57 protein-coding genes (2 of these 57 only partly in view) are annotated in these 55,175 nt (G+C 65.1%); 31 read left to right on the top strand and 26 right to left on the bottom strand.

Going from position 1 to position 55,175, the window contains the following annotated elements; genetic code table 11:
* From AC50X7_RS13935 to AC50X7_RS13945, 3 genes are all read left to right on the top strand, one after another.
* Positions 1-118, top strand: the final stretch of a protein-coding gene (locus AC50X7_RS13935) for an adenosine deaminase (protein WP_494979558.1). The gene continues 944 nt to the left of window position 1, outside the view; only the last 118 of its 1,062 coding nucleotides appear in the window; the start codon falls outside the window, past its left edge; it ends in the stop codon at positions 116-118.
* 262 nt (positions 119-380) lie between these two features.
* Positions 381-1,307 (top strand): pullulanase X25 domain-containing protein, encoded by a 927-nt coding sequence (locus AC50X7_RS13940; protein WP_494979559.1) that lies wholly within the window; start codon positions 381-383, stop codon positions 1,305-1,307.
* Between the two features lie 148 nt (positions 1,308-1,455).
* Positions 1,456-1,782: an acylphosphatase gene (locus tag AC50X7_RS13945; protein ID WP_494979560.1), complete on the top strand. Its 327-nt coding sequence runs from the start codon at positions 1,456-1,458 to the stop codon at positions 1,780-1,782.
* Positions 1,783-1,873: 91 nt separating this feature from the next.
* Here the strand turns inward: AC50X7_RS13945 and AC50X7_RS13950 are convergent, their stop codons facing one another.
* The 3 genes from AC50X7_RS13950 to AC50X7_RS13960 all read right to left on the bottom strand — a co-directional run bounded on the left by AC50X7_RS13950 (position 1,874) and on the right by AC50X7_RS13960 (position 8,560).
* Positions 1,874-5,497: a TM0106 family RecB-like putative nuclease gene (locus AC50X7_RS13950; RefSeq protein ID WP_494979561.1), complete on the bottom strand. Its 3,624-nt coding sequence runs from the start codon at positions 5,495-5,497 to the stop codon at positions 1,874-1,876.
* A gap of 107 nt (positions 5,498-5,604) precedes the next feature.
* Positions 5,605-6,804: a TerC family protein gene (locus AC50X7_RS13955; RefSeq protein ID WP_494979562.1), complete on the bottom strand. Its 1,200-nt coding sequence runs from the start codon at positions 6,802-6,804 to the stop codon at positions 5,605-5,607.
* Positions 6,805-6,856: 52 nt separating this feature from the next.
* A complete protein-coding gene (locus AC50X7_RS13960; protein ID WP_494979563.1) occupies positions 6,857-8,560 on the bottom strand; it encodes a RecQ family ATP-dependent DNA helicase in 1,704 nt (567 codons plus the stop codon).
* A 255-nt stretch (positions 8,561-8,815) separates the two neighbouring features.
* Between AC50X7_RS13960 and AC50X7_RS13965 the strand changes: the two genes are divergently transcribed.
* On the top strand, positions 8,816-11,143 hold the full coding sequence (locus AC50X7_RS13965; RefSeq protein WP_494979564.1) for an FdhF/YdeP family oxidoreductase: 2,328 nt from the start codon (positions 8,816-8,818) through the stop codon (positions 11,141-11,143).
* On the opposite strand, the gene AC50X7_RS13970 is transcribed toward AC50X7_RS13965, so the two are convergent.
* Positions 11,144-11,473: a DUF6457 domain-containing protein gene (locus AC50X7_RS13970; RefSeq protein ID WP_494979565.1), complete on the bottom strand. Its 330-nt coding sequence runs from the start codon at positions 11,471-11,473 to the stop codon at positions 11,144-11,146.
* A 313-nt stretch (positions 11,474-11,786) separates the two neighbouring features.
* On the opposite strand from AC50X7_RS13970, the gene fdhA reads away from it, so the two are divergent.
* The 4 genes from fdhA (at position 11,787) to AC50X7_RS13990 (ending at position 15,172) form a co-directional block, all read left to right on the top strand.
* Positions 11,787-13,004 (top strand): formaldehyde dehydrogenase, glutathione-independent, encoded by a 1,218-nt coding sequence (gene fdhA, locus AC50X7_RS13975; protein ID WP_307096331.1) that lies wholly within the window; start codon positions 11,787-11,789, stop codon positions 13,002-13,004.
* Positions 13,005-13,117: 113 nt separating this feature from the next.
* Entirely contained in the window at positions 13,118-13,468 is a 351-nt protein-coding gene (locus AC50X7_RS13980) for a GNAT family N-acetyltransferase (protein WP_494979566.1), read from the top strand.
* Between the two features lie 73 nt (positions 13,469-13,541).
* Complete coding sequence (locus AC50X7_RS13985) at positions 13,542-14,903, top strand: MFS transporter (protein WP_494979567.1); 1,362 nt, start codon at positions 13,542-13,544, stop codon at positions 14,901-14,903.
* 53 nt (positions 14,904-14,956) lie between these two features.
* The gene (locus tag AC50X7_RS13990; RefSeq protein WP_494979568.1) at positions 14,957-15,172 is read left to right on the top strand and encodes a hypothetical protein; all 216 of its coding nucleotides are present in this window, start codon (positions 14,957-14,959) and stop codon (positions 15,170-15,172) included.
* Between the two features lie 80 nt (positions 15,173-15,252).
* Here the strand turns inward: AC50X7_RS13990 and AC50X7_RS13995 are convergent, their stop codons facing one another.
* Entirely contained in the window at positions 15,253-16,005 is a 753-nt protein-coding gene (locus AC50X7_RS13995) for an ArsR/SmtB family transcription factor (RefSeq protein WP_494979569.1), read from the bottom strand.
* 142 nt (positions 16,006-16,147) lie between these two features.
* On the opposite strand from AC50X7_RS13995, the gene AC50X7_RS14000 reads away from it, so the two are divergent.
* From AC50X7_RS14000 to AC50X7_RS14010, 3 genes are all read left to right on the top strand, one after another.
* Complete coding sequence (locus AC50X7_RS14000; protein ID WP_494979570.1) at positions 16,148-17,131, top strand: phosphotransferase; 984 nt, start codon at positions 16,148-16,150, stop codon at positions 17,129-17,131.
* 86 nt (positions 17,132-17,217) lie between these two features.
* Positions 17,218-18,150 carry a 2-hydroxyacid dehydrogenase gene (locus AC50X7_RS14005; RefSeq protein ID WP_494979571.1) on the top strand — a complete coding sequence of 311 codons (933 nt, stop codon included), beginning with the start codon at positions 17,218-17,220 and terminating at the stop codon, positions 18,148-18,150.
* 70 nt (positions 18,151-18,220) lie between these two features.
* The gene (locus tag AC50X7_RS14010; protein ID WP_494979572.1) at positions 18,221-18,688 is read left to right on the top strand and encodes an SRPBCC family protein; all 468 of its coding nucleotides are present in this window, start codon (positions 18,221-18,223) and stop codon (positions 18,686-18,688) included.
* A 105-nt stretch (positions 18,689-18,793) separates the two neighbouring features.
* Here the strand turns inward: AC50X7_RS14010 and AC50X7_RS14015 are convergent, their stop codons facing one another.
* Both AC50X7_RS14015 and AC50X7_RS14020 read right to left on the bottom strand, forming a co-directional pair.
* Positions 18,794-20,053 carry an MFS transporter gene (locus tag AC50X7_RS14015; RefSeq protein WP_494979573.1) on the bottom strand — a complete coding sequence of 420 codons (1,260 nt, stop codon included), beginning with the start codon at positions 20,051-20,053 and terminating at the stop codon, positions 18,794-18,796.
* Positions 20,050-20,427 carry a MarR family transcriptional regulator gene (locus AC50X7_RS14020; protein WP_494979631.1) on the bottom strand — a complete coding sequence of 126 codons (378 nt, stop codon included), beginning with the start codon at positions 20,425-20,427 and terminating at the stop codon, positions 20,050-20,052. Before AC50X7_RS14020 ends, AC50X7_RS14015 begins: the two co-directional genes overlap by 4 nt.
* Positions 20,428-20,757: 330 nt before the next feature.
* Between AC50X7_RS14020 and AC50X7_RS14025 the strand changes: the two genes are divergently transcribed.
* Positions 20,758-20,949, top strand: a complete 192-nt coding sequence (locus AC50X7_RS14025) for a GNAT family N-acetyltransferase (protein ID WP_494979632.1) — start codon at positions 20,758-20,760, stop codon at positions 20,947-20,949.
* Here AC50X7_RS14025 and AC50X7_RS14030 read toward each other — a convergent pair whose 3' ends face one another.
* Positions 20,950-21,183 (bottom strand): helix-turn-helix domain-containing protein, encoded by a 234-nt coding sequence (locus tag AC50X7_RS14030; protein ID WP_494979574.1) that lies wholly within the window; start codon positions 21,181-21,183, stop codon positions 20,950-20,952.
* Positions 21,183-21,815, bottom strand: a complete 633-nt coding sequence (locus tag AC50X7_RS14035; protein WP_494979575.1) for a hypothetical protein — start codon at positions 21,813-21,815, stop codon at positions 21,183-21,185. Before AC50X7_RS14035 ends, AC50X7_RS14030 begins: the two co-directional genes overlap by 1 nt.
* Before the next feature lie 108 nt (positions 21,816-21,923).
* Between AC50X7_RS14035 and AC50X7_RS14040 the strand changes: the two genes are divergently transcribed.
* The gene (locus tag AC50X7_RS14040; protein ID WP_494979576.1) at positions 21,924-22,295 is read left to right on the top strand and encodes a hypothetical protein; all 372 of its coding nucleotides are present in this window, start codon (positions 21,924-21,926) and stop codon (positions 22,293-22,295) included.
* Here AC50X7_RS14040 and AC50X7_RS14045 read toward each other — a convergent pair.
* The 3 genes from AC50X7_RS14045 to AC50X7_RS14055 form a co-directional block, all read right to left on the bottom strand.
* A complete protein-coding gene (locus tag AC50X7_RS14045) occupies positions 22,292-22,471 on the bottom strand; it encodes a hypothetical protein (RefSeq protein WP_494979577.1) in 180 nt (59 codons plus the stop codon). The genes AC50X7_RS14040 and AC50X7_RS14045 overlap by 4 nt on opposite strands.
* Positions 22,472-22,480: 9 nt before the next feature.
* Positions 22,481-22,876, bottom strand: a complete 396-nt coding sequence (locus AC50X7_RS14050; RefSeq protein ID WP_494979578.1) for a DUF1801 domain-containing protein — start codon at positions 22,874-22,876, stop codon at positions 22,481-22,483.
* Positions 22,877-23,052: 176 nt separating this feature from the next.
* Positions 23,053-24,237: a metallophosphoesterase family protein gene (locus AC50X7_RS14055; protein ID WP_494979579.1), complete on the bottom strand. Its 1,185-nt coding sequence runs from the start codon at positions 24,235-24,237 to the stop codon at positions 23,053-23,055.
* Positions 24,238-24,485: 248 nt separating this feature from the next.
* Between AC50X7_RS14055 and AC50X7_RS14060 the strand changes: the two genes are divergently transcribed.
* On the top strand, positions 24,486-25,022 hold the full coding sequence (locus AC50X7_RS14060) for a proteasome activator (protein WP_494979580.1): 537 nt from the start codon (positions 24,486-24,488) through the stop codon (positions 25,020-25,022).
* Between the two features lie 93 nt (positions 25,023-25,115).
* Positions 25,116-25,295, top strand: a complete 180-nt coding sequence (locus AC50X7_RS14065) for a hypothetical protein (RefSeq protein WP_494979581.1) — start codon at positions 25,116-25,118, stop codon at positions 25,293-25,295.
* Between the two features lie 74 nt (positions 25,296-25,369).
* Here AC50X7_RS14065 and AC50X7_RS14070 read toward each other — a convergent pair whose 3' ends face one another.
* A complete protein-coding gene (locus AC50X7_RS14070) occupies positions 25,370-25,984 on the bottom strand; it encodes a TMEM175 family protein (RefSeq protein WP_494979582.1) in 615 nt (204 codons plus the stop codon).
* Positions 25,985-26,303: 319 nt separating this feature from the next.
* On the opposite strand from AC50X7_RS14070, the gene AC50X7_RS14075 reads away from it, so the two are divergent.
* The 3 genes from AC50X7_RS14075 to AC50X7_RS14085 all read left to right on the top strand — a co-directional run bounded on the left by AC50X7_RS14075 (position 26,304) and on the right by AC50X7_RS14085 (position 28,943).
* On the top strand, positions 26,304-26,684 hold the full coding sequence (locus tag AC50X7_RS14075; RefSeq protein ID WP_307096301.1) for a VOC family protein: 381 nt from the start codon (positions 26,304-26,306) through the stop codon (positions 26,682-26,684).
* Between the two features lie 373 nt (positions 26,685-27,057).
* A complete protein-coding gene (locus tag AC50X7_RS14080; RefSeq protein ID WP_494979583.1) occupies positions 27,058-28,164 on the top strand; it encodes a GmrSD restriction endonuclease domain-containing protein in 1,107 nt (368 codons plus the stop codon).
* A 137-nt stretch (positions 28,165-28,301) separates the two neighbouring features.
* On the top strand, positions 28,302-28,943 hold the full coding sequence (locus AC50X7_RS14085) for an excalibur calcium-binding domain-containing protein (protein WP_494979584.1): 642 nt from the start codon (positions 28,302-28,304) through the stop codon (positions 28,941-28,943).
* Between the two features lie 110 nt (positions 28,944-29,053).
* Here AC50X7_RS14085 and AC50X7_RS14090 read toward each other — a convergent pair whose 3' ends face one another.
* Positions 29,054-29,488, bottom strand: coding sequence for an ester cyclase (locus AC50X7_RS14090; RefSeq protein ID WP_494979585.1), 435 nt, complete (start codon positions 29,486-29,488; stop codon positions 29,054-29,056).
* A gap of 130 nt (positions 29,489-29,618) precedes the next feature.
* The gene (locus tag AC50X7_RS14095; RefSeq protein WP_494979586.1) at positions 29,619-30,017 is read right to left on the bottom strand and encodes a DUF1304 domain-containing protein; all 399 of its coding nucleotides are present in this window, start codon (positions 30,015-30,017) and stop codon (positions 29,619-29,621) included.
* A gap of 120 nt (positions 30,018-30,137) precedes the next feature.
* On the opposite strand from AC50X7_RS14095, the gene AC50X7_RS14100 reads away from it, so the two are divergent.
* Both AC50X7_RS14100 and AC50X7_RS14105 read left to right on the top strand, forming a co-directional pair.
* Positions 30,138-31,187 carry a helix-turn-helix transcriptional regulator gene (locus tag AC50X7_RS14100; protein ID WP_494979587.1) on the top strand — a complete coding sequence of 350 codons (1,050 nt, stop codon included), beginning with the start codon at positions 30,138-30,140 and terminating at the stop codon, positions 31,185-31,187.
* A gap of 16 nt (positions 31,188-31,203) precedes the next feature.
* Positions 31,204-32,394 (top strand): glycosyltransferase, encoded by a 1,191-nt coding sequence (locus AC50X7_RS14105; RefSeq protein ID WP_494979588.1) that lies wholly within the window; start codon positions 31,204-31,206, stop codon positions 32,392-32,394.
* Positions 32,395-32,431: 37 nt separating this feature from the next.
* Here the strand turns inward: AC50X7_RS14105 and AC50X7_RS14110 are convergent, their stop codons facing one another.
* The 7 genes from AC50X7_RS14110 to pxpA all read right to left on the bottom strand — a co-directional run bounded on the left by AC50X7_RS14110 (position 32,432) and on the right by pxpA (position 39,099).
* Positions 32,432-33,730: a hemolysin family protein gene (locus AC50X7_RS14110; protein ID WP_494979589.1), complete on the bottom strand. Its 1,299-nt coding sequence runs from the start codon at positions 33,728-33,730 to the stop codon at positions 32,432-32,434.
* A 143-nt stretch (positions 33,731-33,873) separates the two neighbouring features.
* Positions 33,874-34,722, bottom strand: coding sequence for an alpha/beta fold hydrolase (locus AC50X7_RS14115; RefSeq protein ID WP_494979590.1), 849 nt, complete (start codon positions 34,720-34,722; stop codon positions 33,874-33,876).
* A gap of 110 nt (positions 34,723-34,832) precedes the next feature.
* A complete protein-coding gene (locus AC50X7_RS14120) occupies positions 34,833-35,831 on the bottom strand; it encodes a 5-oxoprolinase subunit C family protein (protein WP_494979591.1) in 999 nt (332 codons plus the stop codon).
* Positions 35,821-36,726, bottom strand: coding sequence for a 5-oxoprolinase subunit B family protein (locus AC50X7_RS14125; protein ID WP_494979592.1), 906 nt, complete (start codon positions 36,724-36,726; stop codon positions 35,821-35,823). Before AC50X7_RS14125 ends, AC50X7_RS14120 begins: the two co-directional genes overlap by 11 nt.
* On the bottom strand, positions 36,723-38,072 hold the full coding sequence (locus AC50X7_RS14130; RefSeq protein WP_494979593.1) for an acetyl-CoA carboxylase biotin carboxylase subunit: 1,350 nt from the start codon (positions 38,070-38,072) through the stop codon (positions 36,723-36,725). Before AC50X7_RS14130 ends, AC50X7_RS14125 begins: the two co-directional genes overlap by 4 nt.
* 9 nt (positions 38,073-38,081) lie before the next feature.
* Positions 38,082-38,321, bottom strand: coding sequence for an acetyl-CoA carboxylase (locus AC50X7_RS14135; RefSeq protein WP_307096277.1), 240 nt, complete (start codon positions 38,319-38,321; stop codon positions 38,082-38,084).
* Positions 38,322-38,334: 13 nt separating this feature from the next.
* Positions 38,335-39,099, bottom strand: coding sequence for a 5-oxoprolinase subunit PxpA (gene pxpA, locus AC50X7_RS14140; protein ID WP_494979594.1), 765 nt, complete (start codon positions 39,097-39,099; stop codon positions 38,335-38,337).
* A gap of 99 nt (positions 39,100-39,198) precedes the next feature.
* Here pxpA and AC50X7_RS14145 point away from each other — a divergent pair, with 99 nt between their 5' ends.
* Complete coding sequence (locus AC50X7_RS14145) at positions 39,199-40,644, top strand: PucR family transcriptional regulator (RefSeq protein ID WP_494979595.1); 1,446 nt, start codon at positions 39,199-39,201, stop codon at positions 40,642-40,644.
* On the opposite strand, the gene AC50X7_RS14150 is transcribed toward AC50X7_RS14145, so the two are convergent.
* Complete coding sequence (locus tag AC50X7_RS14150; RefSeq protein ID WP_494979596.1) at positions 40,641-41,696, bottom strand: LacI family DNA-binding transcriptional regulator; 1,056 nt, start codon at positions 41,694-41,696, stop codon at positions 40,641-40,643. The genes AC50X7_RS14145 and AC50X7_RS14150 overlap by 4 nt on opposite strands.
* Before the next feature lie 256 nt (positions 41,697-41,952).
* Here AC50X7_RS14150 and AC50X7_RS14155 point away from each other — a divergent pair, with 256 nt between their 5' ends.
* From AC50X7_RS14155 to AC50X7_RS14185, 7 genes are read left to right on the top strand one after another with little or no spacing between them, the layout of a single operon-like run.
* Positions 41,953-42,972, top strand: coding sequence for an asparaginase (locus AC50X7_RS14155; RefSeq protein WP_494979597.1), 1,020 nt, complete (start codon positions 41,953-41,955; stop codon positions 42,970-42,972).
* A 44-nt stretch (positions 42,973-43,016) separates the two neighbouring features.
* The gene (locus tag AC50X7_RS14160; RefSeq protein WP_494979598.1) at positions 43,017-43,907 is read left to right on the top strand and encodes a polysaccharide deacetylase family protein; all 891 of its coding nucleotides are present in this window, start codon (positions 43,017-43,019) and stop codon (positions 43,905-43,907) included.
* Complete coding sequence (locus AC50X7_RS14165) at positions 43,904-45,295, top strand: MFS transporter (protein ID WP_494979599.1); 1,392 nt, start codon at positions 43,904-43,906, stop codon at positions 45,293-45,295. Before AC50X7_RS14160 ends, AC50X7_RS14165 begins: the two co-directional genes overlap by 4 nt.
* Positions 45,282-46,049 (top strand): SDR family NAD(P)-dependent oxidoreductase, encoded by a 768-nt coding sequence (locus tag AC50X7_RS14170; protein WP_494979600.1) that lies wholly within the window; start codon positions 45,282-45,284, stop codon positions 46,047-46,049. Before AC50X7_RS14165 ends, AC50X7_RS14170 begins: the two co-directional genes overlap by 14 nt.
* Before the next feature lie 16 nt (positions 46,050-46,065).
* On the top strand, positions 46,066-46,791 hold the full coding sequence (locus tag AC50X7_RS14175) for an SDR family NAD(P)-dependent oxidoreductase (protein ID WP_494979601.1): 726 nt from the start codon (positions 46,066-46,068) through the stop codon (positions 46,789-46,791).
* A 41-nt stretch (positions 46,792-46,832) separates the two neighbouring features.
* Positions 46,833-47,174 carry a hypothetical protein gene (locus tag AC50X7_RS14180; RefSeq protein ID WP_494979602.1) on the top strand — a complete coding sequence of 114 codons (342 nt, stop codon included), beginning with the start codon at positions 46,833-46,835 and terminating at the stop codon, positions 47,172-47,174.
* Positions 47,167-48,270 carry an oxidoreductase gene (locus AC50X7_RS14185; protein WP_494979603.1) on the top strand — a complete coding sequence of 368 codons (1,104 nt, stop codon included), beginning with the start codon at positions 47,167-47,169 and terminating at the stop codon, positions 48,268-48,270. The genes AC50X7_RS14180 and AC50X7_RS14185 overlap by 8 nt, the downstream gene beginning before the upstream one ends.
* A 37-nt stretch (positions 48,271-48,307) precedes the next feature.
* On the opposite strand, the gene AC50X7_RS14190 is transcribed toward AC50X7_RS14185, so the two are convergent.
* Complete coding sequence (locus AC50X7_RS14190) at positions 48,308-49,375, bottom strand: glycerophosphodiester phosphodiesterase family protein (protein ID WP_494979604.1); 1,068 nt, start codon at positions 49,373-49,375, stop codon at positions 48,308-48,310.
* Between the two features lie 138 nt (positions 49,376-49,513).
* The gene (locus AC50X7_RS14195) at positions 49,514-50,746 is read right to left on the bottom strand and encodes an MFS transporter (protein ID WP_494979605.1); all 1,233 of its coding nucleotides are present in this window, start codon (positions 50,744-50,746) and stop codon (positions 49,514-49,516) included.
* Positions 50,747-50,937: 191 nt separating this feature from the next.
* Here AC50X7_RS14195 and AC50X7_RS14200 point away from each other — a divergent pair, with 191 nt between their 5' ends.
* From AC50X7_RS14200 to AC50X7_RS14210, 3 genes are all read left to right on the top strand, one after another.
* Entirely contained in the window at positions 50,938-51,204 is a 267-nt protein-coding gene (locus tag AC50X7_RS14200) for a hypothetical protein (RefSeq protein WP_494979606.1), read from the top strand.
* A gap of 152 nt (positions 51,205-51,356) precedes the next feature.
* The gene (locus AC50X7_RS14205) at positions 51,357-52,343 is read left to right on the top strand and encodes an NAD-dependent epimerase/dehydratase family protein (protein WP_494979607.1); all 987 of its coding nucleotides are present in this window, start codon (positions 51,357-51,359) and stop codon (positions 52,341-52,343) included.
* Positions 52,344-52,358: 15 nt separating this feature from the next.
* The gene (locus AC50X7_RS14210) at positions 52,359-52,556 is read left to right on the top strand and encodes a hypothetical protein (protein WP_494979608.1); all 198 of its coding nucleotides are present in this window, start codon (positions 52,359-52,361) and stop codon (positions 52,554-52,556) included.
* 102 nt (positions 52,557-52,658) lie between these two features.
* Here AC50X7_RS14210 and AC50X7_RS14215 read toward each other — a convergent pair whose 3' ends face one another.
* On the bottom strand, positions 52,659-55,175 hold the 3' portion of the coding sequence (locus tag AC50X7_RS14215) for a PEP/pyruvate-binding domain-containing protein (RefSeq protein ID WP_494979609.1). 171 nt of this gene lie beyond the right edge of the window; only the last 2,517 of its 2,688 coding nucleotides appear in the window; its start codon lies off the right edge, out of view — the gene reads right to left on this strand; it ends in the stop codon at positions 52,659-52,661.

The following is a 55,175-nucleotide window of genomic DNA, read 5'->3' on the forward strand; positions in this document are numbered from 1 at the left end:
ACTCTCGGATTTCGACAAGGCCCGGCTGGCGGCGAACTCCATCCATTCGTCCTTCGCCTCCGAGGAGCGGAAGGCGGAACTGCTGGACGAACTGAACAGCGGAGAAGTCACGCACTGACGCCCGTTGTGTCTCACGCAACAAGCGCCCGGTTATACCGGTAAACTGGGTGCCGCATGCGTGTCTGGGACGTGCCGGGTGGCATCCATGTCAGCACTACGGGGTTGTGAAGCCAGCCCCGAAACCTGAGACCCCAGACTCACTTGCCGGATGTCCGCTTAATAGTCGGTCACGACACGCAGAGTTAACCATTTCAAGTCGCGCGATTTAACGGGCAGTTGGCAAGATGCCTAAGACCGATCGCTTTTATAAAAGGGGAATCATGGCCAAGTCCACCGCAGAAAACACCTTCCTTCGACTCAAGACCGTGCTGGATGTCCTGACCGAAGGCGTGTGGTCCGGCGATGCACTGAACGCGGGCGAGGTCCTCGCGGAGGCTACGGCACGCGTGCCGTTCAACGAGCACGAGGGCGAGCTGCTCAGCGGCGGCATTCCCCGTGGCCACAAGACGCTGACTTCAGCCACGGCCAAGCTTGTAAAGGCCGGCTGGCTCGTCAAGGGCCGCTCCGGCTGGACCATCACCGAAGACGGTATGCGCGCTACGGTCGCCTACCCGGATCCGGTGTCCTTCGCCACCGCGCTCGACGCCGGAACCCCCGTTCCTGCCGACACCCAGGTTCCCACGGCTCCCGCAGGCTTCGTCCGCAGGACGAGCGCAGTTCCCCTGGCAGCAGTGCCGGCAGCGGCCTCGGCCAAGACGGAGACCAAGAAGGCCCCCGCGAAGAAGACTCCTGCGAAGAAGGCCGCTGCAGCCGTAGGCAAGGCAGCCAAAGTGATCGAGGACGCCGTCGAACCCGTGGTGAAGGCAGTGCGCGGCAAGGCTCCTGCCAAGACTCCGGAAGCCGAAACTGCTGCCGAGCCGTTTGAGGACGCGGACGTCGAGACGCACCCGCAGCCCGAAGCTGTGGCTGTTGCAGGTGACTTCAACACCATCCTCGGCGCTCCCGAGAACTGGGCGCCGCAGTACGACGAAGCCCAGATGGAGTTCGATTTCCTGGACCAGCTCTGGAAGAAGAGCGCCGAACTGCCTGCCGGCCACTACACCTTCAAGATTGCCCTGAACCGGTCGTGGGACGAGAACTACGGCGCCTTCGGCACCTTCGACGGAGCCAACCACGAACTGCACCACGACGGCGGGACGGTCACCATCCGCTACAACCACAGCACCCGCGACATCACCATCAGCTAAGTTCCGCCGGCCCAACTGGGTTGCACTTAACGTCGTGAAAATCCGGTTTCGGAGCGTTCACTGCGACCCAGTTGGGAAACCAGCCGCTTTACCTGGCGGCGGGTGAGAGTTCGTGGCGGCTGATCAGTTGGCAAAAGAGGAGAGCCCAATGGGCCCGGAAGGTTCGTCTTCCAGTGCGTCGAGTTTGTCTGAGCCCGACGCCGGGACGGTGCGCTTGACTGCCCGTGTTTTCGGCGTGGTGCAGGGCGTCGGCTTCCGCTTCTGGACCATAGGCAAGGCGGAGGAGCTGGGCTTGACCGGCGAGGTGAAGAATCTCGACGACGGCTCGGTCTCCCTGGTGGCTGAAGGACCGCAGTGGAAGATCCACGAACTCAGGGCATGGCTGAACTCCGACGCCACGCCCGGCCGGGTGGAGCGGGTAGAGGACTCGATGTCCCCGGCGGAGGGCAACTTTCGCGGTTTCAGGGCCCGCTGACCTGGTCACGGGCGTTGCTGCACGAGCGTAGTGCCGCAGGAGTCTGGGATTGTCAGGCTCCCGCTGCATTGCCTCATGCCGTCCGACAACTTCACTCGCGGGGGCTGAGGCCTATAAACGCGCCGAGCTCCTCCAAGGCTGCCGGCCGGTGCGGCATGTAGCTGGTGAGCTCGGGGGAGCGGATGATGACCGCCCGCCACTGCCCGCGCGATACCGCCACGTTGATCCGGTTCCTGTTCAGCAGGAACTCGGCCCCGCGGGGCGCCTCGCTGACTGCCGAACAAGCCATTGACACCAGCACCACAGGTGCTTCCTGGCCCTGGAACTTGTCCACTGTTCCCACCCGGACGCCGTTCAGGCCTTCCTCCTCAAGGGCTTTCCGGATCAGGTGGACCTGTGCGTTGTACGCTGCCACCACCAAAAGGTCTTCCTGGTCCAGGGGCCGGGACTCGGCATCCGCACTGGAAGTCCATTTCAGCCCGAGATGCCGGCGCGCCTGGCGGACCACCTCTGCAGCTTCCTCCTTCGATGCGGTGGTATTGCCGCTGTGGTTGACGAAGGCTGTTTCAACCCCCGGCGGGCACCCCTCAAGCTCGCGTTGCGAAGCCGCAGGCGCCGCCTGAAGCTTGCCTTCGTAGCTCAGCCGGGAGACCGCACGGCACAGTTCCGGATGCATCCGCCAGCTGTCCGCCAGGAAGTAACCAAGTCTGGCAGGCAGGGTGGCGTGTCCCGCGGCCAGCCAGCCCAATGCTGATTCATTAACCGGCTCTGGGTGTGCGCCCTGTGTGACCTGCGGCAGCTGCTGGGGATCACCCAGCAGGAGGAGCCGCTTCGCCGCTCGGGAGACGGCCAGGGTATTCGCGAGCGAGAACTGCCCGGCCTCGTCAATGACCAGCAGATCCAGCGAACCGGCGGGGACTTCCTTGCCCGTCAAGGTCCACGCTGTGCCGCCTACAAGGCAGCCTCCGGGTGTAGCCAACAGCCGGGCCACGTCTCCGTCCCCGCGCAACTTCCACGGAGCGTCGTGCGGTGCCGAGAGTTTCTTGGCGACTGCAGCAGGATTCACGCCGCCGGTGTTGATGGCACAGCACAGCAGGTTTTCGACCACGTTGTGCGACTGGCCCACCACGCCGATCTTCCAGCCTTCAGCGACGAGCCGGGCAATGACATGGGCGCCGACGTAGGTCTTTCCCGTGCCAGGCGGTCCCTGGACCGCGAGGTAGGAGCGGTCGAGATCGCGGACGGAATCAGTAATCGCGGTGGCATAATCGGCTGAGCCGTCCGGCCCGTGGGGGACGTCCACGGGCTGCCGGAGCGTGCGGAACCGCGGGGGCTGTTTGCGAAGGATGTCCAGGCCTGGCTGGGCCGGCAGGTCCGGCACAGACGCGCCAACTGAGCGGGCTATTTCCCCCAGCGCTGACTTAATACTGGCAGCCGGAATGGGCGTGTCTTCTGTCATCGCGATGGGTATTTCCGAGTAGGCCCTGAACTTTCCGGTTTCCTTTTCAGCAATCGTGACGAAAGTACGTTCCGGATCTTCCGGGTCTGGAGACACTGCAAGTATCTGCGTCTTTGGGGCAAAGCCCCTACCGAGAAGACTTCGTATCGCTGTTTGAGCACCAGTGGGTGCCGGAGGGTCGAATAGCCGACAAGCTGTCTTGCCCTCCCTGAAGTCTGACCCGTCGGTCATTCTTCCCCTCAGGCGGAGGACCCGAGTCCTCATTCGTTCGCCAGGCTTTGCGGTTGCCCACTCGGACAACACCTCGCACGAGTCCACGACGAAGACGTTCCGTTGGTCGTGCCATTCGACTATCTCGCCCTCAAGTCTGTCGAAATGGCCCCACCAGAAGCGCTTGTCCTCGCGGCGGTGATAACCGGTAGCGGCAGCCACCATGGCAATGGCACGTTGGTCGTCTGTCCAGGGCATGTCGTCCGGCAGTCCGGCGAGGTACTCGCGCAGCCTGGACTCTTCCAGAGTCTCCTCCGGGGCGGCCCTGCGTTCCGAGGACGCAGCAACAGTGGGCTGGCCGGCCTCTGCTTCCGGGGTGGCCACGGCGGCGGGCTGCCCGGCAACCTCGAGGAGCCAGTCGCGCAGCCGGAGCGTGGACAGGCAGTCGTACTGGTTGTAGTCGGAGATGGACGCGAGGACCTTCCCGGCTTCGGCAACGTTCCCTGCATCCCTGGCTGCACAGTACGCTGCGTACGCAACCACGGAGGCTCCGGCGTCCTTGACGTCCCCGGAGCGCAGGTTATTGCCCATGTACAGCGGTTCGAGCTTCTTGATGGAGTACGACGCTTCCGATATGCGCAGTGACTGCCTAACCGTTGCGTAGAGGTCTACGAGCAGGCCCTCCCGGAGCCAGGTGTCAACGGTGTCCTCGCCGGCCTGGTGGGCAAGGGAGAGGTTCCGCAGCGCGGTCTTTTCATAGGCGGCATAGTGGTAGACGTGCATGTCCGGGTAGCAAGCCCGGCGCTCTTCCACGTAGTCCAGAAACTCCAGGAAGGCGCGGCGTTCCTCGGACCGGGAGTGGGCCCAGAACGGGCGGAAAATAGGGTCACCCGGATCACCCGGATCACTCGGCACCGGTGCCTCGACCACACCGAACAGGTACTCAATACCCCATGCTCCGGTGGCAGGGTCCTGCCAGAGCGGGTCGCCTTCGAAGTCGAAAAAGATGTCTCCCGGGCTGGGCGCAGGGAGGGACCCGATGGTGTTCTCCGGCAGCACCGTGAACGAGACCGTGTGCGGCTGGCCGTCCTTCGTGAAGGTGCGGGATCCTTCCGGTGCATCAAGGCCCAGCTGCATCCGGGCCTGCGCCCGCAGCCGGACCACAGAATTCCTGGCCTCCTCGGCAGGCATCGCCGCGAGCTCGTCGATGGTGGTGATATTGGCCGCGCGCAGCTTCCTGCGCTGCACCACGGACATTCCTGCCACCATCAGCAGGTCCCGGTGCGCCTGCACCTGCTCGGCGCAGTAGTCGCACCGGCCGCAGTGGACTATCCCCGGCTGCTGCCACTGCACGATGCTCTCAGCGGCCCGGTGCCGCGCCGTCAATTCGCGGAAGCGGCGGCGCCGTTCCCGGAAAACAGGCAGCAGGTCCGGAAGCGAGTGGCTGCTGCGGAGCCAGTCGTCACCGATGCGGGTACCCAGCACCAGGGTCACGGTGGGGGAGGGCTCGAGACCCATCCCGAGAAGCTGGTCCCCGTAGGCCGCGAGCTGGAGCAGGGCGCCCACCTTGGCGTGCCGGGCCAGCTTGGTGTCCCAGACCTCGTAACGCCCGGGGCGGCCCGTGCCGGCGGCTTCGTTCACAAGGAAGTCCGCGTAGCCCAGGAATTCGCCGTCGAAGAAGGTGGCCTGGAAAACGACGTCGGCGCCGGAGCGGAGGGCGAGCTCGGTTTCGGCGTGCCTGGCCTGCAGTTCCCCGCGCAGGTTCTGGCCTCTTTCCAAGGAGTAGACGCCCGCCCCGCGGCTGGCGTCCCACTCTCCGTACTTCGCAATCAAGCTGGCGAGGACTGTCTGCTCGTGCTTGTCACCCAGCTCGCCGGCCCGGACCTGCATCTCGTCGGACTCAAAGACAGCTTTAGGAGAGCGTCCCAGCTTTTCGTCCAGGACCCGGAGCGTGCGGTACTCACATTCGCTGGCGGCCACCAGGTCGCTGGCGGAAAACACCAGGTCAGGCGGCGCGCCAGCTACTGCAGCTTCGAGCAAAAACACGGGGCCTCCCCATCGACAGCCGGGCCGGAGGACGGTTGCCCTGGCCTTGAATCCAACCTAGCAAGAGGCACTGACAATGCAGTCCGCCGGAACAGACCCGGCCGAGGCTAGTTGTCTGCGGCCGCCCGCACCTGGGCCTTGTCGTGCTCCGCGTGGGCGCTGCGCAGCAGGTTCAGGAACTCCGTCTCGTTGCGGACGAGCCTCTTGTACTTCTCGGGCAGCTGGCGGATCTGGTCCTCCTCGCGGCACATCTTTGCGAAGAGCTTGTCCCGCTCCACCATGTCTGTCTCGTAGTTGAGGTCCAGGTACTCGACGGCGTGGCGCTTGGCGCCGGACACAGCGTTTTTGGCCTTGCCCTTGGGGCTGAAGATGGACGCCAGGACGGTCACCACGAGGACGCCGAGGATCACGCTCAGGGACACCTCGGTGCTGACTTCCACCACGTTGACGTGTTCGCCGTCATTGATGAACGGCAGCGTGTTTTCGTGGAGGGCGTGCAGGATGAGCTTTACCCCGATGAAGCCAAGGATTGCTGCCAGGCCGTAGGAGAGGAAGATCAGCCGGTCCAGCAGCCCGTCGATCAGGAAGAACAGCTGCCGCAAACCCATCAGAGAGAACGCCGTGGCCGTGAAGACGATAAAGACGTTCTGGGTCAGGCCGAAGATTGCCGGGATCGAATCAAGGGCAAAAAGGATGTCCGTGCCGCCGATGGCCACCATCACCAGCAGCATCGGCGTGAGGACACGCTTGCCGTTTTCCATGGTGAAGAGCTTGTCGCCGTCGTAGTGTTCCGACGCCGGCAGGAACCTCTTGGCGAGCCGGACCACCAGGCCCTCGGACTCGTCGTCGTGGGCGTTCGGGCGGAGCAGGTTGCCGGCAGTGACGAGCAGGATGAGCCCGAAAATGTAGAACACCCAGGCAAAGCTGTTGATCAGCGCTGCACCCAAAAAGATGAAGGCGGTGCGGGCGATGAGCGAGAAAACGATGCCGAAGAGCAGCACTTTCTGCTGGTCTGCGCGGGGCACCCTGAAGCTGGCCATGATGATGAGGAAGACGAAGAGGTTGTCCACGGACAGTGCCTTCTCCGTGACGTACCCCGCGAAGTACTCCGTGCCCATGGTGGGCCCGCCGAAGATCAGCACGCCCAGTCCGAAGAGCAGTGCGATACCCACATAAATGGCGGACCAGGTGGCGGATTCCTTAAGCGAGGGCGTGTGGGCCTTCCGCACATGGAAAAAGAAATCGAAGGCGAGCAGGCCAACAATTCCTGCGATGGTCAGGGTCCAGACATAGGAAGGTACTTCCACGCGGCGGGCCTTTCATTGGAGTGTCCTTCCAGCCTACCCGCGTGGGCAGCAGCTAAGCGGGCCGCAGGAGTTCGTGCTCCACGACGGCGGTACGGGACAGGGTCTTGTAGCCCTCCTGCTCGAACAGGACGGTAATCACGTCATCCTCATGTCGCATCACCAGCCCCGGACCCCACTCCTTATGGACCACAGCAGACTGGAGCGGGAACGGCTCGTCGGCACCTGAGGCGCCCGGTTCCGCGGACCCCGGCCCGCCGTCGTCGTGCGCATTTGTTCCCAAGCCGGGCGCATCCGCGCGCTCAGCAGCGTCCGCGCACGTGTCGCAGTTGCCGCACGGCTCCGGCAGGTCCTCGCCGAAGTAGCCCAGCAGGAACTGCCGCCGGCAGCTGTCCGTCTCGGCGTAGGCGCGCATCATGGTCAGCCGGGACTGGTCCACGCGCTGCCGGGCCTCGGCCATGTCGACGGCGCGGTCCACCAGGGTGGGCAGTTTGGCTTTGGAGGTGAGGCGGATGCCGCGCTTGCCGGTGGTGACGCCGCCCGTCTCCTCCAGCTGGTTCACAAGCCCCGTGACCCGGCGCACCGGCATTCCCGTGAGCTCCGCCAGGGAGGTCTTGGGTGCGGGTGCGCCCGCGGACTTGAGGACCTTCAACACGTCCAGCAGCGAGTCCGGATCGGGGGAGTGCGTGCCGAAGAACTTGCGCAAGCCGAGGTCCTCGGCGCGGTAATGCAGCACAGCCGAAGCGGGGTCACCGTCACGTCCCGCCCGGCCAATTTCCTGGTAGTACGAGTCCAGGGCTTCCGGGATGTCGGCGTGCACCACGAACCGCACGTTGGGTTTGTCGATGCCCATGCCGAATGCGGTGGTGGCAACCACCACGTCCAGCTGGTCGTCCAGGAACAGCTCGTGGATCCGCTCACGGTCTCCTGCGGAGCGGCCCGCGTGGTACGCCTCCGCCCGGAGCCCCTCCTTTTCGAGCTTGGCGGCGTACTTCTCCGTGTCCTTGCGGGTGGCGGCGTACAGCAGCCCCTGCCCTTGTTCCCGGGCGAACGCCGCAACCTGCTCCAGCACGGCCTTGCGCTTGCCCTTGTCCTCCTGGTGGCGGACCACGTCGAGCGTGATGTTGGGCCGGTCAAAGCCGTGGACCAGGACCAGCGGGTCCTCCATGCCCAGCCGTTCACAGATCTCGTCGCGCACGGGCGGTGAGGCGGTGGCGGTCAGCGCTGCCACCGGCGGGTTGCCGAGCCGTTCGCGGACGTTCCCCAGGTTGAGGTAATCAGGCCGGAAGTCGTGGCCCCAGGAGGAGACACAGTGGGCCTCGTCCACCACGAACATGGAGATTTCCAGATTGGCGATGCGGTCCACGGTTTCCTGCTTGGCCAGCTGCTCCGGTGCGAGGAACAGGAACGTTGCCTCGCCGGACTCGGCAGCCTGCCAGGCGGCCTGCACCTCCGAGTCGCTGCGGGCGGAATTGACGGCGACGGCGGCGCCCTCACCCAGCTCCCCGGCCAGCCCGTCCAGCTGGTCCTCCTGCAGGGCAATGAGCGGGGAAACCACCACCGCGGGACGCCCCGTGGTGTTCTGCAGGTACCGGGCGGCGACCTGGTAGATGGCGGATTTGCCGTAGCCGGTGGGCATCACGGCCAGGACATCGCGGCCGCCGGCAAGGGCACGGATGCCATCCAGTTGGCCCTCACGCAGCTCGGGCAGGGAAAAGGAGGACGCCGCAAGGGCGGTAAGGGCAAGATCGTCGGACATTTGGGAGCGGCTCCGCACAGTGGTTCCTGCGGCCGCTTGCTTCAGCCGAGGTACCAAGCCTAGCGCGGGCCGGGACCCGCCGTCCTGCCGGCCATCGCTATGTGGACAAACCCTTCCTCTCGCATGGCGTGGCTGTTGTCCTCTTGCCCGCCGCCATCCTTGACTTCCCGGCCGCCCTGAACAACTGTGGAAGGAACTGGTCCGCCGGCAGAAGCTGGGACGTTTTGGGGCCGGGACGAGCAAGGAGAGTGCATCGTGACGCGCGAAAACCCGAAGGTCGAAGAAGCCGACGAGTCCGAGCTTGAGGTGACGGGACATCCCAAAACCTGGGCAGCAGGAGTGCCAGGCGTCTACCACTCCATGCAGCCTGCGCTGAAGCACATGGGCGTGGACAGGTCGCGGAAAACCCTGCTGGCGCTGAACCAGAAGGACGGCTTTGACTGCATGAGCTGCGCCTGGCCGGACCCCGGCCACCGCAAGACGTTCGAATTCTGTGAGAACGGCGCAAAAGCAGTCACCTGGGAGGCCACCCCTGTGGTGGTCAGTTCGGAGTTCTGGGCCGAGCATCCCGTCAGCGAACTGCGGGAGCGGTCCGAGTACTGGCTGGGCATGCAGGGCCGCCTCACGGAGCCGGTGCACAAGCCCGCGGGCGCAGACCACTACCGGCCCGTGAGCTGGGACGAGGCATTCGGGATCATCGCGGAGAAACTCAAGTCCCTGCCCAGCCCGGACCAGGCAGCGTTTTACACCAGCGGCCGCACCTCGAATGAAGCCGCATTCCTGTACCAGCTGTTTATCCGCGGGTACGGCACCAACAACCTGCCCGATTGCTCCAACATGTGCCACGAATCCTCGGGCTGGGCAATGGGCCAAACCATCGGCGTCGGGAAGGCCACCGTCTCCTACAACGACTTCGAAAAAGCGGACCTCATCATCATCCTGGGCCAGAATCCCGGCACCAACCATCCGCGGATGCTCACCGCCCTCGAGGAAGCAAAGGAAGCCGGGGCCAGCATCGTGGCGGTCAACCCGCTGCCGGAGGCGGGCCTGATGCGTTACAAGAACCCGCAGAAGGTGAAGGGGATCATCGGCCACGGCACGGACTTGGCCGACCAGTTCCTCCAGATCCGGCTCGGCGGGGACATGGCGCTGCTGCAGGCCGTGTCCAAGCGGGTCCTGGACGCCGAGGCCGCAGCGCCGGGGACGGTGCTGGACCATGAGTTCCTCGAGGAACACTGCCTGGGGCTGGAAGAACTCCGGGCGCACCTTGCCACCCTGGACGAAGCGGCCGTCCTTGAGGCCACCGGGCTGCGGTCCGAGGAGATCGACGAACTGGCAGACCGCTACCTGCGTGCGGAAAAGGTGATCATCACCTGGGCCATGGGCATCACACAGCACAAGAAAGCTGTCGCCACCATCAAGGAGATCGTCAACCTCCTGCTGCTGCGCGGAAACATCGGCAAACCCGGTGCCGGCGCCTCGCCCATCCGCGGACACAGCAACGTCCAGGGCGACCGCACGATGGGCATCTGGGAGCAGATGCCGCCGGCGTTCCTGGACGCGCTGGGCAAGGAATTCAGCTTCGAACCGCCCCGGGAGCACGGCGCGGACGCGGTGGAAACAATCCGGCAGATGCGCGACGGCGGCATCAAGGTGTTCATAGCCCTGGGCGGCAACTTTGTGGGCGCCATGTCAGATACGCGCGCAGCTGAAGCGGCGATGGAACATACCGAGCTCTCAGTCCAGATCTCCACCAAGCTCAACCACTCGCACGCGGTAACCGGGGCGGAGGCTTTGATTCTGCCAACCATGGGGCGGACAGAGATCGACAGGCAGGAGTCCGGGCCGCAGTTCGTTTCGGTGGAGGACACGGTCTGCGCCGTTCACGCATCGCACGGAACGGTGGAGCCGGTGGCGCCGGGGCTGCTGTCCGAGGTGGCCATCGTCTGCCGGCTGGCGCAGCAGGTGCTGGGGGACCGGATCTCCGCTGACTGGGCTGGTTTCGAAAAGAACTATGACTTGATCCGCGAGCACATCTCCCACGTGGTGGTGGGCTGTGAGGACTACAACCGGAAAATTCGGCAGGACGGCGGTTTTGTACTTCCCAACGGGCCGCGCGACTCCCGCACCTTCAACACTCCCACCGGCAAGGCGATGCTCACCGTGAACGAACTGGAACACGTGGAACGGCCTGCAGGCACCCTGATCCTGCAGACCATCCGCTCGCACGACCAGTTCAACACCACCATCTACGGACACAACGATCGGTACCGTGGCATCAAGAAGGGCCGCGAAGTGGTGTTTGTGAACCCGGCGGACCTCACCGAACTGGGACTTGCGGATGCCCAGCACGTAGACATCCACGGAGTGTACCCGGACAACGTGGAGCGGGTGCTCCGGAACTACCGGGTGGTGTCGTACCCGTCGGCGCGTGGGTGCGCGGCGGCCTACTACCCGGAGGCGAATGTCCTGGTGCCGCTGGAGAGCGTGGCAGAGGGAAGCCAGACGCCCGCGTCCAAGGCCGTGATCGTCCGGCTGGTGCCCGTTCCGGTCCTCGAAGAGGAACCGACGGCGGCAGGGTAGCTACTGCCCAGTGTCCGCCCAGCCTCTGCTGGCGGGCCCGCCGTCGTGTCCGTCCTCGCACAGCCCGAAAGCCACGTCGGCGGCCCTTGAAACGGCCGCACTTGATGCTTCCCGCGTACCGGCACTGCCCGTCCCGGCTTCCAGGCCGGCGGCATAGCCCACCAGGAACGTGGTGACCGGTGCGGCCGGGTGGATCACGGACTCGGCTGACTTGCGGGCCAAATCAAGAAGCAGCTCGTTGTCCACGTCCAGGTCCAGGATCTGCAGGGCCTGGGCCAGCCGGTTGCTCCACTGGTCCAGTACCTGTGCTTCTTCGTCACTGACTGCCATGTCCGCTCCTTCGTCAACAAATGGTTTAGCTGCTGGCTGCATCCGGTGCCGACACTACAAGGCTTCGCAGCGGAAGTCATGGGGTTCCCAAAACCCCTAATCCGAAAAAGGGTAGAGCCCCCTCGCTTATGACTCTGGAACGGCCTCCCCGGCCCTGCTTAGACTGGGCAGACCCCAGCCCAGGAGCGTCGGCACCTGATCAGTGGCACCTAAGGAGGCGCCATCTGATCGGCGCGGGGCACTGCCTGCAGGGGTACATCACCTACCCCAATTACGGCTGCCCTACCGGGGGGCCTGACTACAGGAGAAACAGATGACAGGGAACAAAGCCGTTGCCTATAAAGCGCCAGGCAAGGTTGAAGTAATCGACATCGACTACCCCAGCTTCGAACTCAAAGACGGGCCCGGCGTTAACCCCGCCAACGTTGGACGTCCGGTCAACCACGGCGTGATCCTCAAAACCGTGGCCACCAACATCTGCGGATCGGACCAGCACATGGTTCGCGGACGCACCACCGCACCGGCCAACCTGGTGCTGGGTCACGAGATCACCGGTGAAGTGGTGGAAGTGGGCCGCGACGTCGAATTTATTAAAGTCGGCGACCTCTGCTCGGTGCCGTTCAACATTGCCTGCGGGCGTTGCCGCAACTGCAAGGAACGCAAAACAGGCATCTGCCTGAACGTGAACCCGGACCGTCCGGGCAGCGCCTACGGATACGTGGATATGGGCGGCTGGGTGGGCGGCCAGGCGAATTATGTTCTGGTGCCCTACGCCGACTGGAACCTGCTGAAGTTCCCGGACAAGGACCGGGCAATGGAGAAGATCCTGGACCTGGCCATGCTCTCGGACATTTTCCCTACGGGCTACCATGGCGCAGTCAGCGCCGGGGTGGGTGTTGGTTCCACCGTGTACGTAGCCGGGGCAGGTCCGGTGGGCCTTGCAGCGGCGACGAGCGCGCAGTTGCTGGGCGCCGCCGTAGTAATTGTGGGGGACCTCAACGAGGACCGGCTGGCGCAGGCCCGGAGCTTCGGCTGCGAAACGGTGGACCTCACCAAGGGAGGCCCAGCAGAGCAGATCGAACAGATCATCGGCGTACCGGAAGTGGATTGCGGCGTGGACGCAGTGGGCTTCGAGGCGCGCGGGCAGGGGCACGGCAGGGACGCCGAGGAGGCTCCGGCAACGGTGCTGAACTCGTTGATGGACATCACTGCGGCCGGCGGTGCCCTCGGCATCCCAGGCCTCTACGTCACCGGTGATCCGGGCGGGATTGACGAGGCAGCCAAGAAGGGCGCCCTGAGCCTCAGCCTGGGCACCGGCTGGGCCAAGTCGCTGAGCTTCACCACGGGGCAGTGCCCGGTGATGAAGTACAACCGGCAGCTGATGATGGCCATCCTGCATGACAGGGTGAGCATCGCGAAGAACGTTAACGCCAAGCCCATCACGCTGGAAGAAGCGCCGAAGGGCTACGCGGAGTTCGACGCCGGCGCAGCCACCAAGTACGTCCTTAACCCGAATGGGTACCTGAGCTAAGGCGGAACGGCGGACGATGGTCCTCGTGGGGGAACCGATACGGAAATAAGGGCTGCCCGGCCCGGGTTAGGCTTTGCACGGGCAGCAAAATAACCGCATCGAAGGAGATCCCCTTGAGCCAGATCACCGTCCGCCACAACCCCGGCCACCAGCGCTTCGAAATTTTCGACGCCGGCAACGTGATCGGCAAGGCCGCGTACAAGGATTACGACGGCGGCGCCTCACCCCAGCGGATTTTCTACCACACCGTGATCAACGAGGAATACGGCGGGCAAGGTTTGGCCGGGCAGCTCGCCACGGCGGCTTTGGACGAGACGGTCAGTGCGGGGTTCGGAATCGTGCCGGTGTGCCCCTACATCAAGAAGTTCCTGACCAAGCACCCCGAATATGAGGCGAACACGGTCCGCACGGCCCCCGCCCACTTGGAATTCCTGGACACCGCGCTCGCTGCACGCACCCGCTAGCGGACCCCGCACCTGCCCGTCCGCGGTTTTCATCAAAGTCGCGAACGCCCGGCCGGTGCACCAGACTGTTTCCGTGAGCAACAAACCCCGGACTGCCCTGGCCGTCGCAGGCCTCAGCCTGGGCACGGCATTGAACCCGCTCAACTCCTCAATGATCGCGGTGGCGCTGGTGGTGCTCCGCGTCGACTTCGGGCTCGACGTAGCTGCCGTCACCTGGGTGGTTACCTCCTTCTACCTCGCCTCAGCCGCGGGCCAGCCCGTGATGGGCAGGCTCGCCGACAGGTTCGGACCGCGGCGGATGTTTATGCTCGGCATGGCATTGGTTGCCGTCACCTGCGCACTGGCACCGCTCGCGCCGAACTTCGCCCTGCTCTGCGTGGCCCGGGCCGTGATGGCACTTGGTACGGCTACCGCCTATCCCAGCGCGGTGGTAATGGTGGGAGCCCTTGCACACCGGGCCAACGTGGACTCCGCCCGTCCGTTGGGCCGGCTCCAGATGGCCAACACGTCGGCGGCGGCAGTGGGGCCTGTGGTGGGTGGCCTGTTGGTGAGCTTTGTGGGCTGGGAAGCGCTGTTCCTGGTCAACGTTCCGCTGGCGCTCGCCGCGCTGCTGATCGTCCGGCAGGCCGCACCAAAGGACGAAGCCCGGGAACGCGGCAGCTTTGCCGAGCTGATCCGGGACTCGGACATCCCCGGGATTCTGGCCTTCGTAACTGCCCTGCTGCTGGTGATGATGGCGGCGCTGAACGTGGCGCCGGGCTACCGCTGGTGGATGCTGGCGGCCGCAACGGCGATCGGGGTACTGTTCGCCTGGCGCGAGTTGCGCTTCAACCGTCCCTTCCTGGATCTGCGGCTGCTGGGACGCAACCGCCCGCTGATGCTGGTGTACCTGGGCTTCGCGGTGTTCAGCAGCGTCTATTACTTTGTCTTTTTCGGCCTGCCACAGCTGCTGCAGGAAGCAGGCGGTTACGATCCCGGCGTGGTGGGCCTGCTGATGCTGCCGCTCGCCGCGATGTCCGTCGTCGCCACGCCGTGGGCAGTCAAGGCTATGGAAAAGTTCGGCGTGCGCCACGTGCTGATTGCCGGCGTCGTACTCTTGACCGCCGTGGCCGCGCTGATGTGGTTGCTCACCGGGACGCTGGTAATTCCGCTGGTGGTGGTGCTGACAGCACTGATGGGTATCCCGTACGGAACGGTGAGCATCGCCACCAACCAGGGCATGTTTGTCTCCACCCGGGCGCAGGAGCGGGGAGTGGCGGCCGGTATCTACCAGACCTGCCGGTACGTGGGGGCCATTGCCGCCACCGTGATGATCGGCGTCTTCGCGGCCGCCGGCGTGGACCAGGAAAGCTGGGCGCGGATGGTGCTCGCCATGCTGGTCCTGTGTCTGGTGACGTTCGGTGTGTGCCTGCTGTGGCGGCAGCGGACCGAGTAGGCCGGTTTCGAAGGGCCGTGCGGACCCGTGTTCGCCGGGTTTATCGTGGAGCTATGGCTTCTCCAAAGACGCAGCTGTACCTGGACATCACCGCGAAGGGCCTGTGCGTCCTGGGCGCGGCGTTGATGATCTTCGGCCGGGGTGCATGGTTCTACGTGGGCGTCGCGATCGTGGTCCTGGGCGTGCTGTTCATCGGCGGTTCGCTGGTGGCCACGCGCAACCTGCGGGGCAGGGGATGGGGCGGCACCAACCGGCCTCCGGCCGGGTAGCGCCCCCCACCGCCTACAGCCTTTACATCACAGCCCTAGAACGACGTCGACGCGCCGTAGTAAGGTCTGCGTCCGCCAGTTCAGGTATACATCAGTGAGCCGGGCGTGGTGAGTTTCTCGCCCGTCTCCAGCCAGGTCTTGAGACCGGAAAGGATCATCGGCCAGCCGCCGTAGAGCTGTTCGTTGGCGCCCTCGCGGAGGTCGCTGTGGGTGACGGTGAGGCGGCAGGAATCACCCACCGGTTCGATGTCCCAGGTGATCTTTGAGGTTCCTTCGGCTTTGACGTCATCGCCCCAGAGCGCGCGCATGGTCTGGACAAGGCGGCGCGGCGGGTCCACCTCAAGGTTCTCGCCTTCGCCAAGCGGTGCGCCGGCCTTGACGTTGTTCATGGTGAAGCGCCCGCCCGGCGTCCAGTCGGTTTGGATAGTGTTTCCGAACTGGTACTTGCTGCGGATTTCGCTGTCCGTGATGGCTTCCCAGAGCCGTTCCGGCGTGGTCTTGATGTAGATCTCGAAGATTTTTTCCATGGGACTTTCCAATCTGGATTTGAGGTCGCTGAGGCCAGCGGCCCATGGTTCTGCGTATTTGCTCACCCAGCGGTCGTGGACGAGCCGGATGGGGACCGGGTTCAGGAAATGCAGCTTTTCACGCCCCCGACGGCGGGTCACCACCAGCCCGGCTTCCTCCAGGATCCGAAGGTGCTTGGCGATCCCGAAGCGGGTCATGTCGAAGCGGCCTTCAAGAGCACCGAGGGTCTGCCCGTCTTCCCGGAAGAGCTCGTCGAGCAAGTCCCGTCGGGTGGGGTCTGAGAGCGCCTTGAACACGGCATCCATAGGAATAATGATAGGTGACCATATGGTCACCTATCAAGGCTTCCCTAGGTCAGGTTGCCCCTGACAGCAGGTGGGGCCGAAACTTGGCAGCGGCCGCCGTGGCAGGATGGGCAGCATGTTGCCTTTGAGTCAGATTTCAGGAATGAAAGCAGCGGTCGACGGCGAGTGGCGCTCGCCGGTGGCCGATGCTGTAGGCCTGAAGTGGGGTATCCCTGCAGGTGCCCTGAGGTACTGGCGTTCCTCTGCGGCGCATGTCTTCGTCCTTCCGCCCCAAGGTGACGCCCACGGTGTCCTGTATGCCCGCTTCGCTCCCGCCGGCTCGACGGCGGGAGCGCGCCTGCAGCGGGGAGCCCAGCTTCATGCACGGCTCAGTGACGCCGAAGCTCCCGTTGCGGGACTTGTGCGTTCAGGCGAAGGCCGGCCTGTAGAGCTGGTCCCGACCCCGTTGGGGCAGGTGGCAGCGTGCATGGTCAGGCGAGTCGACGGTGAGGAGCTGGACACGGACGGGCTCGACGCCGGTGCTGCCGCCGCCTGGGGTGCGGCCTTGGCTGGCTTTCATCAGGCCGCCGGTGCGCTAAGTAGTACAGACCCGCAACAGCAGGCGAACGTGTTTGCCCGTTTGATGGCACACCCCGATCAGGACCTGCGCGAGGCGGCACAAATTCTGACGCTATTGACCGAGCGCCTGGGCCCTGGGCCGAACGTGCTGGGCCATGGGGACTTTGAGCTCGACAACCTCCGGTGGTCGCAGGGACGAGCTACCTGCTTTGACCTGGACGAATGCGGGCTTATGCCCGCCGCTACAGATGTGGCCTCCGCGGTGCGCGACCTCCTCGGTTCAACTCCGGATGTGCCCGAGCACCCGGAGCTCCTTGACGCATTCCTCGCCGGGTACCAGCAAAGCTCCGGCCTGGCCGTGACTCTTGAGGAGCTGCAAGTCCACCGCGCAGCACTCTCTGCACGGCAGGTCCTGGAGGCGCCCGCAATCCTCGACCTCGATGCGACGGTCCTCGAAACGACCGGCAACGGCTGGCTCAAGGAGCTGAACGATTCCCTGGCCGGCCACTATGAGGATCAGCGGAATATCGTCCTGCTAACGGCGCAGGCTCTGGCCCAAGTCGAGTAACCAAAGCGGTCAGCCAACTGCTCTTCCACGGCACAGCACACTAAGATCACCCTTATGAAATCCTTCCAACTCCCCGTGGTGGCGGCATGACCCGGCCGCTGCGCGTGTCCCTTCCGGATCAGAAACTGCTGGATGCGCTGGAGCCGACCACCGGCGTCGAGTTCCTGCTGTGGGACTTTTCCGGGCCTGCCCCCGCGGAACGCTTGGACATCGTGGTGCCGCCGTACATGCGCGGCCCGGAGGTGTTGGCGGCGCTGAAGTCAGTGGACATCGGCCTGATCCAGAGCCAGTCCATCGGGTACGACGGCGTCGAGGACGTTCTGTCCGGCGGCTTCGTTTTCGCCAACGCGGCGAGCGTCCACGAGACGTCGACGGCGGAGCTCGCCCTGGGGATGATGATCGCCAGCCAGCGCGGGATGGTGGACTTCGTGCGGGACCAGGCCAGCGGGACGTGGGGCAACGGCGAGCGGCCCAGCCTGGCAGACCGGCGCGTCCTGCTGGTCGGTTACGGGGGAGTGGGCAAGGCCATCGAGGCGCGGCTGCTGCCGTTCGAAACACACGTTACCCGGATGGCCAGCCGCGAACGTGAGGACTCCGGCGGAAAGATTTTTGGGATTGACTCGTTGTACGAGCAGCTGCCGCTCCACGACATCGTGGTGGTCAGCGTTCCCCTGAGCGAGCAGACACAGAAGCTGGTGGACGGGAAGTTCCTCGCCGCCATGCCCGATGGCGCCCTGCTGGTAAACGTGGCCCGCGGCCCGGTGGCGGACACCGATGCGTTGCTGGCCGAGACGTCCTCCGGCCGTTTGCGGGCCGCATTGGACGTCACTGATCCGGAGCCGCTGCCGGCGGCTCATCCGCTGTGGACTGCCCCCAATGTGCTGATTACCCCGCACGTGGGCGGGGCGAGCTCGGCAATGTTCCCGCGGATGGTCCGGCTGATCAAGCAACAGATCGGGCTGATGCTTGAGGGCAAGGAACCGGTGAACGTGGTGCTCGGCGGGTCGGCCCAAGGCTAGCTACTGCCAATAGCCACATCGACGGTCCGGTGGCCTGTGCAGACGTGGCCCCGGCTCCTAAGCTGGGGCCATGTCCACCTATGAGGTCCGCCGCAGCGCGGTCATTCCTGCCCCCGCCGAAGACATCTTTCCGCTGGTCAACAGCTTCCACGAATGGACCAAGTGGTCCCCGTGGGAAGCGGTGGACCCGGGCATGGACCGGCGCTACTTCGGCAGCGACTCCGGCGTTGGAGCCGGCTATGAGTGGAGCGGCAACCGCAAGGCCGGCAGTGGAACCATGGAGATCGTTGAGTCCGTACCCGCCAGCCGAATCAACGTCCGGCTCCAGTTCACCAAACCCTTCAAGGCGCTGAATCCGACGTCCTTTACGTTCACCCCGGTGCCGGACGGCACCGAGGTCACCTGGGCGATGACCGGGGAGAGCAAGGGCCCCGCAAAGGTGTTTGCGCTCTTTATGAATATGGACAAGCTGGTGGGGTCGGACTTCGAACGCGGGCTGAAGTCGCTCACCGAGGCTGTGGCAGCAAGAAGGAGTTGACGACGGCGGCCCGCGCCACCCACAGCAGCCCCACCCGAGGCTTCCGGCAGCGAAAGTCCGGCGACGCCGTCGTCCGGTCACTTAGAGCGCTGGCTGGCCGCCCCTTTAGAGCGCCGGCTGGCGCCGCCTGCGGAACACGATCCGAAGGTTGTCGCGGAAGGTCATGTGGCTCCTCCGGCTGACCATGGTCACAGCGAACAGCGCAGTTACCAAAACCACCGCACCGCCGGCCGCCACGGACCAGCGTGCGCCGAACTCCGAGCCAATCCAGCCCATCAAAGGTGCCCCCACGGCGGTTCCGCCCTGCAGGACTGCCAGGTACAGGGCCAGCACCCGTCCGCGGAACTGGGGCTCCACCGAGAGCTGGATGCTGGTGTTGCAGCTGTTCAGGAACGTGATTGACGCCAAGCCGACAGGTATCAGCACCGCGGCATACAGCCAGAACGACGGCGAAACGCTTCCAAGAAGCGTGAAGAACCCGAGCCCGAGCGCCCCGCCGAGCAGGAACCGCAGCCGCGGCCCCGCCCTGCGTGCTGCGAGCAGCGCGCCGGCCAGTGTGCCCACCGCCATGATGGAGCCCAGGAGCCCAAATTCACCGGGGCCCATCCCGAACTCGACGGTGGCCATCAGCGCATTGATGATGGGGAAGTTCATGCCGAAGGCGCCCAGGATGCCCACCAGGACCATGATCAGCACCAAGTCCGGTCTCTGCCGGACGTAGCGCACGCCTTCGGCGACCTGGTGTTTGCCCCGGTCGGCTTTGGCGGGCGGGGCCAGTCCCGGAGTGTGGATCCGGAGCAGCGAGATGATGACGGCGGCGAAGCTGGCGGCGTTGATCAGGAACACCGGTCCGGTGCCCACCCACGCGATCAGCAGGCCGGCGACGGCGGGACCCGTGAGCCTGGCGGTGTTGAAGGACGCGGAGTTCAGTGCCACCGCATTGGAGATATTATCCTGTCCCACAAGTTCGGAAACGAACGCCTGGCGTGACGGTGCGTCGATGGCACCGGCAATTCCGAGGCAGAGGGCGGCCAGGTAGGCGTGCCACAGTTGGGCGGTGCCGGTCACCACCAGGAGTCCCAGCACCAGCCCGGTCAGGCCCATGGCCACCTGCGTCCACAGCAGGATCACCCGCTTGCGGTACCGGTCGGCCAGGACTCCGCCATAGGGCCCGAGCAGCAGCATGGGCAGGAACTGCAGGGAGGTAGTGATGCCGACGGCGGCGCCCGAATGGTTGGTGAGGACCGTCAGGACCAGCCAGTCCTGTGCCACCCGCTGCATCCAGGTGCCGACGTTGGACACCAGCGCCCCGGCGGCCCAGATCCGGTAGTTGCGGTTTTCCAAGGCCCGGAACATGGCGCTCATTTGCCGCTCATCTCCTGCAGGATGTGCGCGGCGCGGCTCAGGACCAGCCGGTCCTCTTCGCTCAGACCGGCCACGCGCTGGGCAAGCCACGCGGTCCGCTGGGTCCGGGCTTCTGCCAACACGGCCCGCCCGGCGTCGGTGATGTCCACGTGGACCTGGCGTCCGTCGTCGGGGTTTGCCGCCCTGGAGACGAAGCCCTGCCCAGCGAGGGCGTTTACTATCCTGGTCATCGACGGCGCCTGCACGTGCTCCCGTTCGGCGAGTGTGCGGAGGGTTTGCGCCCCGTTGCCGTTCAGCTGTGCCAGGACTGTGTACTGGCCCGGGGTGATGACCTCGCCGGTTGCCTCGACGCGCAGCCGGCGGGAAGTGCGCATCACAGCTGTGCGGAGGTCTATGGCCAGGTTGTTGGGACTGGCCGACTCGGTACTTTCGCTGCTCTCGGTGTTGGTTGTGGTCACGCTTGCGTTGCGCCTCCTGAAGATGCTTAGCACTGCTAATTAGTCCTGCTAATAAGTATGCTGCGGTGTCGAAGGATCGGCAAGGCTTGAAAAGGTTGATGTGCGTCACCGGGCAGCTGGAAGGGTGCTGCCTTCCAAGACGGAAGGTGCGTTGCCGGGCCGTGACGGGGATGGTCCCGTTCCGCGGGAGTTGTATTCAATTACATCCTGGCTCGGGCGCAGGGCAGGGGCTTGGGTGCGGCCCTGTTGGGTGCCGCGATCGGGGAGTCCCCGGCGTACCTGTGGGTGCTCGAGGGCAACCCGCGGGCGCAGGCTTTCTACCACAGGCACGGGTTCCGGCCGGACGGCCGGCGGGGCCTGCTTCCGCCCGAGTGGGAAAGTGTGCCGGAGATACGGATGGTCCGGGAGGGGCCGGAGCCTGTGCCGTCCGCTCATTAACTAGCCGGCCGCGGCAGGGTCTGTTACCAGTAGGTCTCCCACCTCGCAGTCCAACTCCCGGCATACGGCTGACAAAGTTGAGAACCGGATGGCTTTGGCCCTGTCATTTTTCAAAACCGAAAGATTCACCAGGCTCACCCCCACCCGCCTGCTTAGCTCAGTCAGTGTCATTCCGCGCTGTTCCAGCAGTTCGTCGAGGCGGCAATGGATGCCGGTCGTATCCTCGGCTGGCATCAGACCAGGCCCTCGGTGTCTTTCCGCAGGCGGCCGCCGAACTGGAACACGCCGGCCACCAGGGTGAGCACAACTCCAGCGACCACCGGTACGAAGTTGAAGTGCCCAATAAAGACCATGCCTTCTTCTGCGCCATTTACCCCGATCGCTTCCGCAAGGCGGCCCCGGGCAACCTGGTCCAGAACCTGCCCGGCACTTCCCGCCACTGCCAGGACTGCACCGCAGGTTCCGACGGTGGACACCGAGCCCGCGGAGAACAGGTTCTCGCCTTTGAGGCGGAAGGCGAGCATGAACAGCAGGGCCAGCACGGCCAGGACGCCGAGGTGGTTCAGCGCTCCGGCCCAGGCCAACAGGGCAGCCTCGCTGGCCGGGAGTGCGGGGATGGTCGCCTCGATTGAGGTGAAATGCGCCTCCGCTCCCAAACGCAGGCCGTCCGAAGTCCATCGCGTGGTGGCCAACGGCAGTGTCAGGGTCACGGGACCGGTGAAATAGGCGGTGATTCCGGAGACGGTCATGATCGTCGTCGCAACAGCCACGGCGGCCGAGACAATCATCAGTGCCACTGCGTCCGTTTTGGAGACGACGCTTTTGCTGCCCGGTGTCCGGCGGGCAACGCCCTTGGCCAATTTCATATTTCCCCCAAAGTTATCGACTATCAGTAATAACGACAGTCGATAACCTACTGGCCGGGTCCTCGGCAGGTCAAGAACTGTGCTTACAATTTGCTAACCTCCCACACCTTGGCCAGTTCATTGCCGCTGACCCTGTCCGCGCTGCAAGCCGGCGCCATCTCCTGGCGGCACACCCTGGCCATGGCCGACGAGACCGCAAGCCTCGATCCCGAAGGGGCCGCCGCCCTCGAGGCACACTTCCTGGACCCGAACGCGCCCCATCCCGCCACCGGGTGCCCGATCGGGGAGATGCCCGCATCCCGGTTCCGCCACAAGGCGCATCTGGCGGGAACGCCATCCATCGAGTCCATCGAGATCCGCCACGCCAAGTCCGTTGCCCACCGGAGGGTCGAATGTGCCCCGGAGCGCTTTCCCGGGGCATGCAGGTCCCCGGCGAGGACCGCACACTTACCCAATTGCGGGCCGACAATTTCTCATTAGCGCTTCTCATTAGCGGAAGCAACCCGGGCCTTGTTGGGGTTGCGGGAGGCAGGGCAGTGCCGACGGATCATGTGCAAAGCGGATACCGGGCTGTGTTCGTCCATCAGGCCGCAGGTGCTCGTCACCGTGCCCGTCTTCGCGCTGGGCTTGTTATCGATCAGGAAAGGTGACGACACGGATACCTGCTACTGCGCAGCCTTGATCTTCCGCCACCCGCCGGCCCGGTTGTTGGCGATGATCGCACGGAACATCTCCACGAGGGCCTCTTCGTTGATGGGGTCGCCTTCGTGATACGAGATCATCCGGCCGGTCTTGTTCCCGTGGCCCGCGGTGATGATGTGGTGCGGGTCCGGGGTGATGCCGCCGTCGTACAGGAAAACATTGACATGGTCCTTCGCCGCGAGCAGCGCGCAGACGTTCCCCTCCAGGACGAAGTACGGCTGGACGGTGCGTTTGATCGTTTCGTCGACGGCGGCGTCGGCGGCGTGGACCAGGTCGCGCACCTGCAGGCAGATGTCCCGCTGCCACTGCGGAAGGGCATCAATGTACTGATCGACGCGGGGGTCCTTCTCGTAGCTCATCGGGGAACTCCTCCAACTGGGTACTTCAGAACGACGGCGGCTCCAAGGCTATGATTCCGCGGTCAGGCTGCCAGGGGAAGCGGCCGGGCGCGGGGCATCGCGCGGACCATCCCGTTCCCGATGACGTGGTGTCGGAAATGGTTCGGCTGCGGATGGCGGAGATCCGGAAGTTGCAGCTAGAGCTGTGCCGGGTTCAGGGGCAGGGGAGTGATCGGCTGGTCATTCGCCGCCAGATCGATGCCCAGGTCCTTCGCGAACACCAGCCGGGTCTCCTTGTAGATCCCGGCGTGGTTCTCGTCGAGCTCGAAGACGCGCGCGCCGCGGAGCCTGTTCCGGTCGGCGCCCGGCAGCCCGTACGCGCCGAAGCCGGTCCCGGGCGCGTAGCCGAGTTCCACCCCGTAGTAGTTGCCCACGTAGGTGTTGACGTGGTCGTGGCCCACGAAGTAGCCGCGGACGTCGCCGCGCTCCAGGAAGGCGTTGAACAGGCCGGAGTTAAAGGGGCCGGGGCACTCGTCCTCGTTCCGTTCGCCCACGATGCTGTGCTTCTTCACCGCGCGCTGGTGGTCCGCGTCCGTCCGCGAATCGATGCTGGCGAACCACATGCTGCGGTGCTCGTGCAGGGCGATGTGCCCCCACATCAGGGACGGGATCTTCTTGCCGTACTTCTGCTCGGTGGCGATGGAAAGGTTCCGGTACCAGGTGACCTGGTCCATGCGCACCCAGTCCCAGTCCGGGTAGCCTTCGAAGTCCTGGCCGTTGATACTGTCCGGGGCGTAGCTGCCGGTGTCGATCAGCCACAGGCCGAATGCGGGGTCCTTGGACTTGGAGGACCGCACCAGCAGCAGCGAGTTGGAGGTTCCGGTGACGCCGTCGGTGGTGTCGCCGTTGACGTTGGACTCGTAGCCCTGCAGGAACTGCAGCATCTTGGCTTCGGTCATCCCGGTACGTGCCACCGAGTCCTCGTCGTGGTTGCCGAAGGTGACGGCCCAGGGGATCTTGCGGCTTTCCATCGGCTGGACCACGTGGTTCAGTGCCTGCTTGACCTGCAGTTCGGTATCGCAGCCGCCGTTGATGACGTCCCCGTTGATCACCACAAAGTCCGGCTTTTCCACGTCCAGGGTCCGGTCCATCAGTTCGATGGTGCGGCGGTCCGTCTGCTCATCGTCCTGGGTGTCGTTGAACTGGACCACCTTAAACCGGCCGTCCGGGCGGAACGCGAGGGCTGGCTTGGGCGCCTTCGCCCCCGGCGCCGCGCTGGCGCCGGTCCCCACGGCCACTGCGGCTCCCAGCGCGCCGAGGGTTCCGGCTGCCGCTAAAGCGGCGCGCCTGCTGAAGCCGGGCTGGTCTATTTTGATGGTCATGGCTGCCTTCCTGCATTTTTCGCGGCCACACTTCCGGCCGCCGTCCCTGCGACAATAGGAAGGCCCGGCGTCCAGGTTCCAAACGCGTGGTGAACAGCGGATGCGGCGGCGGTGTCGACGGCGCCGATGCAGGCTTGAGGGCAGATAGTAAGTATGCTTACCTTGAGAATTGGGCCATGCCCGCTGAAGTGGCCGGGGTTGCCGACGCTCCTCGTCAGGAAACAATCTTGCCAGTGAGAGGAACAACCATGACCGCCGGACCTGAAGGCCCGCTCGCCGATCCCGGTGCCGGGGGCAGTGCCGGCAGCCCGCTCGGCCGCTTGGCCGAAGATCCGGCGAAAGTGATGCGGATTGGAACGAGCATCATCCGGCTCCTGGACGAAGTACATAATGCACCTCTCGACGACGAAGCCCGGGCCCGGCTGGCGCACGTCCATCAGCGCTCGGTGGAGGAACTCCAGGACGGCCTCGCGCCGGGCCCGGCGGAGGAACTGCAGCGGTTATGGCAGCCGCTGACCGGTGCATCTTCGGCGTCCGAGGAAGAGCTGCGGATCGGCCAGGCCCAGCTTTCCGGGTGGATCGGGGGACTGGTGCAGGACATCCAGTCCACCATCGCGGCGAAACAGGCAGCAACACGGCAAGCGTTGGAGCCACTGGAAAATCTCCAGCAATATCCGCACGGCGGCATGCCCACCGTGGTGCTGGACAACGGGCCGCTGGGGCAAGGCAGCGGCCGGGAACAGAACCCGGAGAACGACGTCGAGCTTCCGGGCCAGTACCTTTGACGCTGCGGCTTTCCACCCCGGGCGGTTTCTCCCAATTGCTTTTTAGGAGGGTGTTGCCTGTTGCCTCGCTAGGTGTGTGTGAGACCATCCGGTATGGGTGATAACAACCAAGTGGACAATGACGCCGTGCCCGTAACCGGGGCGAATCACCATGTGGGGGAGCGGGAGCACCGGCATCCCACCGCTGAGCAGGCCCGCTCCATCGGCTACCGCCGGCGGGATGCGGAGGCCAAGCTGGAGCAGCACCTGCGGGAAGCCCGCGATAAGTCCTAAGAGGAGCGGGGCCCACCGGAAGACATCGCGACTGCCGGCAGCGCTCGAGCTCTCCTTTAGCGTGTCCGCAGGAATCACCCCATGTTCGCCTTGCGGCCTGACAAACGGCGGGAGATGAGGGCTGCGGGCACGATCAGGAACCACAGATACGGGGTGTTGCTGGTGAGGAAAAACGCGGCCGGAATGCTGAGAAGGAACACCGCCGGCGCCGTCAACCGTCCCCGGAACACCCGCCGGTGCTCGTAGTCGTCCACGGTGTCGTCTGTCAGCCCTTTGCGCCAGGCATAACTCCACATGCCGGCGAGGGTGAGGTAGACGCCGGAAATCGTCGCCGCGTACAGCGCACTAGGCCAGGGACTCGGATTTCCGCCGTAGTCGCTGAGCACCGACGTGGTGGCGGGCAGCATCACGATGAAGAACAGCAGCAACATGTTCAGCCAGGCCAGCCCCGAGCTGAATTCCCGGATGCGGAAAAAATCGGTGTGGTGGGACATCCACACGCGGGCGATGATGATGAAGGACAGCACAAAGGCGAACAGCTCCGGGAGCGCGCCTATCAGTTCGGCGTTGAGGTGCTCGGGCGGAATCCCCACCGGCAGTTTCAGGTCCAGGGCCAGTAGAGTAAGTGCGATGGCAAAGACCGCATCGCTGAAGAACACCATGCGCTCAAGTGGGACTGACTTATCCACCGCAATTCCTTCCGCCGGGGTGAGTCCTGTGTCTTCCGGCAGTTGAGCCTGTCGACACTCTAGAGGTGGCAGCAGTTAGGTGAAAGAGCACCTGCACCTGACCCCTATTTCCGTTGCCACCAAACAGTTCCATAATGGGCACATACGCTTCGGGGACCCTCGCGCCGATGATGGCTGGCGGGGCGCTTCAGAGTCCCAGGTGGCAGCCCGGCATAAGGCGGAAAGGGCGGCCACGCGCCCCGGACAGTGTTGATCCGGGACTGCCTTATGGGGAGAGCATCGCCATCAATGCGAAAGCGAATGCACAAAGGAAATCACTATGCTCAAGGACTCAGCACTCATGGCTGTCCTTCCCGCGAAGGACATCAGCAGGGCCAAGGAGTTTTATCGGGACAAGCTGGGATTGGAATCTTCCGAGTCCATGGAGGAGGACAGCTTGCTGTACCGCTGCGGCAACGGAACCGCCTTTTTGGTCTACCAGACAGATAACGCGGGGTCTGCCAAGAACACCCAGATGGGCTGGGAAACGAACAACCTCGAACGCGAGATGGAAGAACTTCGGGGGCGAGGTGTCACGTTCGAAGAGTACGACATGCCAGGCCTGAAGACGGAAAACGGCGTTGCCACCAGTGATTGGGGCAAGGCCGCCTGGTTCCTCGACAGCGAAGGCAACATCCTCAACCTGACCCAGCGCACGTAGCCACCGGTCCTCAGCCCGCGCGGGCATCGTCCCCGCGCGGGTTTTTCCGTCCAAAGGAAATTACGACGCCGGCGCTCGCCGCCGTCGCTTGGCCCGCCCCTTGTGCGGGCTGCTGATTCGGAGTGCGACCAGTCGCATCAAGAATGGATCAATAAGACATCAATGTTGTCCCAGCTTTGCCGCAGTTTCACGGTTCACCCGCATTAGGGGAAATAGGCTCCAACTATAACCAATGCGGCTTAGCAAAAGGCCCGGCTTATTTGCCGGGCCATTTTTAATGGGGGAAAGATTGCCGGACTACGGGGCCCTTCCGGGATCAGGACGATCTCCGGTGTCCGGGCAAAAAGCGAAGCCTCCGCGCAGGCCGGGGGCCGTGGCACTTGCCTTCGTTTTTGCACTCTTTACCGCCGGCGCCGTCACCTTGCCGCAGGTGTTTGCTGCCGAACTCGAGGTGGCTGCATCAGAAAGCACGGCTACGGCCGCGCCTGCCAAGGCGAGCGCAATTGCGGAAGCGGCGCCGGCGCCGTCGTCCGTTCCAACTGCACAGGAGACGGGCGCCCCGCTGGATCCCGAGGCCACCGCCGTGGTGGCCCAGGGCGCCGCGTTGGCGGCTCCGAAGACGCAGCCTGCCTTGGCCGCCAAGGCGATCAACGTGCTGGCAGCCCTCCCCATCAAGGGCCGGGCGCCGAAGACGGGGTATGACCGTGGGCTGTTCGGGCAGGCGTGGGCGGACGTTGACCGTAACGGCTGCGACGCCCGGAACGACATGCTGCAGCGCGACCTGACCGGGATCACCTACACAAACAGTGTCCCTTGCAAGGTGCAGTCCGGAACCCTCGCGGACCCGTACACCGGCACCAGCATCAGCTTCCTGCGGGGGAGTGCCAGCAGCAGCAAGGTCCAGATCGACCATGTTGTCGCGCTCAGCGATGCCTGGCAGAAGGGCGCGCAGCAGCTGACCACGGAGCAGCGCATCGCCTTCGCCAATGATCCGCTGAACCTGCAGGCAACGGACGGACCCACCAACATGCAAAAGGGCGACGGCGACGCCGCCACCTGGTTGCCGCCGAACAAGGGGTTCCGGTGCGAGTATGTCGCCCGGCAGATTTCGGTGAAAGCGACCTACAGCTTGTGGGTCACCCAGGCGGAGCACGATGCGATGGCCAGGATCCTGGCCAGCTGCTCGGATCAGCTGGCACCGACCAACCAGCAGGCACCAGCTGCTGCGCCTGCTGCCGAGCCGGCACCGCCAGTGGCGGCTCCTGCTCCTGCTCCGGCTGCCGCGGCCCCGGCACCGGTTCCAGCGGCTCCCGCACCGGTGGCCCCGGCCCCCGTTGTCCCTGTTCCGGCTGCCCCCGCAGCCGCCTACTACGCCAACTGCGCGGCGGCCAGGGCTGCAGGTGCCGCACCGCTTTTCGCCGGGCAGGCAGGCTACCGCGCCAGGCTGGACCGCGATTCCGACGGCGTCGCCTGCGAGTAGCACCCAAAGTCTTGGGGCTTCCACGCCCTACTGCATCACCATCACAACCATTTCCTAGGGGGAAAATTGAAAAAACGCTGACATTAGTTGTGTTGACCGGCCTCATGCTGACCGGTTGCGGCAGCAAGCAGGCGGCAGTGCAGCCGACAGAAACCGCAACTGCTGTTGCGGCAGTTGCAGAGGTTGTTACGGTTCCCGACGTCGTTAGCCTGACTTTGGATAAGGCCACGGAACAGCTGGAAGATCTCGGGTTCGAGGTCGAGGCAGTGGACATCGTCGACGGCAAGTCGATCATGCTCAAGAAGAACTGGCTGGTGATGTCCCAGGACCCGGCGGACGGCGCGAGTGTGGCTGAGGGTTCCACCGTGCACCTCGGCGTCAAGTCCCTTGAAAGGATCGCGGAGGAGAAGGCCGCTGCTGAAAAGGCCGTGGCAGACAAAGCTGCCGCTAAGGCAGCCGCGGCCGCAAAGGCCGCGAAGGTAGCGGCAGACAAGGTGGCTGCGGACAAGGCAGCCGCTGACCGGGCGGCAGCAAAACTGGCCGCCGAGCGGGCCGCAGCGGCGGCAGCTGCGAAGCCGGCACCCGTACCGGCACCGGCTCCCAAGCTTGTTCCCGCACCGGCACCAGCTCCCGCCCCCGTCGTGCCAGCACCGGCAGCGGCCTACTACCCCAATTGCGCTGCAGCGCGGGCAGCAGGAGCAGCGCCGGTGTATTCCGGCACGCCAGGCTATGGAACGCACCTCGACAGGGACCGCGACGGCATCGGGTGTGACAAGTAGGGTCCATCACCCAACAGACGCATCGTCTAATGAGTAACCCATAGACAAGATGCCGTGGAAACCCCTCGCAGGGTGTCCGCGGCATCTTTCGTTTTTTGGCGTACAGCCCGTTAGTGCGAGGACAACTCGCGCATCAGTCCAAGCTGTCCCATGAATTCCATCTGGTCAAAGTAGATTCGATGAGAGGTGATCTCGCCCGACTCCACATCGGCGATGTCGCAGCTCCTGACCCTGATCTGTTTGCCCGTTGCCGGAAGGGTTTCGCCGGAGGGTAATTTCATCGGTCCGGTGTGGGTTCCGGTGATCAATCCCTCATCGAACGCCGTATTTCCGGCCTCGTTCTTTTCGGACGACTCATAATTGACGTCCGGAAAAGCCTCAAAAAACTCAAGGAAGTAGTTACAAATCGCGTCTCGTCCCGTGATCTCGCCCTGATCAGGCGTGCGAGTTACGGCGTCGGCGGCGTAACACGCCTTCAGCGCCTCTGTATCTTTTGTTGTTATGGCCGTGGTTAGCCGGTCCATAACGTCACGTGCCTGTCCCATCGTGACCTCCACTTCTCTGGGGCGGCCTCACGGAAGCGGGGGCCGCTTCGGGGATTGGCTTCTGCTGATGCTGGAGCCAGGTTAAGTACACGACCGCCGCGGAGCACTGTCAACGAGCCGTGCTGCCCCTTCAGAACGGCATCGCTACCAGCGCAATCAGGGCCGGCACCGTGGCGCCGATAGTGCCCGGGATGCTGTCGCCCCTCTTCGGGTAGTGGCCCTGCATGTCCGCCAGGAGCATGGCCGGAGCGGTCAGCACCATGTTCGCGCAGCAGTAGATCACCAGGGTGTAGCCCACCACCAGGTAACCCATGTTCACCGCCACCACCCCGGCCAGGACTCCCAGCCCGATTACCAGGTTGCGGAACCCGGTGGGGATGGCCCACATCATCACGGCCGGAACGTTCTGCGGTGGTGTGCTCAGGAACTTCTGCGCCGCCGGCCGGTGCATCAGAAAGCTCTCCAGCGGGAACACCCCGATGTAGATCACGGCGGCAAGTACCGCGAAAATCTGGGATACGGCGTTCATAAGGAAAAAGTACGACGCCGGCGCCCCCGGCCACGATCCCCTTACCAGGGGTTCCGCGGTGCTTGGGGAATCCCCACTTCGGGGGATTGCGGGCTTGCCCATCAGGCGGATACTGGTCGTATGTGGGAGGAGCGCGCTGAGCGTGCCCGGCGGGACATCGCCGCCCTGGCCGCCAGCGGTGTAAACCTGGCCGACCTGCACGCCTCGGCGCTCGCCCTGGTGCAGCAGCAGGTGCCGTTCGAACAGGGCTGCTGGGCCGCCGTCGATCCTGACTCCCTGGCGATGACATCCGTGACCAACTGGCGGCCGTGGCCGGTGGGCCAGGCGGAGTACGAGGAATACTCGGCCCGCTTCGCCGAGACCGAATACACGGGTCAGGAACCGAACACGTTCGCTCAGCTTCTCAAGCGCCCGCAGCCCATCGCCAGAATGTCCGATGCCCCGCACCGGGAGGTGGTCCGCAGCGTCCGGATCAACGCGCTGCTCAAGCCGCAAGGCCTGGAACACGAGCTCCGTGCGGCCTTTCGGGTGGACGACGCCTGCTGGGGAGTTGGCAGCATCTTCCGGGAAGCCGGCCGTGACTTCACGGACCGCGAGGTGGAGTTTTTGGCCGCAGTGGCGGCGACGCTGGCAGCGGCGACCAGGATCGCCGTACGCGTTGGGCACCAAACGGGGCCGGCCGCCGTCGGGCCCGTAATTGTCCTGGCGGGGCTGCACGGCGAGCTACGGGCGGCCACGCCCGCCGCGGCAACCTGGCTCGCCGAGGTGGAGGAAGCGGATCCAGGCCGGTTCAGCATGACGCTGCATTCCGTAGTTGCGCAGGCGCACGCTGCGGCGTCGGGAACGGCGCGGGCCCGGATGCGTGACGCCGGAAACAACTGGGTGGTGCTCCAGGCCAGCCGCCTGATCACTGGCGACGACCCGGAGCAGATGGTGGTTACCGTGGAACCGGCCACCACGCACGATCTCGCCGCCCTGCTGCTCCTGGCCTACGGGGTCACCGCCCGGGAGCGGGAGGTCTGCCTGGAGGTACTGTCAGGGAATCCGACGGCGGACATCGCCCGGCACCTGTTCATCTCACCTCATACGGTGCACGATCACCTGAAGTCGCTGTACGAGAAGGTGGGCGTGGGCAGCCGCGGCGAGCTGGTGGCGAGGCTGGTGGCATGACGGCCCGGGCTGCAATATGAAGATCCTGCTGCTGACCGCGGGGACACGCGGCGACGTCGAGCCCTTTCTGGCACTGGCACGGGCCGGCAAGGCAAGGGGGCACCAGATCCTGATCGCCGTTCCGGACAACTCCGGGGCGGACGCGGCGAACCTGGATACGGTCAGCCTGCGCATGGATTTCGCGCAGCTCATTGGCGACCAGGGGGTGTCTCCGCGGGCCGCCGCAAAATCATTCCGAACCGTGATGCGGCCTGCAATGGGCCGGATGCTGCTCGCCGCTGTGGAGCACGTTGTGGCCTTCTCGCCGGATGTTGTGGTGTACCACCCGAAAGTTTTCAGTGCGCCGATTGCTGCCGAGAGCCTTGGGGTTCCGGCCGTTATCGTCGAGACCGTTCCACTCACCCCCACACGGGAGTTCGCCGCGCCGCTTTCGAGTGTGGCGAGCCTGGGTCCGCTGAACCGTGCCACCTACGGTGTGGCTAAGGCCGGTCCCTTGATGTTCAGGAATGAGCTGAAGACGGCGCTGAAGATGCTGCCTGCCGGAACCAAACGGAGGGCTGGAACACGCTTCTCAATGGTCCCCGTTAGTCCCCACCTCTTGCCGCGCCCATCGGACTGGCCCGAAACAACCCACCTCACGGGCCACTGGGCCGCCAGGCCCACGCACGCGGATAAAGACAGGGAGCTAGAGGACTTCATGGACGCCGGCGACTTTGTATATGCGGGCTTCGGTTCCATGAAGGCCGGCGACGCCAGGGAACGGAGCGAGACAGTTATCGAGGCAGCGCGCAGGAACGGACTGAACATTCTGGTGGCAGAGGGGTGGGGAGGCCTGAACGTTCACCAGGAAGCCGGGGCCGATGTGCTGGTCAGGGAGTCGGTGCCCCACCATCTTGTCCTACCGAGGGCTGCGGCCGGCATTCACCACGGCGGGGCGGGGACCGTCCACGCCGTTGCCCGGGCTGGTATTCCGTCCGTGGTGGTGCCCTTCATTGCCGACCAGCCGTTCTGGGGCAACCTCCTGCACCGCCAAGGCCTGGCACCGAAGCCCATTCCGTACAGGAGGCTCGCCAAGGACCGGCTGACGGCTGCCCTCGCCGAGTCAGCGGGATGCCGGGACCGGGCCGCGCAGGTTGGCGAGCGCTTGCGGAAAGAGGACGGGACCGCCGTCGCGCTTGATGTCCTGGAGAACCTGGCTGGCTCATAAGCGCTCACAGTTTTGAAAACGAGCATGACCAGCGGGATCAGGAGTGTGGTTGCCCGTCCTTCGGCGTCACCCGGATGCGGGCGATCCGCAGCCGGTCCATGGCAGTAACCGTCAGGGTGTGGCCGTCCGCCTCCACGCTGTCGCCCGTCCGGGGAAGCCTGCCCAGCCGGTCAATGACGAACCCGGCCACCGTCTCGTAGTGCCCCTCCGGCAGTTCGATGCCGGACGCCGACGCAAACTCCTGAAGGATGAGCCCGCCGGCGACGTCGATTGAACCGTCGCCTTTGGTGACGCGGTCCTCGGGGTCCTCGCCGGCGTCGTACTCGTCGTAAATTTCCCCGACCAGTTCTTCAACCAGGTCTTCCAACGTGACGATGCCGTCTGTGCCGCCGTATTCGTCCACGACCAGCGCGATGTGCTGGCCCAGCCTGCGCATGCGCTGCAGTGACGGCACCACCTTGTTGGTGCCCGGCAGCGGGAGGATCTCCCGGGCGATATCACGGACCTGTCCGTCGTCGTGCTTCCCGTCCCGCGGCACGAGGTCACGGACGTGGATGAAGCCAAGGACGTCGTCGGGCGTTTTGTCGATCACGGGATAACGCGAAAATGGGCCGTCCCTGACCATGCTGAACGCCTCGGCGATGCTGAGGTTGCCGTTGATGAACGTTACGTCGGTGCGCGGGCGCATGACTTCCTGCAGGGAGCGCTCCCCGGCGCCGAAGACGTCCGAGAGGATGCTGCGGCTGTCTTCTTCCAGCATGTCGCTTTCGGCCACCATGTCCCAGAGTTCTTCCGAGCTGACGCTCTCCTGCTTTGCGTTCGGGTCGCCGCCGAAGAGCCTCACGACGGCGTCCGTGGACACTGATAGCAACCAGACGGCGGGACGCATGATTTCGGAGAGGACGCCCAGGGGAGGGGCGAGGACTTTAGTGAAGCCGACGGCGCTTTGCATGGCAAGCCGTTTGGGCACCAGTTCCCCGAGCACCAGGGAGAGGTAGGCCACCAGCAAGGTCATGCCGATGAAGGAGAGGGGTTCGGCTGCGGCGCCGAAGCCGATGCCTGCGAGGAGGGGTTCGACGTCGGGCGCAATGGTGGATGCGCCGTAGGCTGCCGAGAAGAAGCCGGAGAGCGTGACGCCGATCTGGACGGTGGAGAGGAACCGGTTGGGGTTACCCGCGAGCGCTGCGATACGGGCGCCACGCTTCCCAGACTTCTCCATCCGGCGCACCTGGCTTTCGCGGAGGGAAACCAGTGCCATTTCCGTGCCGGCGAACACCCCGCCCAGCAGCACAAAAAAGAGAACCAACAGAAAATTCAGCAGGGTATCGCCGTCCATGGACAGACACTACCGAATGGCGGGGCCTCGCCGTTGGTGGATGCAACCACTTCTTCCGAGGGTGCTGCCGCTGCTGCGCTGCCGGCCATCGCGGCGGGGCCACAGCGAGGCGGTTAAAGACATACCCTGACCCTCGAACTCCGTCATGTGATGCCCTCCCGGGATTCCTGCAGCAACTTTGCAAAGTCGGGGGCGTGGGTTTCCGGCCACCAGTGCCCGGCATTTACGTTCGTCACCTTAAGCTTCGGCACCCACTCCTCCAGACCGTCAACCAGAGCCGGGGTAAGGAACGGGTCTTTGACCGGGACCACCACATGGACAGGAACCGATATCCGCGACGGTGGTTGACGTCCGGCGTGGAGATTTGCCCGGTAAAGAGCAAGCCCCCGCACGGGGTTGTTGCCCACCGGGCGCCCGGCTGCCCTCTCGTAAATGCCGGTGAAAACAAGGCGCCAAAGTGCTTCCGGCAGTACCGGAATTTGGAAGACGGCAACGTAATGGCTGCGCAGGAGCTGCCCCACCAGCTGTGCCCAACCGCGCGGGTGGCTCCGCCGTTTACGCAGCCAGCAGGAAAAATGCCCCAGGTCCGGGCCAGACACACTGGTGAAGCGGCTGATTCTCCCGGCGGCACGAGGATCCTGGACAGCTGCCCATCCCTGGATGGACCCCCAGTCGTGGCCCACGAGGTGAGCTGAAGAGGCCTGCGTTGCGGCCAGGACTGCATACAAGTCATCCACCAGGACCTGCAGCACAAAGCTCCCCGGCTTGCCCGTTGTAAATGAGGACCCCGCATTGCGGGTGTCATAAGCAATCACGTGGCAAGTCTCCGCCAGTTCACGAATGAGCGGGAGGTACACGCGGTGGTCATCCGGGTAGCCGTGGACCAGGAGCAGGGTAGGGGTATCCGGTGACGGGTCCGGGCCGTATTCGAAGACTGCCAGTTCCGCCCCCTGGGAAGGGACCGTTCGCCGCCTTTCCTTCCACCTGTCCATCGGCACAGCCTAAGCTATCCGGCGTAAGCCCGGGAGTTAATAGGCCGCAGCGCAGGGGTATGGAGCATGGAGACCGGTCCGGGTTCGTGCCGCCGCGGCGCACGAAAAGATCACCTGAGATTCAACGGGCTTGCGCTTACCGCTGCCCATGCCTTGCCCTTGAGCTCAGCAAGTTCCCTGCGCGCCGCGAGGGCATCCGCTTGGCTGACAGCCACAAACTTCGTTGCTGTCCCGGGGGCCGCTCTGGCCACCAGGTCCATATCAGCACTGATGACAGTGCCCACCATCGCGTAGCCCCCACCAGAGACTGCATCACGGTGCAGGATGATGGGCTGGGTCCCGCCGGGGATTTGGATTGACCCCACGGCGTACCCTGCGTCCACGATGTTGGAGGGGTCCGACCCGGCGCCGAAGGGCTGTTCCCGTTCTTTCCATTTAACCCCCGGGCCGGAGTAGCGCAGCCCCATCCGGTCAGCCACCGGGGTCACTTTCCATTCCTCGTTGAGCAAATTCTCCAGTCCCTCGTCCGTGAGCCGGTGATCGTACAAACCCAGGACAAGGCGGACTTCCTGCGCCTTTGCGTACACGGGCCGGAATTCCTCAGGAATGGTTTCTGCCGACGGCAGCTTTCCATTGTTGAGAGGTGCGCCCACGGGAACGACGTCGCCCGCCTCGAGCTTGCGGCCCTTGAATCCACCGATCCCCCCGAGCCCGTACGTAGACCGGCTTCCCAGTACCTCCGGCACGTCGATGCCGCCTTGGACGGCGATGTAATAGCGTGTGCCGCCCTTGATGACACCGAACGAGAGCTCATCGCCGGCCCTGAGGCTCAGCCGGGTCCATTCGGGCCGTGACTCCCCATTGACCTTCACCTCCACAGGGGCCCCCGTGATGGCGATGGCCACATCGTTGTCGGTGGTCAGCACGGGGCCGAGGTATGTGCACTCCAGGACAGCTTCCCGTGCTGTGTTTCCCACCAGGGCGTTTCCGAGTTCAGCTGAGTATTGGTCCATGGACCCGCTTTGCGGGATACCCACGTTGTAGTGGCCCGTACGCCCCTGGTCCTGGACGGTGGTGGCCAGGCCGGGGTTCGCAATTTCAAATGCCATTGAGGGCCTCCAGGAGTTCACGGTTGTAGGCTTCGGGGTCCGCCAGTGCCTTGGACAGCTCAAAGGTCACGGGCGCCTGCCGGTAGCGGAAGGTCCCTGCGGAAATGTCTGCCTGGATTGCGTTGTATTCGGCCTCGTTGACGGGCTTGAATTTGACGATGTCTCCCGGGCGGAAAAACACCATAAAATCAGCGAAGTCTTCCAGGGACTGGGCAGGATCAAAAATGGGGGCGGCGGCCACGCCGAACATCTGGTATCCGCCGGCGCCGCGGACGGAATAGATGCAGCCAAAGCATCCTCCGTGCCCCACTGTGAGTTTGGGTGTGTCGGTCCGCGGGCTGAGGTATTTGGGTACCTCCAGTTGCTTGTCCCGGTCCACCAGTTGGAACAGGAACGGAAGCCCGGCCACGAAGCCAACCATGGAAACCAGCCATGGCTGCTCGTGGTGCCGCTGGATGAACTCGGCAGCACCTTCGAGGTGGTTAACTTTGGCGGCGTAGTCGATGTCGCTGCCGCCGGGCTCCTGGTGGAAACCCTCGCGGAACCGCTGCGCCACTTCGGCGGTGAACGGATCCTCGTACCAGACCGGCACTTCAATGATCCTGGTTTCCAGGGCCCGCTCCTGATGGTTCATCAGGTCGCGCTCGATGTCACGCACAGCCGTTTCCAGTTGTTCCGGAGGCAGGACGTCAGGATCGAACCGCACCAGCAGGGAGGCATTGGCGGGGCAGATGTCCACAATCCCCGAAAGCTGGGCCTCGGAGAGCCTGCCCGCGATGGACATTACTTTGAAATTCGCCGGCAGGCTCATGGCCTCGGAGACTTCCACGAACAGGAATTCGTCCCCGCCCCAGGTGTAGCGCGCACCGGGGAGGACGGCCGCTTCGCTGGTCATTTTGCCCCCAACAGGTCGGGTGTGGTTTCGATGAACTTGGAGTGGTGGTTGACGTCGGCGAATTCAGGCCGTGCCAGGAGCGCCATATGGACGGGAACGGTGGTTTTAACGCCTTCGATCTGCGTTTGTTCCAAAGCCGTCAGCGTGGCCGCGATGGCGGCATCCCGGTCGGGGGCGTGGACGATCAGCTTGGCCAGGAGGGAGTCGTAGTACGGGCTCACAACGGAGCCACTTTCGACTCCGCTGTCCACCCGTACTCCATTACCTGATGGCCACGCCAGCGACTGGATGACGCCCGGGCTGGGAAAGAAGTGCTGACTGGGGTCTTCCGCATTGATGCGGCATTCAATGGCGTGGCCGGTAAAGCGCACATCGTCCTGGGAAATGGACATGGATCCGGTGTAGGCTATGAGTAGCTGCTCGCGGACCAGGTCCACGCCGGTGATCTCCTCTGTGATGGGGTGCTCCACCTGGATGCGCGTGTTCATTTCGATGAACGCCGCCTCGTGGTTGACGGGGTCGTACAGGAACTCCACCGTCCCCGCACCGTGGTAGCCGCATTCGCGGGCAAGAGCCACGGACGACTCCCGAATGGTGGTTCGGACGGCCTCCGGGAGGTCGGGAGCCGGTGCTTCCTCCAACACTTTCTGGGAACGCCGCTGCATTGAACAGTCGCGGTCACCCAGATGGATAAAGTTGGTCCCGTCACCAAGGACCTGCACTTCAACGTGGCGGGCATGCTCCACGAACCGTTCCAGGTAAACAGTGGAGTCACCGAAGACAGCAGCGGCTTCGCCCCGGGCCATCTCGATGGTCGCCAGGAGCTCGCTTTCGTCGTGCACGAAGCGGATGCCCCTGCCGCCGCCTCCGGCGGAAGCCTTCACCACCAAGGGGTAACCGGTGCCGCGGGCAATTTCCACGGCGTCTGCTTGCGGATCCAAGGGGCCATCTGATCCCCGGAGCACGGGGACGCCGGCCTTGGCTGCCGATTCCCGTGCCAGGGATTTGTTGCCCATCATGGCGATGGTGTCCGCATTCGGGCCCACCCACGTCAGGCCGGCGTCTGCCACCTTCCGGGCGAAGTCGGCATTTTCCGAGAGGAAGCCGTAGCCCGGGTGCACAGCGTCGCACCCTTGCTCCTTCGCGGCGGCAACCAGGGCATCCTGGTTGAGGTAGCTGGCGGCTGCCTGGGCTGGGCCGACCACCACGTAGTGGTCGGCTGACCGGGCAGCCAGTGATTCCGCATCGGGCTCGCTGACCCCCAGGACGGTTTCAATTCCCATCTGGCGGGCGGTCCGGGCGATCCGCACGGCGATCTCGCCACGGTTGGCAATGAACAATTTCATGGGCTGCCTTTATCCTTCCCTGATGACGACAATGGAGTCGCCGGGGTTGACCATGTCGCCCTCGTTGACTTTGAAGGATTCAAGGGTCCCGGCAACGTCGGATTGGATCTCGGTGAACTGCTTCATGATTTCCACAATGCCGATGGTCTGGCCGACTTCGATGGTGTCGCCTTCATTGGCGAAGGGGGGTTTGCCCGGTCCGGGCTTGCGGTAGAAGACTCCGGGAAGGGGAGAAACGATCGTGGCCATGTGGTGCTCGCTTTCAGGAGTGGGTGGGTCGGGGTGAGTTGAGTGCCTTGCGTACGGCGGAGGCAACGGCGACGGCATTGGGAGCATCGGAATGGACGCAGATGCTTTGGAACGTGATGTTCAGGGGAGTGCCGTCAATGGCAGGCACGGGCTCGCCTGCCACCGCCCGGCTGACGCGTTCTGCGGCGACGCCGGGGTCTGTGGGCGCGGGCCGCCGCTGGATGAGGAGCTCGCCGGCCGGGCCGTAGTTGAGGTCAACGTACAGTTCCGCAACGAACTCCACACCCAGGGCACGGCATACGGATTCATGGGCAGTGCCTGCCAGGCCGTAGAACGGAACACCGAACTGCTTCGCTGTTCCGGCGGCCGCCTGCATCAGGTCTTCGTCTCCGGCGAGCATGCCGTAAAGGGCGCCGTGGGGCTTGATGTGGTTAAGGGACAGCCCGTTCTTCGCCAGGAAGGCGGTCAACGCTCCCGTCTGATACAGGATGATCGACTCAACCTCCTCGGCGGTGAGGACCATGCGACGGCGGCCGAACCCCATGGGATCAGGCAGCCCGGGATGGGCCCCGACGGCAACGCCGTGTTCAGCGGCAAGGGCTACGGTCCGGTTCATGACATCCGGGTCCCCGGCGTGATAGCCGCAGGCGACGTTGGCGACGTCGATGATTTCCATCAGGGCAACGTCGTTGCCGAACTCGTGCAATCCGAATCCTTCGCCCAGGTCCGAATTCAGGAGCACCTTGGCAGCCGTGGTTTCCGTCACATTAGTCTGCATGCAGGCAACGGTACAGAGGCGATGACCCGGCGGGAATTGGGCAGATCGCCGAATCTGAAGAGGCGGATTATGATGCTTGCACTAGCAGGAGGTGTTCTTATGCGTGTCGCCGATCTTGTGGCAGATCCTGCGTTGAACATCCGCCTTGCCGCGGCAGGCAGTCCGGGGCGTCTTGCCCGCCCCATCGCCTGGTGCGCGCCCACCGAGCATATGGACCCCACGCCCTTCCTCAGTGTCAACGCGCTGCTGTTGACCAACGGGATGGGCCTGAACGTCAAGGACTACCGGATCTGGGATGCCTACGTGGAGCGCCTGATGTCCGTTCCCGTGTCGGGGCTGGTTTTCGGGTTGGGCGCAGCGCACCGCGAACTGCCTGCAGGACTGGTGCAGGCCTGCGAAGCCCATGGCCTGCCGTTGCTCGAACTGCCTCCGGAGGTGCCGTTTGTCCTGGTGATGAGGCATGCGGACCAGCTCATCGCGGCCGAACGGTATGCCGAGCTGCGTGCCGGGTGGGAGCTCGCGGATGAGTGCACCAGGCTGGCAGCTGGCGGCCATTCGCTTGCGCAGGTATTGGAGCGGGTAGCCACGGCCGTCAGGGCGCGCGTGGCCGTCCTTGACCACAACGGCTTTGAACTCATTTCCGCAGGAACAGCCGGGGGCGGAACGGCCAGGACCACCCTGAGCCTCCCCAGCGGCGGTATCCTCCGGTACAAGCTGGCTATCGAGGGAATCAAGAGCAGTGTGGTGCTGCAGCCTCTGCTGGGGCCGGTAGCGGCGGTCATTGCCATGCAGCTGAGCTACACCCTTGGTTCCCGGTCGCCCCTGCATTCACGGGAGGCCGCGCGCTTCATGGAGGCGCTCTACGAGGCCCGGGGAACTCCCGCGACGGCCCTTGAGCGCTACGCCGCGGAGGCCGGGTTCGAACCCGAGGGGGACTGGGGCGCAGTGCTGATCGGGGGCGCGGGGAACTTTGCGCCGATCAAGCTGAGGACAATCGCCTGGCGGGTGCGGGTTGGCCTGCAGGGTGAGTTCAGGACCGTGCGGTTCATGGAAGAGGCCGGCCTCACCACGCTGCTTGTGCAGCGCGGCGAGCCGGGTATTGAACTGATGGAAGCCGTCGGGAAGTCCTTTCGGGACGCACCGGAGCTCTCCGCCGTCGTCTCTGAGTGCGGGAGCCTGGGCGAACTGCCGCTGGTGTTGCAACTGGCCCGCCGCCGGGTCGGTGAGCCGGGTCTCCATCAGGCGCCTGTCGCAGACCTGGCCGGCGTGGTGGAGGGCCTGCCCGGGCCGGGGCTGGTGGCGATGTCCCGGCGGCTTCTGGCCCCGTTGATGTCCGACGGCGGTACCGCCTTGCGCGCAACGCTTGAGGTGTACCTGCGCTACAGCGGGAATACCGGCGAGACCTGCAAAGAGCTCTTCATTCACCGCAACACCCTCACGTACAGGCTGCGCAAGATCGAGGATCTTTTGCGGCTTGACCTCAATGATGGCGAAGTCCGCGCCACCTGCTTGCTGGCGTTGAAGATCATGGACGCCGGGACCTAGGTGGCAGCCACTTCCGCCGTCACCCTGGCGGCGCTGCTTTCCCGCACGTACAGCGTTGGTGTCAGCCGTGCAGGTTCGGGGTTGTCGCCCCTGAGCACACGTTGGATAAGGTGCACTGCCGTACGTCCTATCTCCGCCATGGGGGAGTGGACCGAGGTCAACTGAATGGGAAGTTCGGCGGCCAGGGAGGTGTCGTTGTACCCCACCACGGCAACATCCTGTCCCACAGTGAGGCCGTGGGATCGTAAGGCTCCCATCGCACCAATGGCTGCAAAATCGTTGACGGCGAACAGGGCGGTGGGCCGCGGCTTGCCGCTGGCGAGAATCTTTTCGGCGGCCTCCCGGCCGCCGGCCGTATCGAATGTGGACCACACCACGTCGTCGGCGGAGATGGTACCGCCCAGGGAACGCCAGCGGTCCAGGAACCCGGCAGTCCGGTCGACGGCGGTGCTTGCGTACGGCTCGCCGGCAATCACCGCTACCTGCCGGTGGCCCATCTCCCACAGGTGTTCGGCCACCAGCTCGCCGCCCACCACGTCGTCGCAGGTGGCGGAAGGGTAGCCCGGCACCCTGCGGTTCATCAGCACGAACGGGACCTTCCGGTCCGTCAGTTCCTGCAGGAGGCTGCCGTCAAGGCGGGCGTCGCCAATAATCAGGCCATCCACGCGGCGCGCCAGCATGAGGTCGATCTTCCGGCGCTGTTCTTCGGGATCATCGCGTGAGTTCATCACAAACGCGGAGTACCCTACCTCGGCTGCCGCCTCATCGATTCCCTCATACATAATGGCCAGGACCAGGTCCGATAGGCGGGGGACGATAACGCCAAGCAGCTTGGTCCGCCGGGTCCGCAGGCTCGCGGCCTGGGGGTCGGGGGAGTAGCCGAGCTTGCGCGCGAGTTCACGGACGCGCTCCGCGGTGGCAGCGGAGGCGGCTCCTTTGGCCACATCGGAACCCGAATGCAGGACCCTGGAGACGGTGGAAGGATGAATACCCAACTCCCGGGCCAAATCCTTCAGCGTGACCGTGCGGCCGCCGTCTGCCTTTTCTTCCATGTCCCTCTCCTGCCCACCGAGGTCACTGTAGCCCAGGTCTGCTCAGCCAGGCCCCACGGGCGGCCCTTGACGTGACCCGCTTCACATTCTATAGTCTTTCATCAACGCAACCCAATCGTTTGGGTAGGTGTAGATGAATGCTCTCCCGGTATCACAGAGCCCTTGGTACCGAACCCTTTTGCCTCCTGCAATGCCCACTTCCGCGATAGGCTACCCAATCGATTGGGTGGTACGTCAGCGAACTACCGGAGCTGAGATGACTGATACCGACTCCCATGTCGTGCTGCTGGCCACCGGCGGCACCATTTCGTCCCGTTCTTCCAGTGCCGGTGGCGCCGTCGCTTCCGATACCGGCGAACAGGTGTTCAAAGCCCTCGGTGCGCGCGTCTCCCATCCCGTCCGGGTGCTGGACGTGTTCCAGAAAGGGTCCTACCTCCTGACCTTCGAAGACATGCTGAGGGTCTGCGCCGCCATCAAGGAAGTCCTCAAGGACCCCAAGGTTCTGGGCGTGGTGGTGACCCACGGGACGGACACCATGGAAGAGACCGCCTACCTCGCGGACCTGACCCATGGCGACCAGCGCCCGGTTGTCTTCACCGGCTCGCAACGCGCCGCTGACTCCGAGGCTCCCGACGGCCCGGAGAACGTCGCCCGCGCTATCGCCGTCGCGGGTTCGAACGACGCCAAGGGAAAAGGAGTCATGGTGTATTTCGCAGGCACCGTTTTTCCTGCCGCCGGCGTCCGGAAAAGCCAAACGGTTCGGCTTAATGCCTTCGCGAACCCCGATTTTGGGGTACTTGGCGAAGTATCAGCCCAAGGAGAAGTCGCAATGGCTGGCTGTGGCGGCAGGCTTGAAGCCCTGCCCCTGCCCCCGCCGGGCGATGACTCCCCACGGGTGGACCTCGTTGCCGCTTACCCCGGCGCCGACTCCACCCTGATGCACGCCGCCCTTGAAGCGGGAGCCGCCGGCATTGTCCTGCAAGGCACCGGAAGCGGCAATGCCAACGCCAGCCTCTGTTCCGCGGTGGCCGCCGCGGTGGCATCGGGCGTCGTGGTGGTCACCAGCACCCGCGTGGACTCCGGTCCCGTGGTCCCGATTTACGGGGCCGGAGGAGGCGGTGAGGACCTCCGCGCGGCCGGGGCCATCGGATCCAGTCACCTGCGGCCGTCACAGTCGTTGATTCTGCTCAATCTCCTGCTCAGGCTCAACCCCGACCGGGAGCGGATCGCCGAAATTTTCGCCCAACGAGGGAGGCCTCCTGAACCTTCCCTTTGACACCCACGAACACACCCGGTTTTACGAATTGAGAGGAATATTCAATGGCTAAGGACATTCAAGTTGCCTTCGGCGTGGACGTCGATGCAGTAGCGGGCATGCTCGGCTCCTATGGAGGCGAGGACTCCCCGTGTGACATCTCCAGGGGACTGTTCAGCGGTGAAGTTGGGGGACCCCGGCTTATCCGGTTGTTTGAAAAGTACAACCTTCCGGCAACCTGGTTCGTGCCGGGCCACTCGATTGAGACCTTCCCCGAACTCACGCAGATGATCGTGGATGCCGGACACGAGATCGGCGTCCACGGGTATTCTCACGAAAACCCCATCGCCATGACCCGGGAGCAAGAAACGGCGATCCTGGACCGCTCAATTGAACTGATCGAGAAGGTTTCAGGGCGCCGGCCCACAGGCTACGTCGCGCCGTGGTGGGAGTTTTCGCCCGTCACCAACGAAATCCTGCTTGAACGGGGCATCAAGTACGACCACTCCCTGATGCACCGCGATTTCGAACCCTACTACGTCCGTGTGGGCGACTCTTGGAAGAAGATCGACTACACCAAGGACGCCGAAACATGGATGGAGCCGCTGGTGCGCGGGCAGGAAACGGACCTGGTGGAGATTCCGGCCAACTGGTACCTCGACGATCTCCCTCCCATGATGTTCATCAAGGCGGCGCCAAACTCGCACGGGTTCGTCAGCCCCCGCGAGATCGAAGAGATGTGGCGCGACCAGTTCGACTGGGTCTACCGCGAGATGGACCAGGCGGTCTTCACCATGACCATTCACCCGGATGTCTCCGGCCGGCCCCAGGTGCTGCTCATGCTGGAGCGCCTCATCGAACACATTAATTCCCACGACGGCGTCAGCTGGCTGACCTTCGACCAAATCGCCGACTCCTTCCTTGCCCGCAGCCCCCGAAAGGAAAGCCACTCATGACTACGCAACAGACTGACGTCGATCTGTCTCAGCCGGGACCGGGTGAAAAGCGCAGATTCCCTATTTTCACAAAGCGACATACCACTACCGCTACTGTCCTTGCCTTGCTGGCATGGACCATCGCCGTCTTTGACTACGGCTTGTTCGGCACCCTGCTGCCGGCCATGCAGGAGGAATTCGGCTGGACCGAACCGGAAGCTTACGCCATCAACACCTGGATCGCCGTCGGCACAGCCGTAGTGTGTTTCGGTATCGGCCCGATCATTGACCGGCTGGGGCGGCGCAAAGGCATGATGGTCACCGTAGGCGGAACCGCCGTCGTCTCCGGCCTGACGGCACTGATCCCGACCGGCATTCCGGTCCTGAGCAACGCACTGCTCGTCATTGTCCGGTCCTTCGGTGGCCTCGGATTCTCGGAACAGGCCGTGAACGCCACCTACATGAATGAGGTCTACCAGGTCACGGAGGTCCCGGACAAGCGCAAGCGGCCCGGCTTCCACTACTCCTTCATCCAGGGCGGCTGGCCGCTGGGCTTCCTGCTCGCCAGTGCCCTCGCCCTCGTGCTGCTCCCTTCCCTGGGCTGGCGCGCCCTGTACCTCGTGGCCACAGTTCCGGCCGCGATCATCGTCTGGGTCATCGCCAAGAAGCTCAAGGAGACGCCCCAGTTCGAACTGCACCACAAACTCACCGAACTCGAGAAGAGCGGCAAATCGGAGGAAGCACACGCCCTCGCCCACGCCTATGGCGTCGAGCACTCCTCGGCTGCCCCGCTGAAGCGCATCTGGGAACCGCACCTGGCCCGTAACACCGTTGTCTTCTCGCTGGCCTGGATCTTCAATTTCTTCGGCATCATGATCTTCAGCGTCCTTGGCACCTCCGTGCTGAAAAACGCCAAGGGCGTGGAGCTCGCTGACGCTTTCTGGATGCTGATCATCATCAACCTGCTGGCCTACTTCGGATACGTCTTCCACGGCTGGATCGGTGACAAGATCGGCCGCAAACGCACCATCATCGGCGGTTGGATCCTCTCCGGCATTTCCTTCGCCATCATGCTCAGCCCCATCGCCACCAGCCCCTTCATGATCATCCTCACCTACGGCGCCGGGCTGTTTTTCCTCGTGGGACCCTACGCCGCGATCCAGTACTTCATGGCCGAGTGCTACCCCGTGAGCTGCCGCGCCACCGGCACCGCCTTCATCGGCGCCATGAGCCAGCCCGGCACCATCCTCGGCGGCGCGCTGTTCACGGCAGCGGCAGCCAGCGCGGGAACCGGCGCTGCAGCCCTGTGGGTCGGCGCGGCCGGAACGCTGTTCTCCGGACTCCTGATGATCGCCGCCAAGCCCCCCGTCGAAGCTCTTCTGGAGGACCACCCCCATGACGTCCCCTAACAAAGTTGCCATCATCACCGGCGCCGCAAGCGGAATCGGCCGCGCCCTCGCCGTCCACTACGCCCGCCAGGGAGTGGTGTCCGTCATCGGCACATTCCCCGGCGACCCCCACGACCCGGAGGAAACCCTCCGCCTGGTCAAGGAGGCCAGCGGTGAAGCGGTGATCCACGAAGTGGACGTCCGCACCACTGCGTCCGTGGACGCCCTGGCCCAGCGGGCCGTGGACGAGTACGGGCGGCTGGACTACGCCATCGCCAACGCCGGAATCCTCCGCAATTCCCCGCTGGGGGAGATGACGGATGAACGCTGGCACGACATGCTGAACGTGGACCTCACCGGCGTGCTGCGCACGTTGCGGGCCGGGGCGGAGCGAATGACCGACGGCGGCGCGCTGGTTGCCGTCTCTTCCATCGCGGGCGGCGTGTACGGGTGGGAAGAACACGCCCACTATGCCGCCGCCAAGGCAGGGGTCCTGGGCCTGGTCCGCAGCGTGGCCGTGGAGCTCGGACCGCGGCAGATCCGCGCGAACGCCGTGATCCCGGGCCTTATTGAGACTCCGCAGTCCCTGGACCCGGTGAATTCGCTGGGCCCCGAGGGGCTGCAGCGGGCCGGGAAAGACATCCCCTGGGGCCGAGTGGGCAAACCGGAGGAAGTGGCCAGCGTGATCGGGTTCCTCACCTCCGAGGAGTCCCTCTACATCACAGGGCAGGCGCTGGTGGTTGACGGCGGGCTCACCGTGAAGATGCGCGCCTGAAACGGGAATGGATACCGTGAACACATCAAACAATGCCCGGAGTTCGGGCCCAGGCCGCGCCGTAGTTGTAACCGGCGGTTCCAGCGGCCTCGGCAAGGCAATTGCCGAGGCCTTCGCCGCGAACGGGGACAGGGTAGTCGTACTGGACCGGGCCTCAGGTGACGGCACCGTCCGCGTGGACGTGGCGGATGAAGCCAGCGTCCGGGCCGCCTTCGCCGAAGCCCGGGACAGGCTTGGTCAGGTTGACGTCCTTGTGAACAGTGCCGGCCTGCTGACGGAGTCTCCGCTGGAGGACATGTCCCTGGCAATGTGGAACGAGACCCTCACGGTGGACCTGACCGGTGTGTTCCTGTGCTGCCGGGAGGTGGTGGGAGAGATGCGGCAGCGGAAGTGGGGCCGCATCATCAACATCGCCTCCCAGCTGGCCATCAAGGGCGGCGTGGGGCTGACCCATTACAGCGCTGCCAAAGCCGGCGTGGTGGGCCTTTCCAAGGCCCTGGCCCTGGAAACGGCGGCGGACAATGTCCTGGTCAACTGCATCGCCCCGGGCCCCATTGAGACACCATTGGTGGAGGGCATCTCGGAAAGCTGGAAAGCTGCCAAACGCGCTGAACTGCCGCTCCGGCGCTTCGGGACTCCGGCAGAAGTGGCGCCGGCCGCGGTGCTGCTGGCGAGCGACCCCGGCGGAAACCTCTTCGTGGGACAGACGCTGGGGCCCAACTCCGGCGATGTCATGCCGTAAGGAAAGGGAGCGACATGTGCGGTGCATGCGGAAGGACCACCGTGGCGGACCCCGCCCTGGGGCCGGTGCGGACTATGCGGCAACACCTGATCGTGGCCGCCACGGTCAACGCCCTCTGCACCGGCCTCCCCGGCGCGCCGAAGGTGACCGCCCTCAAGGACGGCTGGTTGATGACCGCCGCCGCAGGGGCCGCCCGGCAGTGCCAGACACTCGAAGAACTGTGGTCCGCTGTGCTCGGCTGCTTCACTGACGCGTCAGTTCTGGACCACCTGCACAGACGCGGGCAGGCCTACGCAACTGACCCGGCCAACGCGGGCCTGCCTGCACGGGCTGCCGGACTGCTGCCCCACCCGACCACTATTAAGGAGATTTTGAATGACTGATTACTCCTCGCTCTGGTCACCTATCCGGATCGGTGCCACCCACCTGGACAACCGGGTGGCGCTTGCTCCTATGACGCGGATCAGCGCAACCGAGGACGGGCATGCCACGGAGAAAATGGCTTCCTACTACCAAACCTTTGCGCGCGGAGGCTTTGGGCTGCTGATCACGGAAGGTATCTACCCGGACACCGCCCACAGCCAGGGCTACCACTTCCAGCCGGGCCTCGCGACAGAGGAGCAGGCCCGGTCCTGGGCAAAAGTGGTCAACGGCGTGCACTCGGAGGGATCGAAAATCTTCGCCCAGCTGATGCACGCGGGGGCGCAGAGCCAGGGGAACCGCTTTGTCACTTCCTCCGTGGGCCCATCTGCGGTGGCACCCAAGGGGGAGCAGCTGGGCTTCTACCGCGGCGAAGGTCCCTACCCTGTTCCTTCCGCGATTACCTTGTCCCAGATGAAGGAGGTGCTGGACGGTTTCGTCACCGCCGCGCTGCGCGCACAACAGGCCGGATTCGACGGCGTGGAAATCCACGGTGCCAACGGCTACCTGCTGGACCAGTTCCTCACGGACTACCTGAACCAGCGCGATGACCACTACGGCGGATCACCGGAGAACAGGGTGCGCTTCGCCGCTGAAATCTGCCGGGACGTCCGCGAGGCCGTTGGCCCGGACATGACGGTGGGAATCCGCATCTCCCAGTCCAAGGTCAGCGACACTGACCACAAGTGGAGCGGGGGAGTGGGGGAAGCCGAAGTCATTTTCGGCACCTTGGGTGCAACGGGGATCGATTTTGTCCACACCACCGAATACCGCGCCACCGAGCCCGCCTTCGCGGATGCGGAGGAATCCCTGGCTGCGCTGGCCAAACGGTACTGCGGGGTACCGGTTATCGCCAACGGCAAACTGGACGATCCGGACACCGCGGTGTCCATGCTGGCGGACGGCTCAGCGGACGTGATTGCCCTGGGCAAGGGAGCCTTGGCCAACCGGAACTGGCCGCATCTTGTCCGCAATAATATGGAATTCGAAGAGCTCGACCCCTCCGTGTTCGCTCCTTTTGCGGATGTCAAGGACTGGGAACTGGAGGACCCCTCCTAAAAAATCCCAGACTCGGCGTAAACCAGAATTAGTAAGGTTAGCCCTTCACCTCATACGCCTTCGGCAGCTTCAGGCCGCGCTCCTCCATGAGGGTGCGCAGGCGGGTGGGGTAGTCGGTGATGATGCCGTCCACGCCCAGGTCCATCAGGCGCTCCATGTCCGCGGTGGTGTTCACTGTCCAGGGGACGACGGGCAAGCCAAGTTCGTGGGCTTCGGCGATCATCGCGGGGGTGACGGAGCTGAACGTGGGGGAGACGACGTCGTACCCCTGCGCAGCTGCCGCCTTGGGCAGGGAACCGGCGTAGTCGTCGATGTCGATGCCACCAAGGTTCCGGCTGGCGCCCGGCTGGCCCACGCCCATCCAGGCGTTGCCGCTGGAGAGCGCCACCAGCGGCAGCTCCGGTGCGATCTCCTTGGCGAGGTTCAGCGAGGACCAGTCGAACGACTGCACTGTGGTGCGGTCCGCCATGCCGGAGGCCTGGATCTCGGCCACCACGGCGCGGGTGAGGGACTCCATACCGGCGCCGCCCACCTGGCTGCTCTCCACCTTGGTCTCCACGTTGAAGCGGACCTTCGCGGCGCCCGTGTCCCGGACCAGCTGGTAGACGTCCTTGAGCTCCGCAATCCGGTTGCCCTCCACGACGTCCTGCTCCGGGTAGCCGGACAGCTGCTTGAAGCCGCAGTCGAGTGTCTTGATCTGCGCCAGGGACAGCTCGGCCACGCGGTCGCCTACGTACGGGAACTCGGGATCCGTGCCGGCGGCGGCGGCCGTGTCCTTGCACTTGCCGGCCTGGATGGTGTCGTCGTGCCACACGATTACCTTGCCGTCCTCGGTCCTGTGCGTGTCCAGCTCCAGTGTGGTGACGCCCAGCGCCAGGGAGTTTTCGAACGCGGCCAGAGACTCCTCGGTCCACTCACCGCGGCCACCGCGATGGCTCTGCAGGTCGAAGGAGCCGTTTCGCTCGTTCGTCTTAATTGCTGAGGTAGCGGTGCCAGTAGTGTTCGACGACGGCGTGTTGGCTTCGTTCTCGGAGCCCGCGACGGCGGGGCTCGCCATGGCGGCGATCAGGGCGGCGGCTGCCGCGGCAGTCAGGACGTGGCGCATGGGTGGTTCCTCCTGGTGAGACGGGGACCGGCTGGTGGCCGGTGACCCGCCAACGCTAGGGAGGGCAGGTTGCGTGTTTGGTGCCGGGAGTTGGAGCAGAGGTTAACGTGGGGTGCCGGTCCGTTGTCATCCGGCAGCCTAGTGCTGGTGTTCCTTGACGGGCCGGGGCCGCTTCCAGTTCGACTCGCGCGGGCCCGGCGGGTAGGCCGCCGTCTTTCCGGCGTAGGCGATGGCCAGTGCTGCGATAACCGGGAGCGCCGCAGCCGCCGGAACCAGCAAAGGCCCGGCCACAACCAGAGCGGCAGAGCCGTAGAGGGCGCCGATGGTGATACCCAACTGGATGGTCAGGACCGTGAGCCCGTTGGCGGCGTCCTTGTTCTCCCGGCCGGCGCGGAGGATTGCCGACTGGTTGTAGATGCCAATCGCGCCGAGCCCGGCGCCCCACACTGTCATCAGTGCGAGCGCGATGACAAGGTTGCCACCCACGAACGGCAACGCCAGCATCGAGACGGCGATTGCCGCCGTCGTCATCAGCAGCGAACGGCGCGGGTGGGAATCAACGGTCATCCCGGCGATCCAGATGCCGAGCAGGCCGGCGACGCCGAGGACGGTGAGGGAGAGGCTGATGGCGTAGTCGGGCAGGCCGGCCTCGCGGATGTACGGGGCGATGTAGGTGAAGAGCGCGAAGTGGGCCAGGATCAGCAGCGGCCAGGCGATGGCGACGGACTTCACGCCGGGCTGGGCAATTGCCGCACGCATTGAAGGGCGGACCTCACCGGCGCCGCGCCGGACGGACGGCAGGAACAGGAAGCCCAGGACGGCGAGGAGCACGCCGAACCCGGCGAGCGCCATAAACGCCGAGCGCCAGCCGAGGACAGTGCCCAGCGCAGTGCCGATCGGGGCGCCGATGGCCAGGCCCAGGCTGTTGCCGCTGAAGACGATGGCGAGGGCCTTGCCCACTTTGTCGGCCGGGACCACGCGGGCGACGTACGGGGCCATCGTGGTCCAGAGCAGCCCGTGTGCCAGGCCGCCCACCAGCCGTGCCACCATCGCAAACGTGAAGTCGGGGGCGATACCCACCAAGGCGTTGCTGAGCGCGAACGTCAGGACAAGTGCCACCAGCAAGGGCCGCTTCGGTATGTTGGCGAGCAGCCGCGCGGCGGGCACCACCGTGATCACGATGACGGCGGCGTAGGCGGCAGCAAGGTAGCCGGCCACCGGCTCGGACACATTCAGGCCGGCGCTGATCTGGGGGAGCAGGCCGGAGGGGAGCAGTTCTGTGGTGATGGCGGTGAAGGCGATGGTGGCCAGGACAACCATGGCGGCCAGCGGGAAACGCTGGGGCGCCGGCGCGGAAATCGCGGAAGACATCAAGGGGGATTCCATTCAGGGGGGAGGGAGCAGAACCGGGCGCTGCTGGCCTAACAATTCCTCCACAAAGTTTACAGGGTGAACTAAGGGCCCCGGTGCAAATGCGGCGCGGTGCAGGGGGCCCTGCTGGTACCTCCCAGGCGCGATCTGCGCCAGACTGGAGGCCGGTCCCACAACGAAAGCAGATTCCCTTGATTACTCTCCAGCAGGACGCAGAAGGCTTCATTCGGATGAACCGGCACTACCCGGCCAGCGTCCGCATCAGGATCGCTTTCACCGACGGCAGCACCGGGGAGTTCTCAGGCCTGACCCTCAACAACGCCTATGACGAAGCCGTCGCGGAATTCCGGGCGAAGAACGGCCTCGACGCGCGGGGGTTCTCCAGGACGACTGCGGGCCGAACAAACTCCGGCAACAAAGTGGATTTTGTCCGGGTGCATCCCGGGATGGGGGAGTAGCTGGCGCGCCCGCTCCCAGGCGTCGTCGCGGTGCCGGCCTGCGTTCCACCGGCAGGTGTTCCAGCAACTGGTCCTTCCACCCATTCATCCAAGCCTCTAGCGTGGAGGCGGGAACACCGGGTCCGGGTTTCGGTAGGAAGAATTGGAGAACCATGCGAATTGTTGTTATCGGTGGCAGCGGCCATATCGGGACGTTCCTCGTTCCCCGGCTGGTGCGTGCCGGCCATGAGGTCATCAACATCAGCCGTGGAACCAGCAGGTCCTACGTCGATGCGCCCGAGTGGCAGCAGGTGCGCCCGGTGATTGCCGACCGTGAGCAGGAGGACCGGGACGGCACCTTTGGGGAGCGGGTCGCGGCGCTGCAGGCCGACGTCGTGGTGGACCTGGTGTGCTTCACCCTCGAATCGGCAACCGCGCTGGTCAGCGCCCTCCGCGGGAGGGCGGCCCATCTGCTGCATTGCGGGTCCATCTGGCGGTACGGGCCCAGCCGCAAGCTGCCCATCGCCGAGGGCTCCGACGCCGCCGCAGCCCCCATCGGTGACTACGGCATCCAGAAGGACACAATCGCGCGCATGCTGAAAGAAGAGACAGCAGCCGGGGGACTCGCCACCACGTCCCTGCACCCCGGGCACATCGTCGGACCGGGCTGGCACCCCATCGGGCCGCTCGGGAACCTTGACCCCGGCGTCTGGCATACCCTGTCCGCCGGCCAGCCGCTGCAGGTGCCCGGAAGCGGCACCGAAATGATGCACCATGTCCACGCCGACGACCTCGCCCAGGCCTTCGCAAAGGCCATCGAGCACCGCGACGCCGCCGCCGGCGAGGACTTCAACATCGTGGCCCCCACTGCGCTTAATGTCCGGGGATACGCGGAGATCGCCGCCGGTTGGTTCGGGCACCCGGCGGCGCTGGAACCAATCTCCTGGGAGCAGTTCCGCGGCAGCACCACGCCTGAGCATGCCGACGCGAGCTGGGGCCACCTGTACCGCAACCACTGCTTCAGCATCGAAAAGGCCAAGTCGCTGCTGGGCTATGCGCCCCGCTACGAGCCCGAAGAGGCTGTGCTCGAATCCGTCCGGTGGCTCATCGACCACGGGCAGCTCAGTGTTGCCCGCCCGCTGGGCGTCCCGGCCAACTGACCGAAGGGGACCTGGATGAAAACCAATCAGCTGTTGCTGGAGTCATTCGGCCGGATCCGGGAGACGGTGGAGGCCGCACTGGAAGGGCTCGACGGCGGCGCCCTCACCGAGCGGCCGGGTGGCACCGGCAAACCGCGGGCTTCCTGGCGGGACTCGGGGACGAGGACCTGGACCGCATTGTGGACCGGCGCTGGGATCCGCCGGTCACGCTAGGTGTCAGGCTGGTGAGCACTCTTGCCGACTGCCTCCAGCACGTGGGGCAGGCGGCCTACGTCAGGGGGCTCGGGCGCACGTAGGACAGTCGGGGCCACACCGCTACGTGCCCGTGCACTCGATCGTGACCGTCCCGGCGTCGCCGTCCACGCTGACCTGCTGGCCGGTGGCAATCCGCTGCGTGGCCACTCCGGTGCCGAGGACGGCGGGGATGCCGTACTCGCGGGCCACGATGGAGCTGTGGCTCAGCGGGCCGCCGACGTCGGTCACTACGGCGGAGGCCATTGCGAAAAGCGACGTCCAGGCCGGAGTGGTGATGCGGGCCACCAGGACGTCCCCGGGTTCCATCTTGCCGAAGTCCTGCTGCCCGGCCAGGAGCCGCGCGGGGGCGCTGACCCGGCCCGCGCTGGCTCCAACGCCTTTGATGATGTCGCCGCTCTGGTGCTGCGAGCCCGCCGGCATCATGGACCCGAAGGCCCGCTCCATCCACCGGCTCTCGGGAAGCATCTGCGGGGCGGCGGCCTTCGCCTGGCCCCGCCACAGCATCCTGCGCTCCTCGACGGCGGCGGCACGGACGGGCCGCTCAGCTCCGGCAATAACGACGGCAGCCCGGGCCGCGGGCGCGGTCCCTCCGCCGGGCGCGCTGCCTCCGGGCGCGGCGAGGCCGAACTCGACGGCGCTCCTCAGCTCCTGGAACCGCAGCCAGAACACATCGTCCGGCGAAGCGATCACAGAAGAATCAACCAGCCGCTGCCCTAGCTCGAGCAGCATCTCCCGCAGCAGCGGCCAGGCCAGCCCGACGTCGGCAAGCGCGTCCTCGCGGAGCGGCGCGAGGTCCTGCGCCCACCGGAGCAGCCGGAGGAACGCCGCCCGGCGCCGCGGTCCGAGGCGGCCGGCCATCTGCTCAGTGAGCGACTCCCGTCGCTCGGTCAGCTGCCGCTGCCGCTCATGCGGGTCGGTGCCCTGCCCGCGCAGGTAGAACTTCACCGTCTCCAGCAGGACGGACGGGTCGTCGGCCGCCACCGGGCTGGCGAAGTCCAGGTTGTAGACCGCGTGGCCGTACAGGCCCAGGTGTTCCCGGAAGGCGAAACGCCATTCCTGCCACAGGACGCCGTCCACCCCATCCGGCGGCGAACCGGTACGCAGGCACTGGGCGAGCACCGCCGTCGGACGCTCCACCAAAGCCGCTGTCAGCGCGGGGTCGCTGCGGGCCCAGCCAGCCAGATCGTACAGCGACTTCTCGGCGCGGATGGGTTCGCTGTCGTAGCCGAGGAGGAGCGTCTGGGCCGGCGGATCGCCGTCGCGCCGGACCAGCTTGTCGTAGAACGCCCGGAAGGAGATTTCGCTGGTGGCGGCGAGCGGAATGATGGACTGCACGGCCGTGTAGTACACGGTGCCGGCGTCCAGGAGCGCCTGCACGCCCGCCAGCAGTTCCTCCCCGGTGAGCTCCGCCGGGGGCTTCGCCTGCCAGTCCTTGATCACCCGTTCGTACCGGGGGTGCGAGAACCCGCGCCAGCCGGCCACCCCCATGTGTGCCTTGCCGCGGGCCAGCGCGCCCACCGCCGTCAGCGCCTTGCCCATCATCCGCCACATGCCCGAGCTGCGGTAATAGTAGTAGGCGTAGCCGTTGACGGTGGGCAGCCCGATGTCGACGTCGCGGATCACGTTCTTGCCCAGGGCCTCGGCCATCAGGGCCCGCAGCGACCGCGCCACGGAACCGTCAATCAGGTCAGCGAACAGCGGCGAGAGCGGGTCCGGCAGCTGTTCCACGATGCTCGCCCGGAAGTAGAGCCCGTTCGGATAGGGCAGGGGCCAGGTCTCCGGGGTATCGGCCGCCGGTTCAGGCAGGGCAGTGATGGGACGGGACTGCAATACGAAGAACCTGCCATCTGCCCGCGCCCACTCAATGTCCTGCGGCGCACCGAAATGCTCGGCGCTCCGCTTGCCAAGGCTGGCCAGCTCGGCCGCCGCCTGGTCGTCAAGCACCGGCGTACGACGGCGGGCTGCCGCCACCGGCTGCTCCCGCGTCCCGTTCTCGGCGTAGACGGTCATGACTTCCTTGTCGGCTGTCTGCCGCGACACCACCGAGCCGGTCCCGGCGTCGACCACCACATCATCCGTGGTGACGGTCCCGCTGACCACCGACTCGCCCAGGCCCCATGCGGCGCTGAGCACCGTCTGGTCCCGCCGCCCGTTGGCGGGATTGGCGGTGAACATGACCCCGGCGGCCTCGGCCCCCACCATCTGCTGAATGACGACGGCGAGGCGCACCTCCTCAGGTCCCACGCCTTCGCGGGCACGGTAGGCCATCGCCCGCGCCGTCCACAGGGAGGCCCAACAGTCGATCACGGCTTTCGCGAGGGCGTCCGCGCCACGGACGTTGAGGTACGTTTCCTGCTGCCCGGCAAAACTGGCCGATTCGAGGTCCTCGGCAGTGGCGGAGGAGCGCACCGCCACTGGCGTATCCTCACCGCGAAGACGCGCGTAGGCGGCCAACAGTTCGGCTTCGATCCCGGCCGGCATAGTGCCGCTCCGGAACAGGGCCCGGATCTGTTCCGAGGCATCCTCATAGTCCTGCGGCGCAGCCTGCGGTGACAGCGTGGACAGGTCCTGGACCGC

The organism is Pseudarthrobacter sp. Hb11 (assembly GCF_059383655.1).

Bases quoted from the DNA above. Each gene is read 5' to 3' on its own strand.
- AC50X7_RS14210 (WP_494979608.1), top strand. From the start codon at position 52,359: ATGAAAACCAATCAGCTGTTGCTGGAGTCATTCGGCCGGATCCGGGAG.
- AC50X7_RS13990 (WP_494979568.1), top strand. From the start codon at position 14,957: ATGGCTTCTCCAAAGACGCAGCTGTACCTGGACATCACCGCGAAGGGC.
- AC50X7_RS14190 (WP_494979604.1), bottom strand. From the start codon at position 49,375: ATGCGCCACGTCCTGACTGCCGCGGCAGCCGCCGCCCTGATCGCCGCC.
- AC50X7_RS14160 (WP_494979598.1), top strand. From the start codon at position 43,017: ATGGCTAAGGACATTCAAGTTGCCTTCGGCGTGGACGTCGATGCAGTA.
- AC50X7_RS14090 (WP_494979585.1), bottom strand. From the start codon at position 29,488: ATGGGACAGGCACGTGACGTTATGGACCGGCTAACCACGGCCATAACA.
- AC50X7_RS14205 (WP_494979607.1), top strand. From the start codon at position 51,357: ATGCGAATTGTTGTTATCGGTGGCAGCGGCCATATCGGGACGTTCCTC.
- AC50X7_RS14105 (WP_494979588.1), top strand. From the start codon at position 31,204: ATGAAGATCCTGCTGCTGACCGCGGGGACACGCGGCGACGTCGAGCCC.
- AC50X7_RS14005 (WP_494979571.1), top strand. From the start codon at position 17,218: ATGACCCGGCCGCTGCGCGTGTCCCTTCCGGATCAGAAACTGCTGGAT.
- AC50X7_RS14135 (WP_307096277.1), bottom strand. From the start codon at position 38,321: ATGGCCACGATCGTTTCTCCCCTTCCCGGAGTCTTCTACCGCAAGCCC.
- AC50X7_RS14150 (WP_494979596.1), bottom strand. From the start codon at position 41,696: ATGGAAGAAAAGGCAGACGGCGGCCGCACGGTCACGCTGAAGGATTTG.
- AC50X7_RS14065 (WP_494979581.1), top strand. From the start codon at position 25,116: ATGGGTGATAACAACCAAGTGGACAATGACGCCGTGCCCGTAACCGGG.
- AC50X7_RS14195 (WP_494979605.1), bottom strand. From the start codon at position 50,746: ATGTCTTCCGCGATTTCCGCGCCGGCGCCCCAGCGTTTCCCGCTGGCC.
- fdhA (WP_307096331.1), top strand. From the start codon at position 11,787: ATGACAGGGAACAAAGCCGTTGCCTATAAAGCGCCAGGCAAGGTTGAA.
- AC50X7_RS14010 (WP_494979572.1), top strand. From the start codon at position 18,221: ATGTCCACCTATGAGGTCCGCCGCAGCGCGGTCATTCCTGCCCCCGCC.
- AC50X7_RS14115 (WP_494979590.1), bottom strand. From the start codon at position 34,722: ATGGACAGGTGGAAGGAAAGGCGGCGAACGGTCCCTTCCCAGGGGGCG.
- AC50X7_RS14110 (WP_494979589.1), bottom strand. From the start codon at position 33,730: ATGGACGGCGATACCCTGCTGAATTTTCTGTTGGTTCTCTTTTTTGTG.
- AC50X7_RS13945 (WP_494979560.1), top strand. From the start codon at position 1,456: ATGGGCCCGGAAGGTTCGTCTTCCAGTGCGTCGAGTTTGTCTGAGCCC.
- AC50X7_RS14020 (WP_494979631.1), bottom strand. From the start codon at position 20,427: ATGCGCACTTCCCGCCGGCTGCGCGTCGAGGCAACCGGCGAGGTCATC.
- AC50X7_RS14120 (WP_494979591.1), bottom strand. From the start codon at position 35,831: ATGGCATTTGAAATTGCGAACCCCGGCCTGGCCACCACCGTCCAGGAC.
- AC50X7_RS14100 (WP_494979587.1), top strand. From the start codon at position 30,138: ATGTGGGAGGAGCGCGCTGAGCGTGCCCGGCGGGACATCGCCGCCCTG.
- AC50X7_RS14055 (WP_494979579.1), bottom strand. From the start codon at position 24,237: ATGACCATCAAAATAGACCAGCCCGGCTTCAGCAGGCGCGCCGCTTTA.
- AC50X7_RS13940 (WP_494979559.1), top strand. From the start codon at position 381: ATGGCCAAGTCCACCGCAGAAAACACCTTCCTTCGACTCAAGACCGTG.
- AC50X7_RS14155 (WP_494979597.1), top strand. From the start codon at position 41,953: ATGACTGATACCGACTCCCATGTCGTGCTGCTGGCCACCGGCGGCACC.
- AC50X7_RS14050 (WP_494979578.1), bottom strand. From the start codon at position 22,876: ATGAGCTACGAGAAGGACCCCCGCGTCGATCAGTACATTGATGCCCTT.
- AC50X7_RS14165 (WP_494979599.1), top strand. From the start codon at position 43,904: ATGACTACGCAACAGACTGACGTCGATCTGTCTCAGCCGGGACCGGGT.
- AC50X7_RS14060 (WP_494979580.1), top strand. From the start codon at position 24,486: ATGACCGCCGGACCTGAAGGCCCGCTCGCCGATCCCGGTGCCGGGGGC.
- AC50X7_RS14095 (WP_494979586.1), bottom strand. From the start codon at position 30,017: ATGAACGCCGTATCCCAGATTTTCGCGGTACTTGCCGCCGTGATCTAC.
- AC50X7_RS14145 (WP_494979595.1), top strand. From the start codon at position 39,199: ATGCGTGTCGCCGATCTTGTGGCAGATCCTGCGTTGAACATCCGCCTT.
- AC50X7_RS14170 (WP_494979600.1), top strand. From the start codon at position 45,282: ATGACGTCCCCTAACAAAGTTGCCATCATCACCGGCGCCGCAAGCGGA.
- AC50X7_RS14015 (WP_494979573.1), bottom strand. From the start codon at position 20,053: ATGAGCGCCATGTTCCGGGCCTTGGAAAACCGCAACTACCGGATCTGG.
- AC50X7_RS14030 (WP_494979574.1), bottom strand. From the start codon at position 21,183: ATGCCAGCCGAGGATACGACCGGCATCCATTGCCGCCTCGACGAACTG.
- AC50X7_RS13960 (WP_494979563.1), bottom strand. From the start codon at position 8,560: ATGTCCGACGATCTTGCCCTTACCGCCCTTGCGGCGTCCTCCTTTTCC.
- AC50X7_RS14185 (WP_494979603.1), top strand. From the start codon at position 47,167: ATGACTGATTACTCCTCGCTCTGGTCACCTATCCGGATCGGTGCCACC.
- AC50X7_RS14000 (WP_494979570.1), top strand. From the start codon at position 16,148: ATGAAAGCAGCGGTCGACGGCGAGTGGCGCTCGCCGGTGGCCGATGCT.
- pxpA (WP_494979594.1), bottom strand. From the start codon at position 39,099: ATGCAGACTAATGTGACGGAAACCACGGCTGCCAAGGTGCTCCTGAAT.
- AC50X7_RS13995 (WP_494979569.1), bottom strand. From the start codon at position 16,005: ATGGATGCCGTGTTCAAGGCGCTCTCAGACCCCACCCGACGGGACTTG.
- AC50X7_RS14130 (WP_494979593.1), bottom strand. From the start codon at position 38,072: ATGAAATTGTTCATTGCCAACCGTGGCGAGATCGCCGTGCGGATCGCC.
- AC50X7_RS13970 (WP_494979565.1), bottom strand. From the start codon at position 11,473: ATGGCAGTCAGTGACGAAGAAGCACAGGTACTGGACCAGTGGAGCAAC.
- AC50X7_RS14075 (WP_307096301.1), top strand. From the start codon at position 26,304: ATGCTCAAGGACTCAGCACTCATGGCTGTCCTTCCCGCGAAGGACATC.
- AC50X7_RS14125 (WP_494979592.1), bottom strand. From the start codon at position 36,726: ATGACCAGCGAAGCGGCCGTCCTCCCCGGTGCGCGCTACACCTGGGGC.
- AC50X7_RS14035 (WP_494979575.1), bottom strand. From the start codon at position 21,815: ATGAAATTGGCCAAGGGCGTTGCCCGCCGGACACCGGGCAGCAAAAGC.